The organism is Sulfuriferula multivorans, assembly GCF_003851125.1.
Taxonomy (GTDB): Bacteria; Pseudomonadota; Gammaproteobacteria; order Burkholderiales; family Sulfuriferulaceae; genus Sulfuriferula; species Sulfuriferula multivorans.
This window is the reverse complement of the sequence record NZ_BGOW01000033.1, coordinates 70,099-117,866: the sequence shown is the minus strand read 5'-3', so window position 1 is coordinate 117,866 and position 47,768 is coordinate 70,099. Positions and strand designations below refer to the sequence as shown.

Annotated in this window: 48 protein-coding genes and 1 tRNA gene; 14 read left to right on the top strand and 35 right to left on the bottom strand. The window is 55.0% G+C overall.

All coding sequences use genetic code 11. The annotated features are described in order from the left end of the window. Positions 1-522: 522 nt before the first annotated feature. Positions 523-613, bottom strand: a tRNA-Ser gene (locus EI185_RS14560). A gap of 172 nt (positions 614-785) precedes the next feature. On the opposite strand from EI185_RS14560, the gene EI185_RS14555 reads away from it, so the two are divergent. Beyond that, positions 786-1,655, top strand: coding sequence for a diiron oxygenase (locus EI185_RS14555; RefSeq protein ID WP_124705876.1), 870 nt, complete (start codon positions 786-788; stop codon positions 1,653-1,655). A gap of 7 nt (positions 1,656-1,662) precedes the next feature. On the opposite strand, the gene EI185_RS14550 is transcribed toward EI185_RS14555, so the two are convergent. From EI185_RS14550 to EI185_RS14535, 4 genes are read right to left on the bottom strand one after another with little or no spacing between them, the layout of a single operon-like run. After that, the gene (locus EI185_RS14550; RefSeq protein ID WP_124705875.1) at positions 1,663-2,370 is read right to left on the bottom strand and encodes a hemerythrin domain-containing protein; all 708 of its coding nucleotides are present in this window, start codon (positions 2,368-2,370) and stop codon (positions 1,663-1,665) included. Between the two features lie 5 nt (positions 2,371-2,375). Next, positions 2,376-4,292, bottom strand: coding sequence for a hypothetical protein (locus EI185_RS14545; protein WP_124705874.1), 1,917 nt, complete (start codon positions 4,290-4,292; stop codon positions 2,376-2,378). Continuing rightward, complete coding sequence (locus tag EI185_RS14540) at positions 4,293-5,249, bottom strand: mitochondrial fission ELM1 family protein (RefSeq protein WP_124705873.1); 957 nt, start codon at positions 5,247-5,249, stop codon at positions 4,293-4,295. Between the two features lie 5 nt (positions 5,250-5,254). Further along, positions 5,255-5,947: a 2OG-Fe(II) oxygenase family protein gene (locus EI185_RS14535; RefSeq protein WP_124705872.1), complete on the bottom strand. Its 693-nt coding sequence runs from the start codon at positions 5,945-5,947 to the stop codon at positions 5,255-5,257. A 139-nt stretch (positions 5,948-6,086) separates the two neighbouring features. Between EI185_RS14535 and grpE the strand changes: the two genes are divergently transcribed. The 3 genes from grpE (at position 6,087) to dnaJ (ending at position 9,856) form a co-directional block, all read left to right on the top strand. Then, complete coding sequence (gene grpE, locus EI185_RS14530; RefSeq protein ID WP_223247864.1) at positions 6,087-6,653, top strand: nucleotide exchange factor GrpE; 567 nt, start codon at positions 6,087-6,089, stop codon at positions 6,651-6,653. Between the two features lie 73 nt (positions 6,654-6,726). Then, positions 6,727-8,649 carry a molecular chaperone DnaK gene (dnaK, locus tag EI185_RS14525; protein ID WP_124705870.1) on the top strand — a complete coding sequence of 641 codons (1,923 nt, stop codon included), beginning with the start codon at positions 6,727-6,729 and terminating at the stop codon, positions 8,647-8,649. 88 nt (positions 8,650-8,737) lie between these two features. Beyond that, on the top strand, positions 8,738-9,856 hold the full coding sequence (gene dnaJ, locus EI185_RS14520; RefSeq protein ID WP_124705869.1) for a molecular chaperone DnaJ: 1,119 nt from the start codon (positions 8,738-8,740) through the stop codon (positions 9,854-9,856). Positions 9,857-9,879: 23 nt separating this feature from the next. Here dnaJ and EI185_RS14515 read toward each other — a convergent pair whose 3' ends face one another. The 16 genes from EI185_RS14515 to EI185_RS14440 form a co-directional block, all read right to left on the bottom strand. After that, positions 9,880-10,590, bottom strand: coding sequence for an EI24 domain-containing protein (locus EI185_RS14515; RefSeq protein ID WP_223247863.1), 711 nt, complete (start codon positions 10,588-10,590; stop codon positions 9,880-9,882). Further along, complete coding sequence (locus EI185_RS14510; protein WP_124705868.1) at positions 10,587-11,354, bottom strand: TatD family hydrolase; 768 nt, start codon at positions 11,352-11,354, stop codon at positions 10,587-10,589. The genes EI185_RS14515 and EI185_RS14510 overlap by 4 nt, the downstream gene beginning before the upstream one ends. 63 nt (positions 11,355-11,417) lie before the next feature. Further along, the gene (locus EI185_RS14505) at positions 11,418-11,786 is read right to left on the bottom strand and encodes a PilZ domain-containing protein (RefSeq protein WP_124705867.1); all 369 of its coding nucleotides are present in this window, start codon (positions 11,784-11,786) and stop codon (positions 11,418-11,420) included. 13 nt (positions 11,787-11,799) lie between these two features. Next, on the bottom strand, positions 11,800-12,807 hold the full coding sequence (gene holB, locus EI185_RS14500; RefSeq protein WP_124705866.1) for a DNA polymerase III subunit delta': 1,008 nt from the start codon (positions 12,805-12,807) through the stop codon (positions 11,800-11,802). Positions 12,808-12,810: 3 nt separating this feature from the next. Next, a complete protein-coding gene (gene tmk / locus EI185_RS14495; RefSeq protein WP_223247862.1) occupies positions 12,811-13,410 on the bottom strand; it encodes a dTMP kinase in 600 nt (199 codons plus the stop codon). Positions 13,411-13,412: 2 nt separating this feature from the next. Further along, positions 13,413-14,402 carry an endolytic transglycosylase MltG gene (gene mltG / locus EI185_RS14490; protein WP_223247861.1) on the bottom strand — a complete coding sequence of 330 codons (990 nt, stop codon included), beginning with the start codon at positions 14,400-14,402 and terminating at the stop codon, positions 13,413-13,415. Then, the gene (gene pabC, locus EI185_RS14485) at positions 14,395-15,210 is read right to left on the bottom strand and encodes an aminodeoxychorismate lyase (RefSeq protein WP_124705864.1); all 816 of its coding nucleotides are present in this window, start codon (positions 15,208-15,210) and stop codon (positions 14,395-14,397) included. Before pabC ends, mltG begins: the two co-directional genes overlap by 8 nt. Continuing rightward, positions 15,207-16,523, bottom strand: coding sequence for an aminodeoxychorismate synthase component I (locus EI185_RS14480; RefSeq protein ID WP_124705863.1), 1,317 nt, complete (start codon positions 16,521-16,523; stop codon positions 15,207-15,209). The genes pabC and EI185_RS14480 overlap by 4 nt, the downstream gene beginning before the upstream one ends. Before the next feature lie 30 nt (positions 16,524-16,553). Continuing rightward, positions 16,554-17,792, bottom strand: coding sequence for a beta-ketoacyl-ACP synthase II (gene fabF / locus EI185_RS14475; RefSeq protein ID WP_124705862.1), 1,239 nt, complete (start codon positions 17,790-17,792; stop codon positions 16,554-16,556). Positions 17,793-17,818: 26 nt separating this feature from the next. Continuing rightward, the gene (acpP, locus tag EI185_RS14470; RefSeq protein WP_124705861.1) at positions 17,819-18,058 is read right to left on the bottom strand and encodes an acyl carrier protein; all 240 of its coding nucleotides are present in this window, start codon (positions 18,056-18,058) and stop codon (positions 17,819-17,821) included. 110 nt (positions 18,059-18,168) lie between these two features. Next, positions 18,169-18,909: a 3-oxoacyl-ACP reductase FabG gene (fabG, locus tag EI185_RS14465; protein WP_124705860.1), complete on the bottom strand. Its 741-nt coding sequence runs from the start codon at positions 18,907-18,909 to the stop codon at positions 18,169-18,171. Between the two features lie 8 nt (positions 18,910-18,917). Further along, positions 18,918-19,850 carry an ACP S-malonyltransferase gene (gene fabD / locus EI185_RS14460; protein WP_124705859.1) on the bottom strand — a complete coding sequence of 311 codons (933 nt, stop codon included), beginning with the start codon at positions 19,848-19,850 and terminating at the stop codon, positions 18,918-18,920. Positions 19,851-19,878: 28 nt separating this feature from the next. Continuing rightward, the gene (locus EI185_RS14455; RefSeq protein WP_124705858.1) at positions 19,879-20,841 is read right to left on the bottom strand and encodes a beta-ketoacyl-ACP synthase III; all 963 of its coding nucleotides are present in this window, start codon (positions 20,839-20,841) and stop codon (positions 19,879-19,881) included. Further along, a complete protein-coding gene (gene plsX / locus EI185_RS14450; RefSeq protein ID WP_124705857.1) occupies positions 20,842-21,861 on the bottom strand; it encodes a phosphate acyltransferase PlsX in 1,020 nt (339 codons plus the stop codon). 118 nt (positions 21,862-21,979) lie between these two features. Next, on the bottom strand, positions 21,980-22,159 hold the full coding sequence (gene rpmF / locus EI185_RS14445; RefSeq protein WP_124705856.1) for a 50S ribosomal protein L32: 180 nt from the start codon (positions 22,157-22,159) through the stop codon (positions 21,980-21,982). 13 nt (positions 22,160-22,172) lie between these two features. Further along, the gene (locus EI185_RS14440) at positions 22,173-22,853 is read right to left on the bottom strand and encodes a YceD family protein (protein ID WP_124705855.1); all 681 of its coding nucleotides are present in this window, start codon (positions 22,851-22,853) and stop codon (positions 22,173-22,175) included. On the opposite strand from EI185_RS14440, the gene EI185_RS14435 reads away from it, so the two are divergent. From EI185_RS14435 to EI185_RS14425, 3 genes are read left to right on the top strand one after another with little or no spacing between them, the layout of a single operon-like run. Further along, complete coding sequence (locus EI185_RS14435; RefSeq protein ID WP_124705854.1) at positions 22,740-24,158, top strand: acetyl-CoA carboxylase biotin carboxylase subunit; 1,419 nt, start codon at positions 22,740-22,742, stop codon at positions 24,156-24,158. The genes EI185_RS14440 and EI185_RS14435 overlap by 114 nt on opposite strands. 29 nt (positions 24,159-24,187) lie before the next feature. Then, positions 24,188-26,044 (top strand): sodium-extruding oxaloacetate decarboxylase subunit alpha, encoded by a 1,857-nt coding sequence (oadA, locus tag EI185_RS14430; RefSeq protein ID WP_124705853.1) that lies wholly within the window; start codon positions 24,188-24,190, stop codon positions 26,042-26,044. A 10-nt stretch (positions 26,045-26,054) separates the two neighbouring features. Then, complete coding sequence (locus EI185_RS14425) at positions 26,055-26,657, top strand: Maf family nucleotide pyrophosphatase (RefSeq protein ID WP_124705852.1); 603 nt, start codon at positions 26,055-26,057, stop codon at positions 26,655-26,657. Between the two features lie 15 nt (positions 26,658-26,672). Here EI185_RS14425 and EI185_RS14420 read toward each other — a convergent pair whose 3' ends face one another. The 8 genes from EI185_RS14420 to EI185_RS14385 form a co-directional block, all read right to left on the bottom strand. Next, entirely contained in the window at positions 26,673-27,125 is a 453-nt protein-coding gene (locus EI185_RS14420; RefSeq protein WP_124705851.1) for a DUF3106 domain-containing protein, read from the bottom strand. Beyond that, positions 27,098-27,481, bottom strand: a complete 384-nt coding sequence (locus EI185_RS14415; RefSeq protein WP_124705850.1) for a DUF3619 family protein — start codon at positions 27,479-27,481, stop codon at positions 27,098-27,100. The genes EI185_RS14420 and EI185_RS14415 overlap by 28 nt, the downstream gene beginning before the upstream one ends. Further along, on the bottom strand, positions 27,478-28,041 hold the full coding sequence (locus EI185_RS14410; protein WP_124705849.1) for an RNA polymerase sigma factor: 564 nt from the start codon (positions 28,039-28,041) through the stop codon (positions 27,478-27,480). Before EI185_RS14410 ends, EI185_RS14415 begins: the two co-directional genes overlap by 4 nt. A gap of 42 nt (positions 28,042-28,083) precedes the next feature. Continuing rightward, positions 28,084-28,269, bottom strand: a complete 186-nt coding sequence (locus EI185_RS14405; protein ID WP_124705848.1) for a hypothetical protein — start codon at positions 28,267-28,269, stop codon at positions 28,084-28,086. 79 nt (positions 28,270-28,348) lie between these two features. After that, the gene (locus EI185_RS14400) at positions 28,349-29,296 is read right to left on the bottom strand and encodes a S49 family peptidase (protein ID WP_124705847.1); all 948 of its coding nucleotides are present in this window, start codon (positions 29,294-29,296) and stop codon (positions 28,349-28,351) included. Beyond that, complete coding sequence (locus tag EI185_RS14395; protein ID WP_124705846.1) at positions 29,289-29,648, bottom strand: Rieske (2Fe-2S) protein; 360 nt, start codon at positions 29,646-29,648, stop codon at positions 29,289-29,291. The genes EI185_RS14400 and EI185_RS14395 overlap by 8 nt, the downstream gene beginning before the upstream one ends. Next, on the bottom strand, positions 29,627-30,286 hold the full coding sequence (locus EI185_RS14390) for an HAD-IA family hydrolase (protein WP_124705845.1): 660 nt from the start codon (positions 30,284-30,286) through the stop codon (positions 29,627-29,629). The genes EI185_RS14395 and EI185_RS14390 overlap by 22 nt, the downstream gene beginning before the upstream one ends. Continuing rightward, positions 30,283-31,239 carry an RluA family pseudouridine synthase gene (locus tag EI185_RS14385; RefSeq protein WP_124705844.1) on the bottom strand — a complete coding sequence of 319 codons (957 nt, stop codon included), beginning with the start codon at positions 31,237-31,239 and terminating at the stop codon, positions 30,283-30,285. The genes EI185_RS14390 and EI185_RS14385 overlap by 4 nt, the downstream gene beginning before the upstream one ends. A 425-nt stretch (positions 31,240-31,664) precedes the next feature. Between EI185_RS14385 and EI185_RS14380 the strand changes: the two genes are divergently transcribed. After that, positions 31,665-34,412 (top strand): Rne/Rng family ribonuclease, encoded by a 2,748-nt coding sequence (locus EI185_RS14380; protein WP_124705843.1) that lies wholly within the window; start codon positions 31,665-31,667, stop codon positions 34,410-34,412. A 203-nt stretch (positions 34,413-34,615) separates the two neighbouring features. Here the strand turns inward: EI185_RS14380 and EI185_RS14375 are convergent, their stop codons facing one another. Further along, positions 34,616-35,116, bottom strand: a complete 501-nt coding sequence (locus tag EI185_RS14375) for a low molecular weight protein-tyrosine-phosphatase (protein ID WP_124705842.1) — start codon at positions 35,114-35,116, stop codon at positions 34,616-34,618. 155 nt (positions 35,117-35,271) lie between these two features. Between EI185_RS14375 and EI185_RS14370 the strand changes: the two genes are divergently transcribed. From EI185_RS14370 to metK, 6 genes are all read left to right on the top strand, one after another. After that, entirely contained in the window at positions 35,272-36,849 is a 1,578-nt protein-coding gene (locus EI185_RS14370) for a peptide chain release factor 3 (RefSeq protein ID WP_124705841.1), read from the top strand. Positions 36,850-36,949: 100 nt separating this feature from the next. Then, positions 36,950-38,164, top strand: coding sequence for a BaiN/RdsA family NAD(P)/FAD-dependent oxidoreductase (locus EI185_RS14365; protein WP_124705840.1), 1,215 nt, complete (start codon positions 36,950-36,952; stop codon positions 38,162-38,164). 618 nt (positions 38,165-38,782) lie between these two features. Next, on the top strand, positions 38,783-39,322 hold the full coding sequence (locus EI185_RS14360; protein WP_124705839.1) for a hypothetical protein: 540 nt from the start codon (positions 38,783-38,785) through the stop codon (positions 39,320-39,322). A 71-nt stretch (positions 39,323-39,393) separates the two neighbouring features. Further along, positions 39,394-40,440: a DMT family transporter gene (locus tag EI185_RS14355; protein ID WP_124705838.1), complete on the top strand. Its 1,047-nt coding sequence runs from the start codon at positions 39,394-39,396 to the stop codon at positions 40,438-40,440. Positions 40,441-40,471: 31 nt separating this feature from the next. Next, positions 40,472-41,608: a methyltransferase gene (locus tag EI185_RS14350; protein WP_223247866.1), complete on the top strand. Its 1,137-nt coding sequence runs from the start codon at positions 40,472-40,474 to the stop codon at positions 41,606-41,608. A 194-nt stretch (positions 41,609-41,802) separates the two neighbouring features. After that, the gene (gene metK / locus EI185_RS14345; protein ID WP_124705837.1) at positions 41,803-42,981 is read left to right on the top strand and encodes a methionine adenosyltransferase; all 1,179 of its coding nucleotides are present in this window, start codon (positions 41,803-41,805) and stop codon (positions 42,979-42,981) included. Between the two features lie 384 nt (positions 42,982-43,365). On the opposite strand, the gene EI185_RS14340 is transcribed toward metK, so the two are convergent. The 5 genes from EI185_RS14340 to earP form a co-directional block, all read right to left on the bottom strand. Beyond that, positions 43,366-43,779, bottom strand: coding sequence for a hypothetical protein (locus tag EI185_RS14340; protein ID WP_124705836.1), 414 nt, complete (start codon positions 43,777-43,779; stop codon positions 43,366-43,368). A 3-nt stretch (positions 43,780-43,782) separates the two neighbouring features. Then, entirely contained in the window at positions 43,783-44,133 is a 351-nt protein-coding gene (locus tag EI185_RS14335; RefSeq protein ID WP_124705835.1) for a hypothetical protein, read from the bottom strand. A 1,058-nt stretch (positions 44,134-45,191) separates the two neighbouring features. Next, positions 45,192-46,028: a winged helix-turn-helix domain-containing protein gene (locus EI185_RS14330; protein ID WP_124705834.1), complete on the bottom strand. Its 837-nt coding sequence runs from the start codon at positions 46,026-46,028 to the stop codon at positions 45,192-45,194. Positions 46,029-46,275: 247 nt separating this feature from the next. Continuing rightward, positions 46,276-46,836, bottom strand: a complete 561-nt coding sequence (gene efp, locus EI185_RS14325) for an elongation factor P (protein WP_124705833.1) — start codon at positions 46,834-46,836, stop codon at positions 46,276-46,278. A 46-nt stretch (positions 46,837-46,882) separates the two neighbouring features. Continuing rightward, positions 46,883-47,768: elongation factor P maturation arginine rhamnosyltransferase EarP (gene earP, locus EI185_RS14320; RefSeq protein WP_223247860.1), on the bottom strand; the 886-nt coding region annotated here is incomplete at its 5' end.

Genomic DNA, 47,768 nt, shown 5'->3' with positions numbered 1-47,768 from the left:
AGATGTCATGTCGTTGATAGGCATCAGCCATTCGCGTCCACCGCAGTTTATGTAAAAAACTATTTTAACATATCACGTGACGACACTGTCTAGTGAAAAAGCAGAATTCTTTCTAACGCGCGAGAAATCGTCACCGGCAAGTTGGGGGAGTGCTGGTACATGGTCGGTGTACTCGCACGCCATCCATTATGTCGGTGACCAGTCGCTTATTGATTCCGATACTGATGGGGTACACGTCAACAACCTGCAGATTATATTGAACTGCGTGTAGAATTGACCTGCATTTGTGTTGAAGCGTGACCTACCGAAAAGTGAAAATTGCTTCAACCGCACGAAGCTACTTTCTATAGAATAGTCGTGACCAGCACGGCGATTCTCCCCATCTTCTTCGCGCTACTCACCAAGGGGCATGGTCGAAGTAGGATCGGGTAGTTAATAGAATAGAAATGCGGGTAGGAAGATGGGTAATATTTAATTAAATAATTAAAATAACATAATTATCATATTGTTATGCTATTTTAATGGCGGAGAGGGCGGGATTCGAACCCGCGTTAGGATATTATCCTAAACACGCTTTCCAGGCGTGCGACTTAAACCGCTCATCCACCTCTCCGGAATATCATTTTCTGGAAGCAAAATAATGCTTTTCGTGCAACCCCAGAAAGGGCGCAAGAATACCGGAGATGGCGTTTAACAGCAAGGTGTTTATCGTCTGGCAATGCCTCTTCAAAAGAAAAATGGTATGATTGGCGACTGTTAATATTGCTCTGAACAAGGCATTTTGCATGGCGTATGCCGAACTCTCACTTCTGGAACAACTCGCCACCAACAGTTCACCCTACCATGACCCGCTGCAACGGCTAAATTGGGAGACGTTGGACACCAAAGCGTACTGGCTACCGCCCACAGCCATCTCTTTGTTTGGAACGCGCGAATATGACGAGTTAGCGGAAACCACCCGCATTCGTCTGTCGCAATACGAGTTCACCGGCTTTATACAGGCTGGCTTGTGGCTCGAAGCCATTTTCGTGGAACGCCTGTCACGCAATCTCAAACATACCCAGTCTGCACAGGAACTCGCTTACTACCTGCATGAGATACGCGAGGAATCCGGGCATAGCCTGATGTTTCTCAAGTTGATGGAAAAAGGCGGCCTGCGACTTCCCGGAGTATGGCGCAACCGGCCACGCACTGCGGATTTTCTTGGTCGCCATGCACCGATCAATACCACGCTATTCTGGCTGGCCGTAACGATAGGTGAAGAGGTACCAGACAAACTTAACCGCTACATCCGTACGCACGGTAATGACAGCGTAGACCCATTGATTCGGCAGATGTGCACTTTGCATGTAATTGATGAAGCTCGCCACATTGCTCATGCGCGTAATGCGCTTGAGCAAAGCTTGGCGCGTACCTCGGCCTGGCACAAGAAATTGCTGACCCCAGTAGTTAATTTATTGATACGCCAGTTCGTAACAACTTTTTATCTGCCGCAGACCGATGTTTATGAGTTGTCCGGTCTTAATCCCGGCCGCCAGTGGCGTGAGATTGCCCGGCACAATCCGGCGCGCCGCGAGTTCATTCAAGCCTGCCTGAATCCAAGTTTGAACCTGCTACGCGGGCACGGATTTGCGGTAAAGGATCCCGCCCTTTAACCGTCAGCTAGTCCTGTAAAATCTCCATTACCTTATTGAACAAATCCATGCGCGCCTGCTCTGGTGCTTTGTTCAACGCCCCTGTCCATACTGGAAACAAGGTGGCTTCCTCGCGTTGCTCATGCTTGGACAAGTACCCTGCGAGAATGGCCAGCAAAGGCCCTACACTCGCACTACTCGCATCCGTTTCTTCAAAGCCGGCTTCTATCATGACCGACTGATTCAGGATTTCGTTGTGTTCCTGCACCATCGCGGCGCTGGGATCAAAACCCTGGGAATTGGGCGGCGTGCGGATGGCCCGCGCCAGCAGATCATGCTCCACTCGCAGATGCTTGCGCAGACCCTCGGTAAAAGCGCGCATTAACCCATGTGCCATCTCCAGTTGACCGTTATCGGTGAGATGGATGACCTGAGAGAACATCGCATCCAGCCGTTTGTGGTCACGCTTGAGCATATCCAGCACGTCCACTGGCGGCACATCCTCGGCACGATGAATCACTGCACGCCAATGCTGACCTGGCTCTTCGCTCACTTCCCAGCGCAGGTTGTTGCGCAACTGCAAATTGAGGCTGTGCAGGATAATGGCCGGATCTTCAGCAAACAGGAAGGTGACGGTCTCGCCGCGCGCCATATCCTTGATTTCATAAAATACGGAAGTTTGCAGCTGGCTGGATGCATGCCCGGTCAAGTCACAGAAATGATTATCGGCTGTCATCGCAGTCAAAATCCGAACATGTGATCCAGACAAAACGCCTGCTCGCCGTGCAATGTGCCGTGATATCCGAACAGGCGGCAGGTCACGTCGCGAATGATGATGTAGGCGCCTTGCCCGGCCTGCCGACGATGATCCGCATCAAACATTTCCGAATAGCGCCAGTGCAGCGATCCGCTGCATGGGATGGCGATTTTTTGTTGGGCAATTTCCTCACCCAGTCCATTGAACAAACTAAGCGTGGTATCGGAATGCGCATGCCAGGGTGTGGAAGCCGGATAAATCAGATGACACATGGTGTCCAGCGGTGCATCGCCCAGCCGCAGGAACAGCCGCGTACTCAGGCCCGGGGGTGCGCTGGCGTAGGATTGCGGTTCGTTCTTGTAGGTAAGCACGGTGTTGAATACATGCGCGCCGAAGCTGGACTCGGCGATGTGGCCGCTACTGTTATGGGTGTAGCGGAACAGGCTGTGCAGCCAGCCATCGGCGCTGCCGCCGTGACTGAAATCATAAACCAGTTCGATGTGGCCGGAGCCGCTGGGCAGATTGGCGCCCTGCTCCATCAACAATGCATTGATATCAAGTTCCACACTCTCGTTACGCTGCAGACAACCGAAATCGTGGCGTGCGGTTTCCACCCCGGAAGCGTCATACACAATTGCGGCGATCGGCAGATCACGCTGCGCGGTGGACATCGGTGTGGGTTGTACAACGCTACGCCATAACGCCGTCGGCAAAATCGGAGCGGGCAGGATGTACCCTTTACCCATATACGTCGCCATGGCGGGAATACCAGGATCGACGGCGAGATCGTTGCGCTCGACATTGACGTGTGCGATGCGACTGCGCCCGTTTTTCACGTGTACCTCGTAGCGTGGCCGCACGAAATGGCGTCCTGCCTGTACTTCCAGTTGCTGCGGCCAGCGCGCTTCGGGAAATAGCGCAGCCACATCGAGTGCATAGCAGGCAAACGCCGGTATCATCTGATCCACATAACGAATGTCGTCAGACCCCATCAGATTGAGCCCCACTGCGCCCGCCGGTATAGGCACCGGGTGACTGTTTTGTATCCACATGACCACGCGCTCATTGCCGCGCGGCGCGGGTAGCCCGGCAAACAAATCGGATGGCCACGCATTGGCGTCATGGGTGCAGGACAGCACGGTTTCATCGTCACCAAAGGTATCCAGTGCATACTTGACCACATCGTGGCGCGCCACACCCAACACGTGCATGAACAGCGATCCGGTGAATTCGCCGAGATTGAAGCGGCGGCGCACCTCCCGGCTGTCCACGATCAGGCTGGCGCCGGGCGCTGGGATTTCCTCCAGCCATTCGGCCAACACCCCGCCGTTGCTGTCGAACAGGCGCAACCACACAGTGGGCGGCTTGGCAGCACCCAGCCCGGACCAGTAATCACAGGTCACAATGCGTGTGTGCTGACCTGCCGCGTCGCGCAAAAAGCCGAAGTTGGTGGCAAAGTTGAGCGGGTCGAGATAGCGCCGACGGTTGGTAAGCATGGTATCGGGCAGGCGCATGTCATCCAGGCTCATGACCGTCATGCCGGGGGGCAACAGATGGCGGATATGGTCCACCAGACGAGATGCGTCGAATGCGGTGACCAGCAACACCCGTGCGTCGCTTTGCGGCAGCCCGGTAACGGGCTGTACGCGCATGCCCAGCAAGGTTTTGCCGATGTCCTCCAGGCGCTGCACAAACACCGCCCGAATATCCAGCTCGGCCAGCGCATAAAATTCACAGAAACTCTCCGCCATCCCCAATGGGTCATACACGGCAACGCTGCCCATAACCCGCAACTTGTCGAGTAAAGCAGCCGCAAGCGGTGCGCTAAGCGGGTGGCCCAATGCCTTGAAAAAGCTGTTGCCGCCTTTGGCATTGCTGAAGGTTTCAATTTTTAACGCCATCTAGTTCAACCCCATACTTTGCTTGATTAAGCTGGCTACCCGGCTGGTTTCATCCAGTGGCGGGTAATGCCAGTCGGCTAACTCACCGGTAAAGGGTCGCGTGTAGCCACGCACCTGCAATTCTCGATGAAATTGTTCAAATTTGTTATTGGCGCCAGTCAATCCCTCGATAAATACTGGCTTGCCGGTAAAACATGCTTCTGACGCCATGTTGACCGAATCCGCTGTTACCACAAGGTAATCGGCCAGCGCCAGATAACCCAGGTAGGGATTATCGCCTGTGCCATCCCATATCACCGAAGCGACATTCGACAAGCGTTGCCGCAGTACGTCCACCACCTCCGGCGCGGTACGCCGGGATGGCGTAACCACAATGCCGGCCCCATGGGCGGTCGCAGCGTGTATGAGCTTGTCCGCAAGTGCATTGGCGAGTGTTGTATCAATGCGCACACTGCGATTGGTGCCTCCCACCAGCACGCCCAGCAATGGCCTTGGCAGATGTGCCAATTGCGTGGCAAATTGTTCTGCTGCCCGGTGCAAACGTTCCGCCGTTACGCTATTCACTGCCCCCAGCGTTTCGATCACATTGGCGCCGTTGCAGCGATCGTGCAAGGGTGCGACGACCCAATCGAAATGGCGCAATGCAACCTGGGGATTCTGGATGCGGATATTCACGGTTCGCCCGGCACTGGCGCGTTTAATGGCGATGGAAAGCGCGACCGTCAGGCGGCCGGTCCCTACGACCACATCCGGCCAGGGTGGCGCGAGGGGATCGCTGCCCGCGCCCAGAAACTGCAGCGGTCTAATCCATAGTTGCGGCGGCAGATACTTCCACGGCGCGGTCGGCACCACCGTTTTTTTTATCACTTCCAGCCCCAACGCATGGGCGAGGCCGAATGACTGGTTGTCCATCCCGATAATGCCGGTGGAGAGCACCCAGCAGACTTTATTTGCCATGCGTATCAATAACCGGCGGAAGCCTTGCCACCAAACAGGTTTTTGAAGAATGCCGAAATGCCATGCCGTTTTTGCTCACGCCGTTTGACCTTCTCATTGACCACCCAATTCAATTGAATTGCCCGACGCGGTCCCACAAAAGGCTTGTGTCCATGCCAGGAATGATCACTGCGCCGGAAAGCCAGCAACGTGCCAATACTTGGATCTACTTCGGCGACATAGTCCTCAAGGTCCGTGCCTGAACGCAACAGACGCAATCGCCCACCTGATTCATGCCAGTCCTCGTTGAAATAAATCAGCATGGTAATGATTTTGGTGCGGCTGTCAGTGTGGATGCGGCCATCCGTTTCATCGGTATGCCCCCGCACGGTGATGATGGTCGGGCGGCCAGTCAAATCCAGGCCAAACTTTTGTTCAACTGCTCGGCGGAAAGTATCACCTTCCAGTTCGGCCAACAACTCACGGAATGCGCCTCCGAATTGCAATGTGTCTGAGGGAAAACTGCCCGGCTTGGAAATGTTGGGGAAATCACGTGAAATAGCTGCGATCATTTCCTGGCGCAAAAAACCCGGCAAGATCAGGTATTCAAATGGTGTTTTCTCTAGCGCTGTCGCATTGAATTTGTCCAGATCCAGCATGGAGAGCGCCGCGTGTACTGGAGCTGTCTGCGAATTTCCTTGCACCGATAGCGTGTTCATTTCAGACACTCTTTATCAATAAATTGCTGCAAGTCTAGCGGCTTTCCGCAGTGGCATAAAGCCATCTATCTCCCTGTCCTGGTTTAATCGACAAAAAAATATTTACCGGCTATTGAATTTTTCCAATTCACCCGCATTTGTGCTGGAGTCAAACACGGAGCAGAACAACATGCAGCAGGAAAATCAGACTCAGTCAGAACAAAACCCCACTGAAACCAAAAGCGAACGCGCTTCAGAAACCATGCCCAGCCTGGAAGAACTTCTCAAACAATCCGAGTTGCTGGCACAAGAACATCATGACGCCTGGTTGCGTGCCAAAGCCGAAGCCGACAATATTCGCAAACGAGCTCAACACGATGTTGCCAATGCACACAAATATGCCATTGATGGCTTTGCTACCGAGTTGCTGGCTGTGAAAGACAGTCTGGAAGCCGCTCTCTCCAGCGATGCTCCGAGCATCGAAAATTTGAAAAGCGGTGTTGAACTCACGCTTAAGCAACTGAATGCCGCATTCGACAAATACAACCTCACCGAAATCCATCCGCTTGGCGAAAAATTTGACCCGCACAAACATCAGGCCATCAGCATGGTGGAAGCCGATTCCGAGTCTAATACCGTCGTTACCGTGCTCCAAAAAGGCTACCAGTTGCATGATCGTATCGTGCGGCCGGCTCTGGTTACCGTATCAAAAACAAAAAATAGCTGAATCGCGCTTGAAATTGGCGCTGGCCACCCTATTTAATACAACAACATTAACGTCTTAACGAAGGAATTGAATCATGGGAAAAATTATTGGCATTGACTTGGGCACCACCAACTCTTGTGTGTCCGTTATGGAAAACGGCACGCCCAAGGTCATCGAAAACGCCGAAGGTGCACGCACCACGCCGTCTATCGTAGCCTACGCTGAAGATGGGGAAATCCTGGTAGGCGCTGCCGCCAAACGTCAGGCTGTGACCAACCCGAAAAACACCCTGTATGCGGTCAAGCGCCTGATTGGACGCCGCTTCGAAGAAAAAGAAGTGCAAAAAGACATCAACCTGATGCCTTATTCCATCGTCAAAGCCGACAACGGCGACGCCTGGGTGGAAGTGCGCGGCAAGAAAATGTCAGCGCCTGAAGTCTCCGCACAAGTTCTTCTGAAAATGAAAAAAACCGCCGAAGACTATCTCGGCGAGCCCGTCACCGAAGCGGTCATTACGGTGCCGGCCTACTTCAACGACAGCCAGCGCCAGGCGACCAAGGATGCCGGCCGCATTGCCGGCCTGGATGTGAAACGCATCATCAATGAACCCACTGCCGCCGCACTGGCCTTTGGTTTGGACAAAAAAGAAGGCGACCGCAAAATCGCAGTGTATGACCTGGGCGGCGGTACTTTCGACATTTCCATCATCGATATCGCCGAGATCGATGGCGAGCACCAGTTCGAAGTGATGTCCACCAACGGCGATACTTTCCTCGGTGGCGAAGATTTCGACCAGCGCGTGATCGACTACCTGGCTGACGAGTTCAAAAAAGAACAGGGCATTGACTTGCGCAATGACATGCTTGCGCTGCAACGCCTGAAAGAAGCTGCCGAGAAAGCCAAAATCGAGTTGTCTTCCGCACAGCAGACCGAGGTAAACCTGCCCTATATCACCGCCGATGCATCCGGGCCCAAGCACCTTGCGGTAAAGATTACCCGCGCCAAATTCGAGAGCCTGGTGGAAGAGCTGATCCAGCGCACCATGGCGCCCTGCAAAATGGCTATCAAGGATGCCGGTGTCAGCGTATCCGACATCGGTGACGTAATCCTGGTAGGCGGCATGACCCGCATGCCGAAAGTGCAGGAAATGGTGAAAGAGTTTTTCGGCAAGGAGCCACGCCGCGACGTGAACCCGGACGAAGCCGTGGCGGTAGGCGCTGCCATTCAGGGCGGCGTACTGCAAGGCGAAGTGAAGGACGTGCTGTTGCTCGACGTCACCCCACTGTCGCTGGGCATTGAAACCATGGGCGGCGTCATGACCAAGCTGATCCAGAAAAACACCACCGTACCTACCAAGGCCAGCCAGGTGTTTTCGACCGCCGATGACAACCAGAATGCGGTGACCATCCACGTACTGCAGGGTGAGCGGGAAATCGCTTCCGGCAACAAGAGCCTGGGGCAATTTAATCTGTCGGATATCCCCCCTGCCCCGCGTGGCATGCCGCAGATTGAGGTCACCTTTGACATCGACGCCAACGGTATCCTGCATGTTTCGGCCAAGGACAAGGCGACCGGCAAGGAAAACAAGATCAAGATCCAGGCCAGCTCCGGCTTGTCCGAAGCTGAAATTCAGAAAATGGTGAAGGATGCCGAAGCTCATGCCGAAGAGGATCATAAGACGCGCGAATTGATCGACACCCGCAATCAGTGCGACAACCTGATTCATTCAGTGAAAAAATCGCTGGGTGAATTTGGCGATAAGGTCAGCGCCGACGAAAAGGCCAAAATTGAGGCTGCCATTGCCGAAGCCGAAGAAGCACTCAAAGGCAACGACAAGGCAACCATAGAAGGCAAAACCAAGGCGCTGGGTGAAGTCTCCCATAAGCTGGCCGAACAGATGTATGCCAAGGAACAAACTGAGGCGGGTGCCGCCGCTTCAGGTCCACAGGCTGCTAGCGCCAAGACGGATGATGACGTGGTGGATGCCGAGTTTGAAGAAGTCAAAGACAACAAATAATTCTTAACCCCGGCACAGAGGGCACAGAGATCACAGTTTATCTGTGAAGCACTCTGTGCCCTTTGTGTGTATCTGTGGCTGAAAACATATGTCAAAACGCGATTATTACGAAGTGCTGGGTGTCAATCGCGACGCCAGTGAAGAAGAAATTAAAAAAGCCTACCGCAAGCTGGCAATGAAACACCATCCGGATCGCAATCCGGATAATCCCAAAGCTGAAGAGCATTTCAAGGAAGCAAAGGCAGCCTATGAAATTCTGAGCGACGGGCAAAAACGCACTGCCTACGATCAATATGGGCATGCCGGGGTCGAGCAAGGCGCTGGGATGGGGGGTGGCTTTGGTGGCGCCGGAGCGGGTTTTGCCGATGCCTTTGGCGACATCTTCGGGGATATTTTCGGTGGTGGTCGGGCCCGATCAAATGTCTATCGTGGCGCAGACTTGCAATACAATCTTGAGATATCGCTTGAAGATGCGGCGCGCGGTACGGAGACTAAAATTCGCATCCCCACTCAGGAAGAATGCGAAACCTGTCACGGCACGGGCGCCAAGCCGGGTACGCAACCCACGACTTGCGCAAGTTGTGGCGGTCATGGCCAGGTACGCATGCAGCAGGGCTTCTTTTCCATCCAGCAAACCTGCCCGAAATGCCATGGTAGCGGCAAAATCATTGCCACTCCTTGTGTTGACTGCCATGGCGTGGGACGCGTCAAACATCACAAAACGCTCTCGGTACGTATCCCATCTGGCGTAGACGAAGGCGATCGCATCCGTCTGTCAGGTGAAGGTGAGGCCGGAGTCAATGGTGGGCCGACCGGGGATTTGTATGTCGTTATCCACCTCAAGCCACATTCCGTATTCCAGCGTGATCACAACGATCTGCATTGCGAGATGCCAATCAGTTTCAGCACCGCAGCACTGGGTGGCGAGATCGAAATCCCCACTCTGGATGGACATGCCAAAATCAAAATTCCGGCGGAAACTCAAACCGGCAAGGTATTCCGTCTGCGCGGCAAAGGTATCCAGGGGGTGCGCACCCATGCACCAGGTGATTTGCTCTGCCACGTGCAGATCGAAACTCCGGTGAGCCTGACCGAACGACAAAAAGAATTGTTACGCGAGCTGGAAGCCTTGAATCTGGAAGACGGTGCGCGTCACAACCCCAAAGCCAAATCGTTCATGGATAAAGTCAAAGAGTTTTTCGGCTGATTACCACAGCGCTTTGGATCGAACTATGCGCGCAGCCGCTTGAGCTGACCGAGTCCATAGTGGATATAGACCAGTCCGGTATATACCGGGGATAGCAGATTGATCACCGGCACGAAGTGCAACAAGGCCAGCAGCATGCCTAACAGATAGAGTTGCGCAGCGGATTGCTCCAGAATCAGCTGGAACTCTTCATGACTCGCATGCTCTGCCAGCGCATCGTAGCGAAACAGGCGCTGATTCAGATAGGCTGTCAGGAGCAGAGAGAACAGCGCGCCCAGTCCTGCCAGCAACCAGAATGGCAGGGAGAGCAGCCACAAGCCGCAAAATACGCCTATCGCAATCAGGGCATTCCATATGCTTCCGGCAAATGTTCCTCCGTGACGCCGCTCCAACTCAGGATAATCGCGACTGGCAACATGACGCACCATCATAGGCATGACCATTACGGCTGCAATAAACAGCGCTGTGGTCAGGGCCAGGGGCATGACCAGCAGCACCAGCAGTACCACCGTCATGCCATTGGCCAGCCAGACAAAATCGTGTTGGCTGAGAAACTCCTGCGCCGGCTGCAACCAGTGGCCAAGCAAGCTGATCCAGTTATCCCAGAAAAACCACGCCAATACCCCCCACAGCACCAATGACAGCACCATGGGCCACAGAACGATAGCCAGCATTTTTGGATGCAGCAGGCTGCGAGCCGCGTCTATAAATGCTCGCGCGAGGTCGCTGATCACGCCGCAGCCTTGAACAAACGGAAAAAATTGCGGCTGGTCATTTCACCCACTTCTTCAACCGAAATTTCCCGCAGCCGGGCAATTTCTTCGGCAACATGGCGCACAAAAGCGGGCTCATTGGTCTCGCCTCGATGCGGCACGGGCGCCAGATAGGGCGAATCCGTTTCGATCAGCATCTGTTCCAGAGGAATGGTCTGCGCCACCTGTTTTAATGCCAGCGCATTCTTGAATGTAACGATCCCGGAAAATGAAATGTAAAACCCCATCGCGATCGCCTGTTGTGCAACCTCCAGACTCTCGGTAAAGCAATGCATCACCCCGCCGATTTCTGCTGCCCCCTCCTCCGCCATAATGCGCAAGGTGTCCTCCGCTGCCGCACGAGTGTGAATAATCAGAGGCTTGCAAGCCTGCTTTGCTGCACGAATATGGGTGCGAAAACGTTCGCGCTGCCATTCCAGATCCCCAGTAAGCCGAAAATAATCCAGTCCTGTTTCTCCAATCGCGACAATTCTTGGATGCGCCGCCAACTCGACCAGACCTTCCACACTGGGCTCTTCGATACCTTCATGATCAGGATGCACGCCCACTGAGGCGTACACATTGGGCTGGCTTTCAGCCATCGCCAATACCTGCGGAAAATCCTCCAGATTCACGCTGACACACAGCGCATGAGTGACTGCAGCCTCCTTCATGCGCGCAAGTATGGCTGTCTGCTGTTCAGCCAAACCGGGGAAATTAATATGGCAATGCGAGTCAACAAACATGAACTGGGTCCAAAAAAAGCAGGCTGCACGCAGCAGCCTAATGGGATATGTGGGTAAACAGATTTACATGGTATGGGTCTGGCGCGCCGATTTGAGTGATCCGCCCAGCAAGCCTTCCACTTTGTTACGCGCAGCGACGCCACTCTCATTCTTGTCGAATTGCACCCCAATTCCTTGCGTCTTGCCGCCATGAGCACCCGATGGCGTAATCCACACCACTTTTCCTGCGACCGGGATTTTATTGGGGTCTTCCATCAGCGTCAGCAGCATGAATACTTCATCGCCCAATTTGTATTGTTTGGTGGTTGGAATAAATATTCCTCCTCCCTTGAGAAAAGGCATATAAGCAGCGAATAGTGCGGTTTTTTCCTTGATACTCAGAGACAGCACCCCGGGACGGGCGATAGCTGTTTTATCCGCTGCATTGCTCATGGCTTTGCTCCATTCATTCAAATAGCCCCGCATATTCCAGCAGCAAATCCTCCAGCACCATCTGCGCTGCCAGTGGATGCTGGACGCTGGCACGCGCCGCTTGCAGGCGGCGTTGAAAATCCAGTAATCTGGATAAGTTAGCACGCCCCGCCATACCTCGCAATTCCTGCTCATAATCGAGCTGATAATACAAGCGTCCTGCCAGACGCAGGCTGGCCAGGTCATGCACCCACAACTGCAACCAGTGCACCATATCTGGCAGCGGTTGTTTGGAGTGATGCTCGGCAATACGCAAGGTATCTGCAGCATTCATTTTAAGCAGCCCGGTCAGGAATCCGCACCTTCGTTCCTGATAATCCGCGTCCGCCAGTTCGCTGGCCAATAAGGGTGCTCCCCCGGCCTGCGCCAGGCAGACATCGGCTTCACGTATGCCTTGCTGAGCCAACCAGGACTGCGCCGCAGCAGGATTAGGCAGAGCAAAACGAATCTGGTGGCAGCGACTCAGTATGGTTGGCAACAGCCGGCTTGACTGATGGCTGACCAGAATCAGCAGGATATTCGGCGGCGGCTCTTCCAGTGTCTTCAACAGCGCATTGGCCGCCGCCGCATTCATGGCTTCTGCCGGATGGATCAGCGCGACACGCAAACCGCCACGATGCGAGCTCAATTGAGCAAATTGCGTCAATTCACGCACCTGCGCCACGCTGATATGCTGCCCCGCAGCCGGGCCTTTACGGTCGGCCAGCTCTGTATGCAGCTCGCTTTCCTCAAGCGCAGCAGGCTGCAGCTTCATAAAATCCGGGTGACTGTTCTGGCGCAGCCAATGGCAGGATGGACAGACGCCGCACGCTTCATGCCCATCTGCATGCGGGTTCTCGCACAATACAAGCTGTACTAGCTGTTCTGCCAGCGCCAATTTTCCGATGCCTGCGCGCCCATGGAACAGCAATGCATGCGGAAGCTGTTTACGCAACAGCAACAAGCGTTGCCAGACCGCATCATTCCATGTGTGCGCGCTCATGATTTAAATAGCTGCAATGATAGGGTCCAGCGTAGCGCGAATTTCATCCAGACTGCGGTCAGTCCTGATTATCCGGAATCGCGCTGGATATTGTTCTGCACGATGTAAATACATGGCCCGTACGCGCTCAAAAAAATCCTGCTGCTCTTGCTCGAATCTATCCAGACTGGCATTTGCCGCCAGTCGCTGGGCCGCTACCGAGACTTCCACATCAAACAGGAGCGTCAAATCCGGCTGCAATCCTGCCTGCACCCAGTCCTCCAGAATTCGCAATCTGGATTCAGCTATGCCGCGTCCACCGCATTGATAGGCAAAGCTGGCATCGGTAAATCGATCCGAGACGACATAAGCCCCCCGCGCCAACGCAGGCAGTATCACTCGATCCAGATGTTCCCGGCGTGCTGCAAACATCAATAAGGCTTCGGTTTCGACATGCATGGGCTCGGCCAGCAATATTTCGCGCAGCTTTTCACCCAGCGGCGTCCCGCCTGGCTCGCGCGTAACCACCACTTCAACACCCCGTGCACGCAGCTTGTCCGCCAGCCACGACAGATGGCTGGTCTTGCCTGCGCCGTCAATTCCTTCCAACGTGATGAATGGCATACTCAGTTTCCGCTTTTTTGATAGCGCATCACAGCGCGATTGTGCTCTTCGAGATTGTCTGAAAAAACATGGCTGCCGTTGCCCTTGGCAACAAAATATAAAGCCTGGCTGGAGGCCGGATTCAGTGCGGCATGGATCGAATCGAGACCCGGCATGGCTATCGGCGTAGGGGGCAAACCTGCGCGGGTATAGGTGTTATAAGGCGTATCAGCCAGCAGGTCGCGCTTGTGCAAGTTGCCATCAAAAGCGTCGCCGAGGCCATAGATCACACTGGGGTCGGTTTGCAAGCGCATCCCGTTGCGCAAGCGGTTGATAAACACGGCAGCAATTAGGGGACGCTCGCTGGCCATACCGGTTTCTTTCTCAATAATGGATGCCATTGTCAGAGCCTGATAGGGATTTTCATAAGGCAACCCAGGCTGGCGCGTCGCCCATTCCTTGGCGAGATGCATCTGCATGGTTTCATAGGCACGACGCAGGATGGAAATGTCACTGTTGCCGGGGTCAATGTAATACTTGGCAGGAAAAAACAGACCCTCGGCGTGTGTTTCGGGGATGTTCAACGCAGTGAGTATCTGTGCCTCGCTCATGTTGGTGGTGTCATGGCGCAGAGCCGGATGGGCATCCAGCGCTTCGCGCATTTGCTGGAAAGTCCAACCCTCGATAAACACAATTTCGCGCAAACTGACTTCGCCCTGGGTGAGTTTTCTGAGCAATTCTACCGGCGTGGTGGCGCGTCCGAGTGTGTAATGTCCAGCCTTGATTCGCGCAGCATCGCCTAGCACTCTTGCCAGCAATCTGAATTGCCAGGCACTGTCAATCACGCCCTGCTGACGCAGCTGCTCCGCCACTGCAGTCATGCTGCTACCAGGCTTAAGCGTAAATTCGACTGGCAATGATTTCAGCGGTAAAGGAGTGCGTGCATACCAGAACAGATAGCCACCCATCCCCAGCAATGCGACCAGCAATAAAACCATCAAACGTTTAATCAAAGTCTTGTTCCAGTAGAGTACGTATCATCCGAACATAGGAATGCGGTTGCCAATGCCGATTCGCAAGTGTACGAATTTGCCAGACGCCGATCACGCTATTACATAACATCACAGCGTCTGCTGAGTACAAATCCTTAAGTTCAAATTCACCTATTTCGGTTTTCAGGTCCAGCCTGGATCCCGCAGCAAGAATGCGCTCGCGAGTCACGCCACAAATGCCGCAGGCTGACAGGTCCGGAGTAAGCAATGTATTGCCGCGCACCATGAACAAATTACTCATCGTGCCACCGATTACTTTATTCGCTGCATCCAGCAGAATACCTTCGGCAATTTGGGTGTCATTCCATTCCCTGCGTGCCAGCACATTTTCCAGCCGGTTAAGATGCTTAATTCCAGCTAGCGCGGGTTGCCGCGCAAGGCGCAAATCGCAGACACGGGCAACAATCCCATGTTCGACATGGTCGCGGGGATAAATTGGCATCGGGCTGCTGATCGCAATTGTACGTGACTCAATCAAATCGGCAGCAACTGCGTAACCACGCACCCCGCTACCTCGGGTAACAATAATCTTGACCACGCAATCCCGCGTATCCGCGGCGATACAAGCCAAATCCGCTTCCAGTGCTGCCAGCGCTGGCACAGGCAAATCCAGTCGTCCACAATCTGCAACAATTTTCGCATATTGGCGCGCCCATGCCACAGCCCTGCCATCGCGCAACAGCAGTGTACGGAATATGCCGTCGCCATAAGCCAGCCCGCGATCCAGTGCATCCAGCATGCCGGTTTCCACGCCATTCACCAGAATCATCCGGCTAATCCCAGTGCCCGCAGCAAGCCCTTGGCCTTGGCGCGCGTTTCGTTGAGTTCGGCTATCGGATCAGAATCCGCCACGATACCGGCACCCGCCGAGAAGCCGATATGCTCACCTGTCACCATGATGGTACGAATCAGGATATTCAAATCCATGTCTCCATCCCGGTTCAGATAACCCATACTGCCGGTATAGGCATAGCGCGGCGTGGCTTCGAGTTCGCGGATGATTTGCATGGTGCGTACTTTAGGACATCCGGTGATAGTGCCACCCGGAAACAGGGCACGAATGACCTGTACCGGCGTGATCCCGGCGCGCAGCCTGCCTACAACCGTCGATTCGATATGGTGAACATAAGTGTAGCTGGTCACCGCCATCAGTTCGGCTACCTGCACGCTGCCCGGCACACATACTCGGCCCAGGTCATTGCGCTCAAGATCTACCAGCATTACATGTTCAGCCCGCTCTTTGGGGTGAGCGACCAGCTCAGCGCGGGTTTGTGCGTCCTGCTGGTGGTCACTGTGGCGCGGATGAGTGCCTGCGATGGGTCTGGTGTGCGCCATGCCTGCTTGCACCTGTACCAGACGTTCGGGTGAGGAACTGACAATGGTATGTTCTGGAGTAAGGTGCGCCAGTCCGGAAAATGGCGCCGGGTTGCTGCGACGCAGTGCCTGATACAGGGACACCGCGGGTGCTTTGCCTTGTACACGGCCATGCCAGCGGCGTGACAAATTGACCTGGAACACATCCCCGGCACGGATGTACTGCTGGATATGCCTTACCCCTTCAAGGAAATCCTGTTCAGGAGCTTCCTGCAGATCGAGAAGCGTGACGGGAATGTCGCTGACAGGTGGCAACCCAGCCAGATCGTCCTTCAAAGTATCCAGAAATCTCGCATAATCAGCCTCGGCAAACAGCCAGGTTTCACCGCTGCGGCGATTCACCATCACAGCGGCAGGCATCCGGATGATCGCAGCAAGAGGAAAATCGGTATCGGCTGAGCGGGGAGGTACCGTGGGCTCCAATCCCTCCAATAGTTCATAACCCAGATAGAGAAACCAGCCGCCACGGAACGGCAAGTGCCCAATGGCCGGATCCGACACACAGCATGCAGCTTGCCATGCAGCATCCAGTTGACCCAGACACTGTTGAGCTTCACCGTTCTTGAATAACAGAGTTTGTTGCGGAAAAGCCAGCAGGATATCCCAGCCGTCACCAGACGCCGTTTCCAGCAGCACCGGATAGCGCTGTGGGTCGGCCTGATGAAGACTTAACAAATCGGCGCTGCCGGGAAGTAAAAGAACAGGCACAAGGATAAGCGCTGCAGCCCAGCGCCTGGGTTAGACTTTACGAAACACCAGCGTGCCGTTGGTACCGCCAAAACCAAACGAGTTCGACAACGCCACGTCAATTTTCATCTGCCGGGCTGTATTCGGCACATAGTCCAGGTCACAGGCTTCGTCCTGATCAAAAATATTGATCGTAGGTGGTGCGACCTGTTCATGTATGCTCAGCGCAGAAAATACAGCCTCTACGCCGCCCGCTGCACCCAGCAAATGCCCGGTCATGGATTTGGTTGAACTGATGGCTGCTTTGTAAGCATGATCGCCCAGGGCGCGCTTTACAGCCATGGTTTCGGCCAAGTCACCCAGCGGCGTGGACGTGCCGTGAGCATTGATATAATCCACTTGGTCGGCATTCAGACCTGCGTTTTTCAGTGCATTACGCATGCAACGTGCTGCGCCCTCGCCATTTTCTACCGGGGCAGTCATATGGTAGGCATCGCCACTCATGCCGAAACCGGCGACTTCTGCATAGATTTTTGCGCCGCGCGCCTTGGCGTGTTCGTATTCCTCCAGCACCAGAATACCTGCACCCTCCCCCATGACGAAGCCGTCACGCCCCTTGTCCCAAGGGCGACTTGAGGTGGCCGGATCATCATTCCGCGTGGACAAGGCACGCGCGGCTGCGAATCCTCCCATGCCCAGGGGGCTGATCGCCGATTCCGCCCCGCCCGCGACCATCACATCCGCATCGCCATACTCGATCATGCGGGCGGAATCACCGATACAATGGGTAGCCGTGCTACAGGCGGTGACCATTGCCAGATTCGGGCCCTTGAATCCATACAGAATGGACAGGTTGCCTGCGATCATATTGATAATCGAAGCCGGTATAAAAAACGGTGAAATCTTGCGGGGGCCGCCTGCTAGATAGATATTGTGCGTTTCCTCGATCAGGGGCAAACCGCCAATCCCGGAACCGATATTAACGCCAATACGCTCGGCGTTTTCCGCTGTAACTTCCAACCCGGCATCTTTGACCGCTTCGATTGCAGCAACCATGCCATATTGGATGAAGACATCCATGCGGCGAGCATCTTTGGGATTAAGATATTGCCCCACATCGAAATTCTTGACGTCCCCGGCAATTTGGCAAGCAAACAGCGTGGGGTCGAAACGGGTGATACGGGTAATGCCTGATTTACCCGCCAGGATATTACCCCAGGATTCCTGGAGGCCTATGCCGACCGGGGACACAATCCCCAGACCGGTAATCACTACTCTACGCTTGGACAATAACGACTCCGCGAGACTCTGGTAAATTATTTGGCGAGATGGCTATTGATGTAATCAATGGCCAATTTGACGGTGGTGATTTTTTCAGCTTCTTCGTCAGGAATTTCACACTCGAATTCTTCTTCAAGCGCCATGACCAATTCAACTGTATCCAGCGAATCTGCACCCAAATCATCGACAAAGGAAGATTCGGTTTTAACATCCGCTTCATTTACGCCCAGTTGTTCTGCGACGATTTTCTTGACACGCTGTTCGATATTGTCCATCTAGATACTCCCAAGTATTAAACAAAAAGCGCTGGCATTCTAACAAACTTGCCAGCATTACCCAAATTGGAACGGTACCGCACAGGCCATCGGGCCATTGCTGAAACCGCTCACTCCATGTACATACCGCCATTCACATGCAGGTTGGCACCCGTTATGTATCCTGCCGCTCCGGAAGCCAAGAAACCCACTGCATGCGCAATATCCGCCACCTGCCCCAAACGTCCGAGGGGAATATGCGTCAGCAACGCATCGCGCTGTGCTTCCGGCAGGGCACGCGTCATATCCGTATCGATAAAGCCGGGGGATACGCAGTTAACCGTGATGTTACGACTACCCACTTCACGCGCCAAGGATTTGGAAAATCCGACCAACCCTGCCTTGGTTGCCGAATAGTTGGTTTGTCCTGCATTACCCATGGCGCCAACTACCGAGGCAATATTGATGATACGACCATAACGGGCTTTCATCATGGCACGAAGTACCGCCCGCGACAGCCTGAATACCGACCCGAGGTTGGTTGCAATCACATCATCCCATTCCTCATCTTTCATCCGCATAAGCAGATTATCGCGGGTGATGCCTGCATTATTGACCAGAATGGCAATTTCACCGAAGCGTTGCTGAATCTGTTCCAACGCTGAATTGATGCTCTCGGCATCGGTCACTTGCAACACCACCCCCGCACCTTGCAGTGCGGACTGCTGCAAGTAATCGCTGATCGCCTGGGCTCCCGTTTCGCTGGTCGCTGTGCCGACAACAATCGTCCCTTGTTTACCCAACTCCAGTGCGATGGCTTTACCTATACCCCGGCTTGCGCCAGTAACTAATGCAATTTTTCCCTGAGCCATGGTTTCTCCTATCCAGCCAATACGGATTTGATCTCGTTGATCGCATCCACGCTGGTCAGCGCGTAAACCTGAATACTATTGTCAATGCGTTTATTGAGACCGGCCAGTACTTTTCCCGGTCCGCACTCAACGCTATGAGTTACGCCCTGAGCGGCCATAGCGCATATGGTTTCTACCCAACGTACCGGATTATAAAGCTGGCGAGCCAATGCGCTACGAATCTGGGCCGGATCACTATAAGCCATTACATCTGCGTTGTGCAGGACAGATATGCGTGGAGAGTGGATAGTCACGGATTCAAGGTACGCAGCAAGTTGCACTGCAGCCGGGCGCATCAACGCGCAGTGCGAAGGTACCGAAACCGGCAGCAACAAGGCACGCTTGGCGCCTTTTTCCTTCGCCAGAGCCATGCCTCGCTCAACAGCGGCCTTATTGCCGGCAATGACCACTTGCCCAGGCGAATTGAAGTTAACCGGTTCCAGCACCTCAGCTTGTGCCGCTTCCGTGCACACGTCTCGCACTACATCGTCGTCCAGTCCGAGGATGGCTGCCATGGCCCCCACGCCTTCTGCAACCGCGCTCTGCATGGCTTCAGCTCGTAACCGCACCAGCGACAGAGCATCCGCGAACGACAACGCGCCCGCCGCCACCAATGCGGAATACTCGCCCAGGCTATGCCCGGCCATGACTTCCGGCGACAACCCACCTTGATCAAGCCAGGCACGATAAGTAGCTACCCCGGCAGCAAGCATCACCGGTTGGGTATTCACAGTCATACCCAACTGCTCGGCGGTACCGGAGTTGACCATTTTCCAGATATCCACACCCAATATATCCGCAGCTTCTGCAAATGTTTCGCGCACGATAGGCAGGCTGTCAAAGCCTTGCATCATACCTACCGACTGGGATCCCTGACCAGGAAAAACAAATGATAATTTCATCTATAAATCAAATAACTGAAATGATTAGCTAAGACCATTTAACAAGAACAGAACCCCAGGTGAAACCGCCACCAAAAGCTTCCATCAGGACAATTTCACCCGCCTGGATGCGTCCGTCGCGTACCGCCGTATCCAGTGCCAGCGGGATGGAGGCCGCAGAAGTATTACCGTGGCGATCCACCGTCACCACAACATTGTCCATACTCATACCGAGCTTTTTGGCAGTGGCCTGGATAATACGAATATTGGCCTGGTGCGGCACCAGCCAATTGATGTCGGATTTTTGCAAATTATTGGCAGCCAATGTTTCATCCACAATCGCGTCAAGGGTATTGACCGCCATTTTGAAAACCGCATTGCCTTGCATCTGCATAGTGGGCTTGGCATCTGCATATCCTGCCGAGACACCACCATTCACGTGCAGCAGATCCTTGTAACGGCCATCGGCATGCAAGTGGCTGGAGATAATGCCGGGAGTCTCGCTGGCCTCAAGAATGACTGCACCTGCACCATCCCCCCACAATATGCAGTTTCCGCGGTCGTTCCAGTCAGTGATCCGCGACAGCGTCTCGGCGCCAATGACCAAGGCACGTCGCGCCTGACCTGCACGGATAAAATTGTCGGCGATGGACAAGGCATAAACGAAGCCGCTGCAAACGGCTTGCACATCAAACGCCGCGCTTCCGTTGCTCATACCCAGTTTGTTTTGCACCAGGCAGGCCGTACTTGGAAATACCAGATCCGGTGTGGTGGTCGCGACGATCACCAGATCAATTTCCGCCACATCAATCTCTGCTGCCATGATTGCCTGACGCGCTGCCGCGACAGCCAGATCACTGGTCGTTTCATGCTCGGCGGCAAGATGGCGCTCGCGAATACCGGTGCGTTCCACAATCCATTGATCTGAAGTATCAACCATTTTCTCCAGATCGGCATTGGTGAGGATACGCTCCGGCAGATAGCTCCCCGTACCGGAGATTCTGGAATACATTTAAGCGACTTCCTTGTGCAGCGTGGCCATTTGTTGAGTGATACGGTTTAACACGCCGCTGCGCACTTCGCGTACTGCCTGTTCTATCGCATGCTCGAAAGCAAATCGGTCTGCACTACCGTGGCTTTTGATCACGATGCCACGCAAACCAAGCAGGGTAGCGCCATTGTAGCGACGTGGATCAACCCGCCTTTTAAAAGCATTCAGCACCGGCAAGGCGATAAATCCGGCCATACGCGTAAACATGTTGCGCTTGAATTCTTCCCGCAACATGGTTGCGATCATTTTTGCCAGCCCCTCAGAGCTTTTAAGGGCGATATTTCCGACAAATCCATCGCAGACCACGACATCCGTTGTGCCTTTGAAAATATCGTTTCCTTCCACATTACCGTAAAAATTCAAACCACTACTACGCAATAAATCTGCCGCCTGCTTGACGATTTCGTTACCCTTGATTTCTTCCTCGCCCACATTGAGCAGCCCCACACTGGGTGCTTCATTCTGCTCAAGCGCTGACACCAGCATGGCACCCATAATGCCGAACTGCAGCAAATGTTCGGCACTGCAATCCACGTTTGCTCCCATATCCAGCACGTAAGTATGGCCTTTAACAGTGGGCATTTCGGCGGCTATTGCAGGACGTTCAATACCGGGCAGCATTTTCAGAACAAAGCGCGCGGTGGCCATTAGGGCGCCGGTATTTCCGGCTGACACGCAGGCGTTCGCCTCGCCGCTCTTGACCAGGTCAATCGCGACGCGCATGGAAGAGTCTTTTTTGTTGCGCATGGCGAGAGCCGGTGACTCGTCCATGGCGACGACTTCAGTGGCGGGGTGGATACGCAGCCGTGAGCTTGTTTTACCGCGCCGCATACGCAATTCGGCCTCGACAACATCCTGCAGGCCTACCAGAACAATATTCAGTTCCGGATCACGCGCAAGGCACTTCAATGCGGCGGGGATGGTGACATGCGGGCCATGGTCACCTCCCATGGCATCGATGGCCACGGTAACATCTCTCATGATTCGGGGATTGCGTCCAAACGTTGCAACATTGAATGTGCTGATATTGACATCAACAGGAAAGCCAACTCACACGTCGTGACGCAAATAAATTGCACAGAGTGGATTCTGCGAAGACTTATTCGTCCTTGCTACGCACCACTTTACGCCCACGATAAAAACCGTTAGGGCTGATGTGATGACGCAAATGGACTTCGCCAGTAGTCGGTTCAATCGCCAGAGGCGGATTGGTCAGGAAGTCGTGCGAGCGATGCATGCCGCGCTTGGACGGGGATTTTTTATTCTGCTGAACTGCCATTTTAGTACTCCAATCAAGATTTCAATTTTTGATGCTGCTTCAAAGTTGCCAGCATAGCAAAAGGGTTAGGCTTACACGCCTGCGGTACGATTTGATCTGTCGGGCACGCTTCGGTGGAATGCACTGGAACTGCCGGAAGCGTCAATAAAATCTCGTCCTCCAACCACGCAAACCAGTCAAATTGGCCATCTGCAAGCACCGCCTCTTCCAAGCCTTCGGCCTGACGATCCCACAAATCCAGTTCTGCCACATTTCGCGCTATATATACATGACTACTGGCTGCCAGATGCCAACCAAAACCCTGCATGCAACGCTGGCATTGCAACTGGAGCTTGCCGCTTGCTTCCAGTCTCATGAACGCCCGTCCCGACACGATTAAACCCGTTTCGATTCGATAATGAATTTCGCCAGTACTGTCCGCCAGAGATTCGCATAGACGTGTAAAATCACGCACCGCAACGACGCCTTCCATCACTCCAGAGCCCCGCGCAAACGCAAGACAGTCAATGTGCGTCTGTTCCGACATAAGGCGCGCATGATATAATTTTCGTCTTGTGTTGTCAAAATAAGGCTTCGCCGCGTGATCAAGAAAATCCTCATAGCCAATCGAGGCGAAATCGCCGTTCGTATCGTACGAGCATGCTCGGAATTGAATATTACTTCCGTGGCTATCTATACAGATGCAGACCGCCATGCGCTCCATGTCAAAAAAGCCGACAAGGCCTACAACATCGGTTCTGACCCGGTACAGGGTTATCTAAATGCGCACAATATCGTCAATCTTGCTGTGGCGAGTGGTTGCGATGCGCTTCATCCTGGCTATGGTTTCCTATCTGAAAATCCGATAATTGCCGAAATCTGCGCACGCCGCGGGATCAAGTTCATCGGCCCAAAGGCAGAAGTTATTCGCATGATGGGCGACAAGATAGAAGCGCGCAAAGCCATGATCAAGGCAGGCATCCCCGTCATACCCGGCAGCGATCACAATCTGGAAAATGTGGAGGAAGCCCGCACCTTAGCCAAAAGCATTGGCTACCCCGTGATGCTCAAGGCAACCAATGGCGGCGGCGGCCGAGGCATTCGCCGCTGCGATTCAGAAGCCGAGTTGTTGAAAAATTATGATCGCGTAGTGTCCGAAGCCGGCAAAGCTTTCGGGAAACCCGAAATATTTCTGGAAAAATGCGTGGTGAACCCCAAGCACATTGAAGTCCAGATCATGGCAGATACGCACGGCAATACCATTCACCTGTTCGAACGCGACTGCTCAATTCAGCGCCGCAACCAGAAACTCATCGAGATCGCGCCTTCACCCCAACTCACCGAAGCGCAACGTCAATATATTGGCAAGCTCGCGGTGCGGGCTGCCCGGGCTGTGGGATACACCAATGCCGGCACAGTCGAGTTTTTGCTGGATTCGGACAACCAGTTCTACTTCATGGAAATGAATACCCGACTGCAGGTTGAACACACGATTACCGAGGCCATTACTGGTGTGGATATCGTACAAGAACAAATCCGCATCGCTGCCGGACACCCGCTCCAGTACAAGCAGGAAGACGTGCATTACCGCGGTTTTGCTATGGAGTTCCGGATCAATGCGGAAGATCCTAAAAATGCTTTTCTGCCCAGCTTTGGCCGCATCACCCGTTATTACGCACCGGGTGGCCCGGGGGTGCGTACTGACGCCGCCATGTATAGCGGCTATGTCATTCCCCCATACTATGATTCCATGTGCGCTAAACTCACCGTATGGAATTTGAACTGGGAAAGCGTAATGGAGCGAGGCCGCCGCGCCCTCACTGACATGGTGGTATACGGGGTAAAAACCACCATTCCGTATTATCTGGAAATCCTGAAAAATCCGGATTTCCGCAGCGGCCGTTTTAACACCTCGTTCGTGGATACACACCCTGAACTGATAAACTATGCGGTACGTCAGCCACCCGAGATGATCGCGGCAGCTATCTCGGCTGCCATCGCTGCCCATAACGGATTGTAATTCGTTCAACCAACAGACTGCACTGAACAATGCCAAAAGTATTCATTTCCGATCTCGTCCTGCGCGACGGCCCCCAATCCCTCATTGCCACCCGCATGCGCACCGAGCACATGCTGCCCATTTGCGCCAAACTCGACAGCGTGGGCTTCTGGTCGCTGGAAGCCTGGGGCGGCGCCACTTTTGACACCTGCGTGCGTTTCCTCAGAGAAGACCCTTGGGAGCGGCTCAAAAAACTGCGCAAGGCGTTGCCCAATACACCCATACAAATGCTGCTGCGCGGGCAGAATCTGCTCGGTTACCGGCACTATGCCGACGATGTGGTGCGCGCCTTTGTGCAGAAGTCTGCAGACAACGGGGTGGACGTATTCCGCATATTCGATGCGATGAATGACCTGCGCAACATGCGCGTTTCGGTTGAGGCCGTGAAAAAGGCGGGAAAACAGGCCGAAGGTGCAATTTCCTACACCACCAGTCCGGTGCACAATATCCCGCACTTTGTCGAACTGGCCAGAGGTCTTGCCGAACTCGGCTGTGACACGATTGCGATCAAGGACATGGCGGGTTTATTGACACCTACCGTCGCCTTCGAACTGGTCAAGGCCGTGCGTGAAGCGACCCACCTGCCGGTTCATACCCACAGCCATGCCACGTCTGGCCTGGCCAGCATGGCGCATTTGAAAGCCGTCGAAGCCGGCGCAACCATCATTGATACCTGCATCTCCGCTTTCTCGGAGGGCGCCAGCCACCCCACCACCGAAAGCATGGTTGCGGCACTGGCCGGCACTGAATACGACACAGGCCTCAACCTCGCCTTGCTGGAAGAGATCGCTGCTTATTTCCGCGAAGTTCGCAAACTGTACTGGCAGTTTGAAAGTACTTTTACCGGCGTAGATCCGCGTGTGCTGATCAGCCAGGTGCCGGGTGGAATGATTTCCAACCTGTCCAACCAGCTCAAGGAACAAGGCTCACTGAATCGCATGGATGAGGTACTCCTGGAGATCCCGCGTGTACGCGAAGATCTGGGGTACCCTCCGTTGGTTACGCCGACTTCCCAGATCGTTGGCAGCCAGGCTGTTATCAATGTGCTCACTGGTGGACGCTACAAAACCATCACCAACGAAGTAAAATCTTACCTGCAAGGTCGATATGGACAGGCGCCAGGCAAAGTCAACGAGCAGGTACGCAGTCTTGCCATCGGCAATCAGGAAGTCATTACCTGTCGTCCTGCTGACCTGATCCCGGACGAAATGGAAAAACTGCGTGGCGAAATCGAGGATTTGTCGAGAACCGAAGAAGACGCACTCACCTATGCCATGTTTCCCGATCTTGGGCGCACGTTCCTGCAGGAACGCAACGCGGGTACCCTGGCGGCTGAAGCACTACTTCCTGTTGAGGCCAAAAACGCCGCATCCACCACGCGCTCTGCAGCAGACGAATTCCGCATTACTCTGCACGGCGAAACCTATCATATCCGGCTTACTGGCACCGGCCACGCCGGGCAGGCAGAGCGCCCATATTATGTATCTGTAGACGGCGTGACCGAGGAAGTTCTGGTTGAGGCCTTGAACGAAATCGAAGTCACTTCCAGCGGCAGCAGTCACTCACCCAAATCCGACTCAGGAACCAACAAAAAAGCATCGAGCGGGGGACGTCCGCGTCCCAGCCACGTTGGCCATGTCACAACTGCAATGCCCGGCAACATCGTGGATGTAATGGTTTCCACGGGTCAGAAGGTCAAGGCAGGCGACCCGGTACTGGTGATTGAGGCCATGAAAATGGAAAATGAAATTCAGGCTTCGATTTCAGGCACCGTAATAGCCCTGTACGTGACCAAGGGAGATACTGTCACCCCTGATCAAGCGCTTCTGGAAATCCAGCCGGAATAAGTTACTCGCCTTGAATTCATTACCGCTGGTGCTGGCCTCCACATCACCATATCGACGTGAGTTGTTGTCGCGTCTGCAAATACCGTTTGCAGTGATTGCACCCGAGGTGGATGAAACGCCACTGCTTCATGAGACGCCCGAGGCGACTGCATTGCGCCTATCACAACTCAAAGCCAAGGCCGTGCAGACGGCCTATCCACGTGCGCTCATTATTGGCTCGGATCAGGTTGCTACGGTGGATGGCCAGCAGATCGGCAAACCCGGCACTCACGAAAAAGCAGTCGCGCAATTACGCCTGATGTGCGGCAAAAGCGTCGTGTTTCATTCCGCGCTCTCCCTCTATAACAGCGCCAGCGGCAACTTGCACACAACGTCCGTGCCGACCACGGTCCATTTTCGTGAACTTAGCGATGCGCAAATTGAAGCCTATCTGCGCAAGGATCAGCCCTACAACTGTGCTGGCAGCGCACGCATCGAAAGCCTGGGCATTGCGGTGATTGAAAAACTTGAAGGCGAAGACCCGAATGCGCTGATCGGTTTACCGATGATTGCGCTGATACGCATGCTGGCGCAGGAGGGTCTGGATGTGCTCACCTGGCAGGCGCCCATCTAACCTGGCGCGAGACAATCAAGAAGGCTGAATGGGCGATGCCAGAGCCGGCATCACATCAGGCTTTGCAGGTGTTGTCGGCTCTGTCGGCAGATGGGTCTGCTGTTTTGCTTCCCAACGCTGTTTAATGGCTTCGCGTTGCTTTTTCGGCAAACGCTTTAGCCTGCGATAGTTTTCGCGCGCTTCTTCGCGCTGTTCACGAGTAAGCAAAGCCCAGGCTTTGATACGCTTTTGAAATCGCAAGCGCGCCTCGGGTGTCATTTTGGGATATTGTTTAGCGACCGCAATCAACCGGGAGCGTTGCAACACAGTCATACCATCCCATTGAGATACCAAAGGCGCAAGAATCTGCTGCTGTGTGGGAGTGAGTTCGCGCCATTCTGTCGCATTGTTCTTGCCTCCCGCAAAACAGACGGACGACAGTGCCAATAGCAAGCAAAAAACTACTGCTCGGAAGGGTTTTTGATCCATTGTACGAAGCTATTATCAAGATACGCATGCACAGGTAGATCGTCAGTCAGCAACGCTGCATCAATCTGGGAAACATCATCTTCCTGCTGTCTGGGAACTATCTGCCATATTCCGGTAACCGCCGCCAACACTATCACCAGTAACACGCCGACAACGGCTGTCCTGTGGTTAGAAAACCATGATGCGCGATGCAGGGCGTTACCGGAGAGGCCAAAGCTGGTAGCGTGACGCTGCTGCGCACGAGCGACAGCAAGCTCGCGTGCATGAAGCAGGCGTTGAGTCACCTCAGGGCGAATATTGTCGATATCCGCATCCACCCAGTGGATCACTTTTTTTGAGAAATTTTCTTCATTCATAGCGTTATTTCCTTGCTTTCCAGGTATTTGGAAAGCGCATGGACGGCCCGTGAACAGTGCGTTTTCACGCTACCTTCGGAACAACCCATGATCGTCGCAGTTTCTGCGGTATCCATCTCTTCCCAGTAACGCAGCAGGAAGGCTTCACGTTGACGTGCCGGCAATTTTTCCAGCGCTTCCTGGATAATCGCCAGTCTCTGGGTTGTATCGGCCTGGTTGGCTGGATCATCCGACTCGGAAGTCAGCTGCAGGTGTTCAATTGCATCTCCATCGTCAGCATGATCGTCTTGGCCAGGCATCACAAAAGACATCGCCGTGGTCCAGAAGTTGCGCACTTTCTGGCGACGGAAATAATCCCGTATGGTGTTTTGCAAAATACGCTGAAAAAGCATCGGATACTCTTCGGCAGGCCGGTCAAGGTACTTTTCCGCCAGTTTGAGCATGGCATCCTGCACGATGTCCAGCGCCGCCTGATCATCGCGAACGGTATAGGCCGCATGTCGATAGGCGCGGCGTTCAACTTCAGCGAGGAAATGGGAAAGTTGTTCGGGAGTGGACACGGAAAGGGTATGCTGCCTTACGATTTCAGTCAGATTATTGAATCAGATGTTATCCGGAACCCCCGCAGGCGGGCGCTCCTCAAAATGCTGGAGCTGGTCAAGTCGCAATTCACCGCTACTGCCGTCAGCGTAACGCAACATTAACCATTCACCTGATTGCCGGGTTTGCACGTCGGCATGACCAATGCTTCGTGCTCCCGGCCATCCTCCACCAGGTAGCGGAGCCATAAAGGAATCCGTCGCAGTACAGCAAATTCCAGCCGCTCGTGCTGGACACATGCAATTGGCTGATAGACATCGCGGGGTATCAACGCAATACACTACCCGACCATGCCAGGGGATTCATGCTCTTGCCCATGGCCACGCCAAAGCGCTTGGCGAAACGATTGGCAAAGCCTTCCTGCGGTGTAAAATCGACGATATCCTTGGCCTTAATTACGTTGCGCGCAACATAGTCAGTACTGCCCAGCGCATCGGTCAAGCCCAACTCGATACTTTTCTGGCCACTCCACACCAGGCCACTGAACATATCTGGCGTTTCTTTCAGGCGGCTGCCCCGCCCATCACGCACAGCCTTGATAAATTGCTGGTGAATTTCCTCCAGCATGGTCTGTGCATAAGCTACTTGTTGTGGGTTTTCAGGGGAAAACGGATCAAGAAAGCCTTTGTTTACACCCGCAGTCAGCAAGCGGCGTTCCACCCCCAGCTTCTGCATCGTGCCGGTAAAGCCGAAACCATCCATCAGCACACCGATCGACCCGACAATACTGGCCTTGTCCACATAGATTTTGTCTGCAGCGGCTGCAACATAATAGGCGCCGGAAGCGCAGATGTCGTCGACCACAGCGTACAGCGGAATATTGGGATATTTTGCGCGCAGTCGTTTGATATCGTCATAAATCTGCCCCGCCTGTACAGGACTCCCTCCCGGACTGTTAATGCGCAGAATGACGCCCTTTGTGTTGACGTCCTCAAAGGCTGCTTCCAGTCCCTTGGTGATCTGGTCGGCGCTGGTCTGGTCTGCAGCGATGGTGCCCGTCAGTTCTACCACCGCAGTATGCTTGCCGGGGATGGGGATACCGCGATCACCTATCCAGCCCAATCCCAGAAACAGCAGGATGAATAAAAAGGAAAACCCCAACAGCTTGAAAAATATGCTCCAGTGGCGAGCTGTACGCTGTTCCTTGACTGCAGCGAGTGCCAATTTTTCCAGCACTTCACGCTCCCAGTTCCCGGTCTTTTCCGGTTCAGACATGATTTGTTTCCTCAATTAAATAGACATGACCGTCATATTCCTGCACAGCAAGCGCAACCAGCCCTTTGCCGGCGCAACGTCCACCCATGCATTGCCCAGTTTCCGGCGAATACATTGCACCGTGTGTAGAACATAGCAAGTATAACCCGGAGAGATCAAAAAACGCCCCCTCCTGCCAGTCCAACTCGACAGGAATATGGGCACAGCGATTGAGATATGCATACACCCCGCCTCGATAGCGGATCGCAAAAGCAGGGGTTGTCTGACCCAGATATTGCAGCTCAAACCGGATACCTTGTCCGGCATCGGTCAATGCTGAACTGGCGCAAATCAGGCGTTGTTGTCCAGCCATGCCACCAAACCTTTGAAATCTTCGGCAATATATAGCGGCTGACACGCTTGCAGGGATGCTACCGAATGCGCACCATATGCTACCCCTACGCTCGCCACCCCGGCGTTGATCGCCATTTGCAAATCATGGCTGGTATCCCCAATCATCAACGTCCGCTCTGCGTCGACGCCGCAACAATCCATCAACTCCAGCACCATGCCGGGGTGCGGTTTGGAATAGCCTTCATCCGCACAGCGCGAAGCATGAAAAAACTTGCGCAAACCGCTTTGATCAAAAGCGCGCTCCAGCCCCTTACGGCTTTTTCCGGTCGCTACCGCCAGCCAATAGTCTGCCGCATGCAACGAAGCAATGGTTTCCGCCACGCCTGCAAATAGCGGCAAGGTGTGATCCTGCCCGAGAAAATGGTGCCGATAACGCTCCACCAGACGCGGATAGTCAGAAGGTGTCAGATCCGGCAGCAGGGTTTGGAGCGCCTCAGCCAACCCCAGGCCGATAATTTGCCGGGCCTCGTCTGTCTGCGGTACACGCAATCCCAAGTCGGCACAGGCTAGCTGGATCGACTCGGCAATGGCTCCGGTTGAATCCATCAGCGTGCCATCCCAGTCGAATATCAGCAAATCAAAACGTCTTGTATTCATGCTTCACGGTCTAGTTGTGCCAGAAAATTGCTCAGTTCAGCGGGTAGTGGCGCTTCCAGGACCAACATCTCGCCGCTGAGGGGATGTTTGATACTGACCCGGTGCGCATGCAAAAACATGCGCTTGAGCCCGGTCTTGGCGAGCACCTTGTTGCGCGGGAAATCCCCGTATTTATCATCTCCGGCAATCGGAAAGCCGGCGTGGGCCAGATGCACCCGGATCTGATGCGTGCGCCCGGTTTTCAGTTCGGCTTCCAGCAGACTGAAGTCCGCCCAGTTACGCTGCAGACGAAACACGGTATGCGCAGACTGCCCATCCGCGCTTGCCAGTACGCGCCGCTCGCCCTCGGCATTGAGATATTTGTGTAACGGCTGTTTGATATGGCGCAGCGCATCGCTCCAGCGTCCGAGAACCAGGGCAAAATAACGTTTGTCCATCTGATTGGCGCGCATCATGTCGTGCAGAGCCACCAATGCACTGCGTTTGGTCGCCAGCATCAGCACACCCGAGGTTTCCCGGTCCAAGCGATGGGCAAGTTCGAGAAAGCGCTGCTCCGGCATTTCCAGCCGTAATTGCTCGATCACCCCCAGACTGACGCCGCTGCCGCCATGTACTGCCATGCCCGCAGGCTTGTCGAGTACCAGCAGGCCCTCGTGATGGTAAAGAATACGTTCGACCAGACGAATACCGCCTTTAGGCAAAACTGTCGGCCGAACAATTTGCGGCGCTGCTACGCGGATGGGCGGAATACGAATCTCATCCCCCAGTTCCAGTTTGCGCGCGGCATCCACCCTCCCCTTGTTTACCCGTACCTCACCGCTCCGCAAAATACGGTACAGGTGACTTTTGGGAACCCCCTTCAGGTGGCGCGCCAGAAAGTTGTCGACACGCTGCCCGGCTCCGGATTCGTCAACTTTGAGGTATGTGACAGATTCTTTGCGTAAATCATTCATTTTGCATATACTACTGTCGCAATCTGTGACGTTTTCCAGGCTGGATTTATCTGGCAAATGACGGAATACTCTGCGTCCAGAAGCAAAATTAGCCGGTTAATTTCGCTCACCGGATGCATGTCCCGATACATCGCGCCTGCTTTAGTTTGCACCGCCATGTTTAGAGACCCGAAGCCGTTCAGAGACGCCAAGAGGCGCATGGACGCCGCATTAAAAAGTAGCGATGGTAAAGCATAAGCGCGCGAAACGCACCCTTGATTTCCAGCAGATGAGCGATTCATCTGCCTAACGATAAACCGCCACGCCCGACTAACCTGGTTGTCCAAATGACTGAAATTCCAGACTAAATCACCCGTGCCGCACACCGCGCAGACCGCGCGGCGGTTTGTCGTCCCGTGTCTATCGCGCGCGGGAGAACAAACATCATGAAACGCATGTTATTTAATGCGACACAGGCCGAGGAACTCCGTGTCGCCATTGTCGATGGTCAAAAACTCGTAGACCTCGATATTGAATCAGCCAGCAAGGAACAACGCAAAAGCAACATCTACAAGGGTATCGTCACCCGCGTCGAGCCCAGCCTCGAGGCTGCCTTTATCGATTATGGCGCTGATCGTCACGGTTTTTTGCCATTCAAGGAAGTTTCTCGCGCCTGCTTCGTGAACAACGTCGCCGATGTGGCACGTGCACGCATCCAGGATGTGCTGCGCGAAGGCCAGGAAATCATCGTCCAGGTAGAAAAGGACGAACGCGGCAATAAAGGCGCTGCGCTGACGACCTACATCAGCCTGGCTGGACGCTATCTGGTACTGATGCCCAATAATCCCCGTGGCGGTGGCGTATCGCGCCGCATTGAGGGTGAAGAGCGCAACGAACTGCGCGATGTGATGGCGCAACTGGAAATCCCATCCGGCATGAGCATCATTGCCCGCACTGCCGGTATCGGGCGCGGCGTGGAAGAACTGCAGTGGGACTTGAACTATCTGCTGCAGCTCTGGAACGCCATCGATTCCGCTGCCAACAGCCAGAAAGGCGCTTTCCTGATTTACCAGGAAAGCAGTCTGGTAATTCGCGCCATCCGCGACTATTTCCAGCCTGACATTGGCGAAATCCTGATCGATACTGAAGAAGTATTCGAGCAGGCACAGCAGTTCATGAGCCACGTCATGCCAGGCAACGTGCACAAGGTCAAGCTATACAAGGATGACGTGCCGCTGTTCTCGCGCTTTCAGATCGAGCACCAGATCGAGTCCGCTTACTCGCGCGAAGTGACCCTGCCTTCCGGCGGCGCCATCGTGATCGACCATACCGAAGCGCTGGTGTCGGTGGACGTCAACTCGGCGCGCTCCACACGCGGCGCGGATATCGAACAGACCGCCTACAACACCAACCTGGAAGCCGCTGAAGAAGTTGCCCGTCAATTGCGCTTGCGCGATCTGGGCGGTCTGATCGTGATCGATTTCATCGACATGGAAAGCCAGCGCAACCAGCGCGAGGTGGAAAACCGTCTGCGCGACTCGCTGCACTACGATCGTGCGCGCGTGCAATTCGGCAAGATTTCCAAATTCGGCCTGATGGAACTGTCGCGCCAGCGTCTGCAGCCGTCGCTGGGCGAATCCAGCCACCAGCCCTGCCCGCGTTGCAGCGGCACCGGCTTCATCCGCGGCATTGAATCCACCGCCCTGCATATCCTGCGCATCATCCAGGAAGATGCAATGAAGGAAAACACCGGCGCAATTCATGCACAGATTCCGGTAGATGTGGCAACTTTCCTGCTCAACGAGAAGCGCTCCGACATCTTCGCCATTGAATCCCGGCTCAAGGTCAATGTGCTGTTGATCCCCAATATTCATCTGGTGACGCCGCATTACAAGATCACGCGTCTGCGTCATGACGAACTCAACCAGCACGACATCACCATCCCCAGCTATAAACTGGCGGATGCCATTGAAGACGCTTCGCCCGCCGAAACGCGCAAGGAAAACAAGCCTGCGCCACAAGTGCCCGCCGTGCGCGGTATCACCCCGGCACAGCCTGCCCCCATCGTTGAAGAAAAACTGCCAGCACCGGTTCCTGCTCAGGCCGAATCCAAATCTGGCCTGATTGGGCGCATCTTCGGCTGGTTGCAAAGAATCGGTGAAGAAAAGCCGGCTCAGCCCGTCGTAGCCCAACAACCTGCCGAACCCGTACGCGAGCCACGCGAAACGCGTGGACGTGGACGTCAGCGCAGTGAACGCGCCGAGCGCCCGCAACGCCCCGCAGTCGAAGGACAGGAACGCGCTCCCCGTGCCGAACGTACTGAACGCACACCACGTCCCGAGCGCACACCGCGCCCGGAACGTCAGGCAGCCGAACGGCCTGCCACACCGGCAGACGGCGCTCAAAAGCCCGAGCAAACCCGCAAACCTCGCCAGCAACAGCCGCGTACGCCGAAACCTGCCGGTGAGGAAGCGGTTGCAAATGTCGTTGCCGAAGCCGCTACCCCGCCTCAAGGGACTGCAATACCTGAAACCGGAAATGGTGAAACCCGCAGCCGTCGCGGTCGCCGTGGCGGACGACGCGAGCGTCGCCCGGAACAGGATCAAGCTGCTCCAGCGGCCGGCACGGTTAGCACCCAAACCGATAGCGCAGAAGCACCAACAAGTGCTGAAGCGATGATGGCGCAGCCGGCCGTGACGCCTCGCAGCGAGCCGGTTCCTGCCACCATAACACCGCCTCAGACCACGAACAACACTGCGCCTGCCGAGCCTTCCAGCCCGGCACTGATGGAAACCGGCACCGTTGCCGTGGCTCCCGCAACTATTCCTGCAGTACCCAAAGCAGAGATAGTAAAAGCCACCATGCCGGTGGAAAAGCTGCTCAGTGAAATGCTCGCTCCTTCGCCTGCTGCAGCCCAACTGCAACAGGTTGAAACGCAATCCAAACCAGCGGAAGCAAGCGTAGCCGAAGCGCCGCAACAAGCGCCGCGCAGACGTCGTGAGCCGCTGGCAATGGTTGCTGACATACCGGTGGAACTGATGCAGGTGGAAACAAAGAATTCCGTCACGGCTCCTGCGGAAAGCGCCAATGAATCGGGCAATCCGGCTCCCAAGATGCGCCCGGCAAGACGCGCCTCAATGCAACAACAGCCTGCTCAGGAAGCGCCTCTGCAACAGATAGAAACACGGCAATAAAATAAATAAGCGGTAAGGTAGTCAATACTAAAACAGGAGATGGCCGATTTGGTCATCTCCTGTTTTTTTTGGCCCTTCCTCTCCGCTTTCACGTCACGCAGAAAGCGCTGAGAGTCGGCAGTTACCCTGAGACTACATATCCACTCGAAAGCAACTCCGGCAAGAGTCTGTCAGTTCCTGCCAAAGTTCAGGCCTAATCCACGTCAGGCTGACTGGGCACCCTGTTTCTCCATGATTGCTTTGAGCAAACCTTGGGCGGCATCTTCGACCATATCCAGCGTCTGATCAAACCCCTGTTGGCTACCATAGTAGGGATCGGGCACATCCAGATTGGGGAATCGCCGGCTGAAACTCAATAGCAACCGAATTTTGTGGTGGTGCCGGGCATTGGCACGCCGCGTGAGGTTGTTCAGATTCTGTTTATCCATAGCCAGGATATAGTCGAAACGCTCGAAATCGCTATCCTGCACCTGCCTGCCACGCAACCCACTGATATCATAGCCGTGGCTTAGCGCAGTGCGCTGGGCACGAAGATCCGGCGCATCACCCACGTGATAATCGTGGGTACCCGCTGAATCAATCAAAATTTGCGTCCCCAGTCCAGCGTTTTGTACCGTTTTAGCGAAAGCGCCTTCCGCCATGGGTGAACGACAGATATTGCCCATACAGACAAAAAGTACCGATGTTGGATTACTCGCATTCATATATTTTCGGGTTCTTGTTACGTAGTTTGATTGTTGCATTGTACTGCGCCTCTCAATAAAAATTCAGTCCGCTCATTTCAGCAATCCATATACGGAATCATCAAGGCCGCTCTTGTATAATGCCGGGTTAGCCGGCATCTCCTTTGTTACCGAAAATGACCATCTTTGACTCCGAAATCCAGCGTCGACGCACCTTTGCCATTATTTCCCACCCGGACGCAGGTAAAACCACGCTGACCGAAAAACTGCTGTGGTTCGGCGGCGCGATCCAGGTCGCGGGCGAAGTGCGCGCGCGCAAGGCCAGCCGCCACGCCACTTCGGACTGGATGGAACTGGAAAAACAGCGCGGCATTTCAGTCACCTCCTCGGTCATGCAGTTTCCCTACCGGGAACACATCATCAATCTGCTGGACACGCCCGGCCACGAGGATTTTTCCGAAGATACCTACCGCACGCTCACCGCCGTGGACTCGGCGGTGATGGTGATCGACTCGGTCAACGGTGTCGAAGCGCAGACCATCAAGTTGCTCAACGTGTGCCGTATGCGCGACACGCCCATCATCACCTTCATCAACAAGCTCGACCGCGAGGGCCGCCCACCCATCGAGCTGCTCGACGAAATCGAATCGGTACTGGGCATGCAATGCGCTCCGATGACCTGGCCAATCAGCATGGGCAAACGTTTCCGCGGCGTCTATCACCTCTACGACGACACGGTACTGGTATTCGATCCGCATGCCGACAAGGGCACCAGCGAGATCATCAAAGGTCTGGACAACCCGCGCCTGGATGAGTTCATCGGTCGCGACCAGTCCGAAGAGCTGCGCATGGAAGTGGAACTGGTACGCGGTGCATCGCACACCTTCGACTCAACCGCCTATCACGCCGGCAAACAGACCCCGGTGCTGTTCGGTTCTGCAGTCAACAATTTCGGCGTGCAGATGATGCTGGACGCGATCGTAGACTTGTCGCCGCCGCCTCAACCGCGCGCCACTGAAACCCGCCTGGTACAACCCAGCGAACCCAAGTTTTCCGGCTTCGTGTTCAAGATCCAGGCCAATATGGACCCCAAGCACCGCGACCGCATCGCCTTTCTGCGCGTGTGTTCCGGACGCTTCGACCGCGGCATGAAAATCAAGCAGGTCTCCAGCGGCAAGTTCATGGCGGTGAACAATGCCATCACCTTCATGGCGCAAGATCGCAATACTGCAGATGAGGCGTATGCCGGCGACATCATCGGTATTCCCAACCACGGCACCATCCGCCTGGGTGATACTTTCAGCGAAACCGAAAACCTCAAGTTCACCGGGATACCCTCGTTCGCGCCGGAGTTTTTCCGCAAGGCACGCATCAAAAATCCGCTGAAAATGAAGCAGCTGCAGAAAGGCTTGCAGCAGCTGGCTGAAGAAGGCGCCACGCAATTGTTTCGGCCGATTTCCTCCAATGACCTGATTCTGGGTGCGGTCGGCACCCTGCAATTCGACGTGGTAGCGCATCGGCTGGAATTCGAATACGGCGTGGACGTGCTGTTCGAAGGATGCGAATACGCCACCGCCCGCTGGCTGCGCGGCTCCGAAGCCGACCTCAAGCAACTGGTGGATAAATACGGTTTCAACGTCGCCCTGGACGGCGCAAATCAGTACGTTTACCTGGCGCCCAACCGGGTCAACCTGACCATGACGCAGGAACGCTTCCCGGACGTCAGATTCCTGGAAACACGGGAAATTTATTGAACTTCAACATCCAGCCACGGAGGACACAGCGGGCACAGAGAGCGTGTGTCCGGTTTTCCTGTGTGAACTCGATGTTCTCCGTGGCAAAAGATTTTCCCTGATGAATCCCACGGATTATGACGTCATCGTCATCGGCGCCGGCGCGGCGGGCATGATGTGCGCCGCCCAAGCCGGGCAGCGCGGCCGGCGCGTGCTGCTGATCGATCATGCCGCCAAAATCGGCGAGCGCATCCGCATTTCCGGCGGCGGGCGCTGCAATTTCACCAATCGCAACATCAGCGCAGAAAACTTCCTGTCGCAGAATCCGCATTTTGCGCGCTCTGCCCTCGCCCGCTATTCGCAGTTCGACTTCATCAAGCTGGTGCAACGCTACCGCATCGCCTATCACGAGAAAACGTCGGGGCAACTGTTTTGCGATGATTCCGCGCGCCAGATTATCGATATGCTGCGCGCCGAATGCGACGCCGGTGGTGTGCAATGGGCGCAGCCGTGCAGCGTGCACAGCATCGAACAGATTGACGACAACGGCCTGCGTTTTGAACTCATGACAGATCACGGCACGTTGCGCTGCCAGTCGCTGGTGATCGCCAGCGGCGGACTGGCGATACCAAAACTGGGCGCCACGCCGTTCGGCTACAAGGTAGCAGAGCAATTCAAGCTGCCAGTCATCGCACCCAAACCTGCACTGGTGCCACTGGCATTGGCAACGGAAACGCTTGCGCCATTGGAGGCATTGGCCGGCGCATCGCTGGATGTTGCCACTCATTGTGAAGATCAACCGCGCGAATTCCGTGAAGGAATGCTGATTACCCATCGCGGTCTGTCAGGACCGGCGATCCTGCAAATTTCCAGCTACTGGCAGATGCAGGAATACGGCGGCGGAAAAAAACGGCCCATCGTCATCGACCTTCTACCCGGCGTAAATGCCGCCGACTGGATCGCACCACACCGCCACAGCAAGATCACGCTCGCCAGCCTGCTTGCCGAACATTTACCCAAACGCTTTGCCCAGGAATGGTGTGCGCTGCACAACTGGACCAAACCGTTGGCAGAGCATTCCAGGCGCGATCTTGATAGCATGATTTCAACACTGAAAAGCTGGACACTCATGCCTGCCGGTACACTCGGTTACGCCAAAGCCGAAGTCACGCTGGGTGGTGTGGATACCAATGCCCTGTCATCCAAAACCATGGAAACCAAAACCATATCGGGGCTCTATTTCATCGGCGAGGTGGTCGATGTAACGGGTTGGCTGGGCGGCTATAATTTCCAGTGGGCATGGTCGTCTGGCTGGGTGGCGGGGCAATATGCATAACCGGACGCTTGGCTATCGCTTTCCTTGCTATGGAACCATGACGGCGAAAAAGGCTCTGAACCAGTTCGGCCGGTCAACTCTCGACAATAATTTGAATGCGCTCCAAAGCGCTCACGCGTGCATGCATCGCAACGACAATACATCCAGGCTACTTTACCGGCAGTTCTTACTCCGCAGTGCAATGGGTGGCAGGAATTGAGCCGTAAACGGGTGAGTGCAAACCCCCAGAAAACCTCGCCTTCAGATCAGGCTGGAGAGCTGGTATTCGCATGGGAAATTCCACCTCCCAAAGCGCGATATTGGGAAATCCACATCAGCCGCAACACGCTCATTGCTGTCATTGCATCCCTGCTCTTGCACGCGATACTGCTGTTTACATTAAAGCAGGTGCCTGTGCGGATCGAGTCGCCTTCCGATAAAAACATGCAAGGGCCGCTGGTAGTGCAGTTATCGCCCCGGGAGAGCACCAAAGTCGTTCCGAAACATTCAAATCCTGAGCCTGTGCCCCCGACTAAAAAGCCCATTGTGCGGCCCAAGCCCCAGCCCCGGCAGCACATCAGCCAACCCAAACCGCGCACCCGTGTCAGCCCTCGCCATGAGACCGTGCCTACACCTGTCATGACAGCACCAAAATCAGCGCTGGACACCCATGCCGTGCCCCCCGTGCCGGACACCACAGCGCCATCTACTGCGCCGCCTACCGATATGGCAAGTTATATCAATGCTGTCCGGGCGCGCCGTCAAGCCGCCGAGCAGGCCAATGCGGAATCCGGCACCAGCCCCACTCCCACTCCGGACGAAATCAGGTCGGCCAATATCGAGCGCAATCTGCGACCGTCAGGTGGTGCCAACGGCGTATTCCAGATCCTCAGCATGGGCGTGCGCACTGCCCAGTTTTCTTTCCGCGGCTGGACCACCGACTCAAGCAATTTTCAAAAGCAGGTCATTAATGTCGACGCCGGGCTCAACGGTGATATAGAACGCGCCATCGTCCGCAGGATGATCGAACTGATACGCCAGTATTACCAAGGCGATTTCAATTGGGAATCGCAGCGTCTCAACCGTGTGGTCGTGCTGTCGGCACGCAAGAAAGACACGGCGGGGCTGGAAGATTTCTTAATGAAAGAGTTTTTTAAAGCCGATGGTGAGCAACGTTAGTAATCATGGCAGGTCAGTAGTACGCTAGATCCAGCTAACCGATCGCCAAATTTCGCACACTGAGAATCACCATGCATAAAGGCATCATCCAGGCATTGGCCGCCGCCATTTTATTCGGCATCAGCACGCCCATGGCCAAAGCTCTGACAGGCGCCACTTCTCCGCTGATTCTGGCCGGCCTGCTCTATCTGGGTAGCGGACTGGGTCTGGCGGCGTGGCGCGGGTTGCGCCGATTGTCAGGCAAACCGGCCGACGCCACTCCCCTGCTTCGGCAAGACTTCCCCTGGCTGGCTGGCGCAGTACTGGCAGGTGGCATCCTCGCGCCGGCCTTGTTGATGTGGGGATTGCAATTCACCCAGGGCTCGACCGCTTCTTTGCTGTTGAATCTGGAAGGCGTGCTCACAGCGTTGCTGGCCTGGTTTGTATTCCACGAGAACTTCGACCGGCGCATTGCTCTCGGCATGCTGCTGATCGTGACGGCTGGCGCACTCCTGTCATGGCAGCAGGTGCCCATATTCGGCGTGGCGTGGGGGGTACTGGCGATCATCGGTGCTTGCCTGTTCTGGGCAATCGACAACAATCTTACGCGCAAGATTTCGGCCAGCGATGCCTCCCAGATCGCCATGATCAAAGGACTGGTCGCCGGCATCACCAATCTGTCTCTGGGCATTGCTATCGGGGGTCAATTACCGACAGCTGGCGTCATCGCCGCCGCGGGTGTACTGGGTTTATTTGGCTACGGCATCAGCCTGGTGTTGTTCGTATTGGCTTTGCGCAATCTGGGCAGCGCGCGCACCGCGGCTTATTTTTCGATCGCACCGTTTGCCGGAGCAGCTTTGGCGCTGCCTTTGCTGGGCGAAACGCCGGGCGTGCTGTTCTGGCCTGCCACAGTGTTGATGGGTATCGGTGTGTGGCTACATTTTAGCGAGCGCCACGAACATAGCCATACTCATGAACCGATGAAGCATGCGCATCGCCACATCCACGACGAACACCATCAGCATTCCCACGATTTCCCCTGGGACGGCCACGAAGCACATACCCACGAACATGTGCATGCACCCATTACGCATAGCCATCATCATTTTCCGGATATGCATCACCGTCACCGCCATTAAGCACATGACCAAACAGGGACCGCAAACGGCAATGAACGAAAACAGCGTGAATGACAATCCGGTGGTGAACTGGACAGAAGCAGACGTGCAGCAATCCGCCCGCTGGCGTTCGGAGAGCGGTACAGCGCCACCCAAGCGCGTGATTGTCGCCGATGACCAGATGTCCGCTGATGTCGCCTACCGCCTGGCCAGCGAGGGCACCGCGCTGCTGTGGCGCGGAGATTTCCAGAATGCGCGCCAGCTGCAGCAGGCCATGGCGCGCCGCATCGACCGTAAACCGCGCAAGCCCGCTACGTCGCCAACCGAGGCATTCAATTTCCATCGCCAGTTCCAGTCCCATCGTGCCCGCACACTGGGTATGCTGTTGCTGCCGTTGGATGCTGATTACGGCATTCACTTGCGGCGCGCACCCGATGTGCGGCAAGCCTGCACCGAAGCATATGGTGCGGGCGAGGTGCCCTCGGTGGTGTCGCTGCGCGAGTTGCTCGGCATGATCGGCGCCCACGAGTGGCGCAAAAAAGGTGTTGAAATCCCCGCGCTCGGCGCTCGCATTCACCCCCACTACGCTGTGTTTTCCCCGGTGCGGGGCGAATACATCGAGCTGGTAGCCAAGGCAGCCTTGCCGTCACTGGAACTGGCTTTCGACATTGGTACGGGAACGGGTGTGCTGGCTGCGCTGCTGGCACGCAGAGGCGTCAAGCACGTCGTCGCCACGGATCAGGATCCGCGCGCGTTGGCCTGCGCGCGCGAGAATATCGACCGGCTCGGACTGAAGGGACAGGTGGACATTGTTCAGGCAAATCTTTTTCCGGAAGGACGCGCACCGCTCATCCTCTGCAACCCGCCATGGCTGCCCGCACGCGCAAACTCGCCGATCGAACATGCGATTTACGACCCGGACAGCCGCATGCTGCGGGGCTTTCTGGATGGCCTGGCCGCGCATCTGGAGCCTGAAGGCGAAGGCTGGCTGATCCTGTCGGACCTGGCCGAACATCTGGGATTGCGTTCGCGGGAAGCCTTGCTGGCAATGATCGATACAGCCGGCTTGAAGGTCTTGGGACGCACGGATGTGAAACCGACCCATCCCCGCAGCACCGACGAAACCGACCCGCTGCATGCGGCGCGCGCAGCTGAGCTGACATCGCTCTGGCGCCTCGCAGTTCGTTGAACGCCGGGATTCACAAAACCGAAGGCTCGCCACAGGACACAGAGAAGCACAGAGATGAAACGAGTTTCAGCTAATTTTTGAATGTTAAACAACGAAGAGTTGCCCATCCCTGCGACCTTCATTACCTCTGTGTTCTCTGTGTCCTGTGGCTAAAGATTTTTTCACGATTAATACGCAACCAAAGGAAATCAACCATGAATAACCGGCGCCATCTGTTTACCTCCGAATCCGTTGCTGAAGGCCATCCGGACAAGATCGCCGATCAGATTTCCGACGCCATACTGGATGCCTTCCTGGCCGAAGAACCCGAGGCCAAAGTGGCCTGTGAAACCTTCGTGGCCGATAACCTGGTGGTGATTGCAGGCGAATTCAAAACCGTCCGCAAGGAACTGTTCAGCGAGATTCAAAATCGCGCCGAAGAAATCGCCCGCCAAGTGCTGCGCGACATCGGCTATCGCGATGCCGAAACCGGCATCGACCCCAACACCTGCGAAGTGCAGGTGCGCTTCAATCACCAGTCGATCCAGATTCATAAAGGCATCACGCTGGCGGGTGGCGACATCGGCGCGGGCGACCAGGGGCTGATGTTCGGTTATGCCTGCGACGAAACCCCCGACCTGATGCCCTACCCGATCTGGCTCGCCCATCGTCTGGTGAAGCAGCAAGCCGAACTGCGCAAATCCGGAGCCCTGCCCTGGTTGCGTCCTGATGCAAAAAGCCAGGTGACCGTCGCCTATGAAGGCCAGCGCGTGGCGGGTATCGAGAACGTCGTCATCTCCACCCAGATCGAGCGCGATCTCGACCCTGCCTGGGTCACGCAGGAAATTACGCGCGAAATCATCGACCCGCTGGTGCCGATGGAACTGCGCTCACCAAGTTTCAAACTATGGGTCAATCCCGCTGGCCCGTTCGAGATTGGCGGCCCGAATGGCGACACCGGCCTCACCGGCCGCAAGATCATCGTCGATACCTATGGCGGCTCCTGCCCTCACGGCGGCGGCGCATTTTCAGGCAAAGACCCCACCAAGGTCGATCGCTCGGCGGCATACATGGCCCGCTACATCGCCAAAAACCTCGTCGCGGCGGGCTATGCCAGGCGTTGTCTGGTGCAGTTGGCGTATGCCATCGGCGTGGCCGAACCGGTCTCCCTGCTGATTGAAACCTATGGCACCGGCGCCGTGCCCGATGAAAAGCTGGAAAGCATGGTGCGCAATAGCTTTGAGCTCACCCCGCGTGGCATCATCGACAGCCTAGATTTACGCCGACCCATCTACCGGCAGACTGCGGCCTATGGGCATTTCGGAAGATCCGAACCGGAGTTCACCTGGGAACGCACTGATCAGGCTGAGAAATTGGCTTTGTTTGATGCATAAATGGTCAGCAATCACGACCTGATGTAGAAAAACAATTCTAGCCACAGAGAACACAGAGGGCACAGAGAAAACCCGTATCAGGGCTTCTATTTCTCGACACAGACAACACTCGCGACGCACTTTCCCCTTCTGCACCGCCTCGATTTGCCGCTAAAGCCGGGGGTAGCCGGCGAGGACTGTCTGAGCGCGCAGCGCGAGTTCCGCAGCCGCCCGGCTTTAGCGGCAAATCGAGGGCAGTCCGAAGGACCGGTGCAGTGGGGTGCCCTTCTCTTTGGTTACGTTCTCTTGGGCAAGCAAGAGAAAGTAACTTGCCGCCGGGCAACCCCCGGCCGGCCATGCTGGCAAAATGCTGCATAGCCAAACTCGACCCCGAATTTTTGCTAGCTACGAAAACCAGCGCAAAAACGCCGCCGCTGTCAGGGCGATGACGCCCAGCCCGGTTAGCACCTGCCATATCCGCCGGCAGGTTGCGTCAGGCCAGCGGACCGCGCGCGACAAGTAAAGCGCGGCCAGAATGAAACCGATGACGGCGCTGGTAATTTTGATCGCCAGTGCGGCGGTGGCAATTCCGCTGATATCTGGGAAGCGCCCGTAATAGTAATAGCTGATGGCGCCCAAGCTCACGCCGCTGATGATCTGGGCTGCCCACGCCAGCGCCACCAGCCATGCCAGAGAGCGTTCCAGCACGGGTTGCCGTGGCGTCAGCCAAAGAGCCGTAGCCGCGCCACCCACCACTGCAACCGCGCCAAAATTGTGGATGACCTGGGTCAGGGCATAGGCGAGGTTCTGGAGATCCACATCCTACTCCACGGTAACCTTGACGCATTGCTCCACCCCGATGGGCACGTGGGCCTTGTTCACCACCTTGACGCAGATGTTGCGGGTTCCGGGTGAGAGCGTTTCAAGTGTGTAGCTACCCTTAAGCTGGCGCAGTATCCCGACTTCCTTGTTATCCACATAGACATGGACATGGTCGCCGCGCGGTCCGGGAACGGCCTCGTAAACCAGCTTGGTCTGGGCCATGGCATCCAGCTTGGCGCCAGGACGCGGGGAGGTGATCTTGACATACGCTTTGTCCGAGGCTGCCGGTGCGGCAAGCGGAACGAACAACAGGGCAGCGAAGATGCCAGGCAATACCGATGAAATACGCATGATCCAGACTCCTTATATAAACTCGACAACCAGCTTGGTTTTCTTTATACACCGTGGCTGCCAAGAAACCAATTCGCGGCCTACCAAAGACAAAAAGTAGCCTAGGGCAAACGGCATGATTGATAGGCGAGTTTAAGCAAATCTGCCTCAGACTGACTTCAATATGGCATTCATCACGCAAGCCCCATTCACTTTTGCAGCAGCTCTTGGTGTCAGGCTAAAAACGGATCAGGCGAGTTTCCGTTCTAGACGACCCCAACACTTTGCAGAGAAAACTCGTATCGGCGCTTCGGTTTCTCGACACAGACGATACTCGTGACGCGCTTTCCCCTTCTGCACCGCCTCGATTTGTCGCTAAAGCCGGGAGTAGTCGGCGAGGACTGTCTGAGCGCGCAGCGCGAGTTCCGCAGCCGCCCGGCTTTAGCGGCAAATCGAGGGCAGTCCGAAGGACCGGTGCAGTGGGGTGCCCTTCTCTTTGGTTACGTTCTCTTGGGCAAACAAGAGAAAGTGACTTGCCGCCGGGCAATACCCGGCCTGTCCATGCTAGCGAAATGCTACATAGCTAGACCCGATCAGAATTTGTGCTCATCTTTTGCTTGACCCCATCTTTTGGAAGAAGCCGCACCCCCCATAAAAAAGAAGGGCGCGGCTAAGGCCAATTAGCTAAACAAGCTTAACTGGCCCGGATGAGAGCGCCAATGCTGGCATACGTTTTCCTCTTTCCCAAAGCGGAAACGAGTGTATTGCCGTACAAAGACGCTCTTGAGGCGAGTGTAGTACATACGTCCTCCAAAAGGCTTGGGAGGGGCGTTTTGTATTGCCTACAGCCACGCCATAGCGTAAACTACGACTAGTCTAGTCAAGACTGGCTGTAGGTGGCAGGGTAACCCCTCACCACCTTTGCCAAGTTTAAAAGCTATACGAATATTATGGTCATATGGGTTTTAGCCATATACGAGCCCTCCTTAGTAGCACCATCGCTACTTCTGTTCCGCACTCCAAGCGGGTGGGTTAGTAAATTGAAAGCCCTGCTATTTCCCGTAGCGGGGCTTTCACCTTTAAAACGTCTTTTTCGCAATTTCAATAAATTCAACATCTTCCCCATCTTTGGTCGTATAGATCAATCCAAAGATATTTGAAGCCGCTTGTAGCCATTTAACCCTACCAGCGATAGACCATTCAGTTTCTGGCTGCGGCAAAGTCTTCAGAAGCCCTTGAATAAATGGATGGTAGTTGCCGCCGTCATCACCCACCGGTTTTACCTTTCCAGGTGGATTTGTCTGAGGCATTTCTCCGGCAGGAGCGGGAGGCGGCGTTTGCGCGTGAGATCCACCGTTTGACATAGGCGGCGATACCATCTTAGAACGATTCCCCGGCACTTTGAAATAGCCAGCAGTTTCTGCGGAGTCAAACATAATCTTTATTGTTGGAGCAATACGATCATGTACGACTTTGTACTGTGTTAGAAAGAGATTTTTGATTCCAGTTTCTGCAGGTAGCGTATTGCCTTTAAATTGTTCATAGAATTTATTAAAGAGTTCTACGCTCATAAACGAATCAATAAGAGCCTGTTCGCGCTCGCTCTCAATTACTGGCGACAAAATTTTCTGACCCCGCTCTGTTACGCGGATAGTGTCTCCCTCTTGCTCAATTAAACCGAACATTCTGGCAGCAGATACACGGGAAAGAAATCCACCATTTTTTACGGCGGAGTATCCCAGATAGCTGGCTAATTGCTCACGCGTACACGCGCCACCACCTTTTTCATGAACAATTTTTGCTGCATCAATAGAAAGTTGGAGGTTGTAATATGGGAAGGACACCCCTGATCTTGGTTTTGGCTTACCAATCTTTGGGTCAGGCGATTGCTCCGCTACTGTCTTAATTTCCACCACGATACTTACCTCACGCAACATTGATTACTGGCAATAGTAACGAATAACAGTTTACGTGTCAACTTAGAAGTAACGAATTAACGTAACGGATTCGAGTAACGCAAGTTACGAAAACTTAATGAGCAATTGCTACAGTTAATAACTGTCCAGCCAAGTATATAATTGCCAATTCATTTTATCTTTTGACTACATTCAGCCACAAAAAAAGGCAGCCCAAGCTGCCTTTTTATCAACCAAATTTACAAACTCAAGCAGCAATACGTCGCTTGAATTCTCCAGTCCGCGTATCAATCTCTATCTTGTCGCCGATCTCAACAAACGCCGCCACCGGTAATTCAAACCCGGTGGTGATCTTGGCAGGCTTCAACACCTTGCCCGAGGTATCGCCACGCACGGCAGGCTCAGTGTAGGTCACTTCGCGCACCACCGTGGTGGGCATGTCGACAGAAATGGCTTTGCCGTTGTAGAAAATCACTTCCAGGTTCATGCCGTCTTCGAGGTAGTTGAGCGCGTCGCCCATGTTTTCGACTTCGACTTCATACTGGTTGAACTCGGTGTCCATGAACACGTAAAGCGGATCGGCGAAGTAGGAATAGGTGCACTCCTTGCGGTCGAGCACGACCTGTTCGAATTTTTCGTCGGCTTTATACACGGTCTCGGAGGCCGAACCGGTAAGCAGATTCTTCATCTTCATTTTGACGACGGACGAGTTGCGGCCGGATTTGCTGAACTCGGCCTTGAGCACGACCATGGGGTCGGTACCGACCATAATCACGTTGCCTGCGCGGACTTCCTGTGCTGTTTTCATGCTGTATCCTGCTGAATAAATTGGGGGTGAGCGCTAATCTAGCCGATCATTTTAACTTACTTTGACAAAGCTGCACCAGATGTGCGGCCAAATCCCCGTTTTTCAACAGACCATCAACCCAGTTGCGCGCGTGGGTATCGAACTCGGCCTGATGTCGCCGGTAATCCACCCAGGCCTGCCCCGCTCCCTTGCCTGCATTCCAGGCATGCCAAAAATCCTGCAAGGCCGTGGCGGCCTGGGGAGACAAGCCTGCGCCATAGCGTGCCAGAAAGGCATCCAGTTTTGTCCGGTGCGCATCGTCCTGTTGCGGATAGATGTGCCAGACCAATGGCCGTGCCGCCCATAGTGCGCGCACCAGCGAATCTTCGCCGCGCACGAAATTGAGATCGCACGCCCACAGCAATTCGTCGTAGCGTGCTTGCGGCAAAAATGGCAGCGCGTGCAGGATCAGCTTGCCGCGTTGGCGCTGATCGCCGGGAATCAACCCGGTTGCGCCGAAGAATGCGGCAACCTGCGGCAGCAGCTTGCTTTCAGGCAGCAGGCACAGCACCGGCTGCTCGCCTTCTGCCCAGGCCTCGAGCAATTCCGCCACGGCCGGATTTTCATAGCCGAACAGCGACACCCGTAGCGCATCAGGCGCGGGTTTAACGCCCAGCGACGCCCACAAATCGGCCTGCGCCGCCGGGTTGCGCTGAAAGCTCGTGCGCCGCTCGGTGAGCCCGGCTTCGTGTAACAGACCACCGGTATGGGCAGTAAACCCCGGGAAATAGAAATGTTGGGTGAGCGGCAATCTGGGATGCGGCGAAGGCAGCCCATGACAGCCCTCAACCCAATCTTCGGCGCTGAGATATTCCAGGTTGACCCAGACCGGTTTGGGCTGCATCGCGGCCATTGCCGTCAGGTAGTTTTGCGGCAGTTCGCAACCGAAGGCT

Coding starts and splice junctions, on each gene's coding strand:
- EI185_RS14555 (WP_124705876.1), top strand. CDS start 786: ATGGCGTATGCCGAACTCTCACTTCTGGAACAACTCGCCACCAACAGT.
- EI185_RS14550 (WP_124705875.1), bottom strand. CDS start 2,370: ATGACAGCCGATAATCATTTCTGTGACTTGACCGGGCATGCATCCAGC.
- EI185_RS14545 (WP_124705874.1), bottom strand. CDS start 4,292: ATGGCGTTAAAAATTGAAACCTTCAGCAATGCCAAAGGCGGCAACAGC.
- EI185_RS14540 (WP_124705873.1), bottom strand. CDS start 5,249: ATGGCAAATAAAGTCTGCTGGGTGCTCTCCACCGGCATTATCGGGATG.
- EI185_RS14535 (WP_124705872.1), bottom strand. CDS start 5,947: ATGAACACGCTATCGGTGCAAGGAAATTCGCAGACAGCTCCAGTACAC.
- dnaK (WP_124705870.1), top strand. CDS start 6,727: ATGGGAAAAATTATTGGCATTGACTTGGGCACCACCAACTCTTGTGTG.
- dnaJ (WP_124705869.1), top strand. CDS start 8,738: ATGTCAAAACGCGATTATTACGAAGTGCTGGGTGTCAATCGCGACGCC.
- EI185_RS14510 (WP_124705868.1), bottom strand. CDS start 11,354: ATGTTTGTTGACTCGCATTGCCATATTAATTTCCCCGGTTTGGCTGAA.
- EI185_RS14505 (WP_124705867.1), bottom strand. CDS start 11,786: ATGAGCAATGCAGCGGATAAAACAGCTATCGCCCGTCCCGGGGTGCTG.
- holB (WP_124705866.1), bottom strand. CDS start 12,807: ATGAGCGCGCACACATGGAATGATGCGGTCTGGCAACGCTTGTTGCTG.
- tmk (WP_223247862.1), bottom strand. CDS start 13,410: ATGCCATTCATCACGTTGGAAGGAATTGACGGCGCAGGCAAGACCAGC.
- pabC (WP_124705864.1), bottom strand. CDS start 15,210: ATGATTCTGGTGAATGGCGTGGAAACCGGCATGCTGGATGCACTGGAT.
- acpP (WP_124705861.1), bottom strand. CDS start 18,058: ATGGACAATATCGAACAGCGTGTCAAGAAAATCGTCGCAGAACAACTG.
- fabG (WP_124705860.1), bottom strand. CDS start 18,909: ATGGCTCAGGGAAAAATTGCATTAGTTACTGGCGCAAGCCGGGGTATA.
- fabD (WP_124705859.1), bottom strand. CDS start 19,850: ATGAAATTATCATTTGTTTTTCCTGGTCAGGGATCCCAGTCGGTAGGT.
- EI185_RS14455 (WP_124705858.1), bottom strand. CDS start 20,841: ATGTATTCCAGAATCTCCGGTACGGGGAGCTATCTGCCGGAGCGTATC.
- plsX (WP_124705857.1), bottom strand. CDS start 21,861: ATGAGAGATGTTACCGTGGCCATCGATGCCATGGGAGGTGACCATGGC.
- rpmF (WP_124705856.1), bottom strand. CDS start 22,159: ATGGCAGTTCAGCAGAATAAAAAATCCCCGTCCAAGCGCGGCATGCAT.
- EI185_RS14440 (WP_124705855.1), bottom strand. CDS start 22,853: ATGGCGGTCTGCATCTGTATAGATAGCCACGGAAGTAATATTCAATTC.
- oadA (WP_124705853.1), top strand. CDS start 24,188: ATGCCAAAAGTATTCATTTCCGATCTCGTCCTGCGCGACGGCCCCCAA.
- EI185_RS14420 (WP_124705851.1), bottom strand. CDS start 27,125: ATGGATCAAAAACCCTTCCGAGCAGTAGTTTTTTGCTTGCTATTGGCA.
- EI185_RS14415 (WP_124705850.1), bottom strand. CDS start 27,481: ATGAATGAAGAAAATTTCTCAAAAAAAGTGATCCACTGGGTGGATGCG.
- EI185_RS14405 (WP_124705848.1), bottom strand. CDS start 28,269: ATGGCTCCGCTACCTGGTGGAGGATGGCCGGGAGCACGAAGCATTGGT.
- EI185_RS14400 (WP_124705847.1), bottom strand. CDS start 29,296: ATGTCTGAACCGGAAAAGACCGGGAACTGGGAGCGTGAAGTGCTGGAA.
- EI185_RS14395 (WP_124705846.1), bottom strand. CDS start 29,648: ATGGCTGGACAACAACGCCTGATTTGCGCCAGTTCAGCATTGACCGAT.
- EI185_RS14390 (WP_124705845.1), bottom strand. CDS start 30,286: ATGAATACAAGACGTTTTGATTTGCTGATATTCGACTGGGATGGCACG.
- EI185_RS14385 (WP_124705844.1), bottom strand. CDS start 31,239: ATGAATGATTTACGCAAAGAATCTGTCACATACCTCAAAGTTGACGAA.
- EI185_RS14380 (WP_124705843.1), top strand. CDS start 31,665: ATGAAACGCATGTTATTTAATGCGACACAGGCCGAGGAACTCCGTGTC.
- EI185_RS14375 (WP_124705842.1), bottom strand. CDS start 35,116: ATGAATGCGAGTAATCCAACATCGGTACTTTTTGTCTGTATGGGCAAT.
- EI185_RS14370 (WP_124705841.1), top strand. CDS start 35,272: ATGACCATCTTTGACTCCGAAATCCAGCGTCGACGCACCTTTGCCATT.
- EI185_RS14365 (WP_124705840.1), top strand. CDS start 36,950: ATGAATCCCACGGATTATGACGTCATCGTCATCGGCGCCGGCGCGGCG.
- EI185_RS14360 (WP_124705839.1), top strand. CDS start 38,783: ATGACAGCACCAAAATCAGCGCTGGACACCCATGCCGTGCCCCCCGTG.
- EI185_RS14355 (WP_124705838.1), top strand. CDS start 39,394: ATGCATAAAGGCATCATCCAGGCATTGGCCGCCGCCATTTTATTCGGC.
- EI185_RS14350 (WP_223247866.1), top strand. CDS start 40,472: ATGAACGAAAACAGCGTGAATGACAATCCGGTGGTGAACTGGACAGAA.
- metK (WP_124705837.1), top strand. CDS start 41,803: ATGAATAACCGGCGCCATCTGTTTACCTCCGAATCCGTTGCTGAAGGC.
- EI185_RS14335 (WP_124705835.1), bottom strand. CDS start 44,133: ATGCGTATTTCATCGGTATTGCCTGGCATCTTCGCTGCCCTGTTGTTC.
- efp (WP_124705833.1), bottom strand. CDS start 46,836: ATGAAAACAGCACAGGAAGTCCGCGCAGGCAACGTGATTATGGTCGGT.